Below are 57,671 nucleotides of genomic sequence, written 5' to 3' on the forward strand. Positions count from 1 at the left end.
GTTCTTTTTTCATGAAAGCTTGTGAACAAATCAATTCCATCCCGCATCCTCCGTCAAACTTGAAGTTTTTTACAGTCTTTCTCGATTCTTTCCGTAAACAATTCCTGCAGTTTCCTTGTTACCGGTCCGGGCGCCCCCTGTCCGATGACTGTTTCATCCACCTTGACGACGGGCATCACTTCTGAGGTAGTGCTGGCAATGAACAATTCATCAGCAGATAGCAGTTCATCCACCGTGAATATCTTCTCGACGAACTTTACACCGTTCCTATCGGCCAATTCTTTAATGACTTTCCTCGTGATTCCATTAAGGATCAGATTCGTCGCAGGATGCGTATAGACCACCCCGTCCTTGACCATGAAGGCATTTGATGAGGATCCTTCCGTCACTGTCTCGCCTCGATGCTGGATCGCCTCAAAATGGCCGCCTGAAGCAGCCTCCTCTTTAGCAAGGATATTCCCTAACAGATTGAGGCTCTTGATATCACACCGGAGCCACCTGATATCCTCAACAAGCGTCGTCGTCACGCCTTCGTCCAATGATTTTACAGGCCTTTTAAACTCTTTCGTATAAGCCGTGACACTTCCGGCTGTGTCTTTTGCCGGGAAGTGATGCTGTCTCGGCGATACCCCCCGTGAAACCTGGATATAGACGATGCCCTCGTGGACATCATTCAACTCGATCAATTTGAACACAATGGAAGTGAATTCCTTAAGTTCAAATGGGATTTTGAGCTTCATTTTATCTGCACTCTGATACAGGCGCTCCATATGTTCATCCATCGTGAAGACGTTTCCGTTGTAGACGCGCACGACCTCATAGATCCCATCCCCGAATTGATAGCCGCGGTCTTCTATATCCACTTTCGCACCGGATCTTTTCACATAATCCCCATTAAGAAATACCGTTCCTTCAGTCATGTTCCTCTCTCCTTTAGATCCTTAGGATTTACAGGCCAATTCATAGATTGCCTGAGCATAGATCGCCGTCGCTTTTAAGAGATCCTCAATATACATATATTCATCTTTTTGATGGGCGATATCTTCCCTGCCCGGGAATAACGGTCCGAATGCCACGCCTGCTTCAAGGCTCCTTGCATACGTCCCGCCGCCGATGGTGATGAGTTCTCCTCTTTCACCAGTCTGCTCTTCGTATACTTTTTTCAATGTCTGGACAAGCTCGTCATCCGATGAAACATGATGAGGCTTGCTGTCCGTGAAGTTTTCAACAGTGAAGCTTTCAATGGATTGAAGGGTTTCTTTCGCCTTTTCCATATCGTAATCGACACCGTAACGCATATTAAGGCCTAGGCGACCGCCTTCTTCATGGGAATAGCGAAGCTTCCCGACGTTGATTGTCAGGTCACCTGTGATTTCGTCACGATGGCTGACGCCAAGCTTCACGCCTCGGGAATCCTTGAAAAATGTTTCTTTTGTAAAAGCAAAGAAGGTTTCTGCCTGCGTGTCCAATGGAAGCTCAGTCAGGAAAGCAGCGAGGTACAGTCCGGCATTTTTACCGTTATCAGGCTCCATCCCGTGTGCGGACACTCCTTCCACTTCAAAAATCACTTCACCATTTTCAATATAGTAGCTGCCCTTTAATCCATCATTCTTCATGAAGATCTCAAACTGCTGCACCCATTTTGTATGATCTTCATCAAGATGGACGACTGCTTTTGCAAAGTCAGGAACCATATTATACCGGCGGCCCGACTCGAAGGAAATAACATGATTGCGTGAACCATTTCCCTCTCTCCCCGTTTGCTCGACAAGGTCATAGTCCGCGATCCCTTTCTCTGCATAAATGATAGGGAAGTCCGCATCAGGTGCAAATCCCATCGACGGCATTTCTTCATTTTTGAAATAGTGATCCACGCATCTCCAATCACTCTCTTCATCCGTTCCGATGATCATCCGGATCCGCTTGTTGAAATCAGGCTTCAGTTCTTTTACGATTTTCATTGCATAATAGGCGGCCATCGTCGGCCCTTTGTCATCGATCGCACCGCGGGCAAAGATCTTCCCGTCCTTGATTTCACCGCCGTAAGGATCCTCACTCCATCCATCCCCTTCAGGCACGACATCCACATGGCAGAGGATCCCAAGAAGTTCATCCCCTTCCCCGAACTCAAGGTGACCGGCAAGATTACCGACATTCTTTGGGGTGAACCCGTCTTTTTCACCGAGCATCAATAAATAATCCAACGCTTCTTTCACCCCTTTGCCAAGCGGGGCATCATCAGTAGCGTTCTCTTCATCCAGCACACTTTTGATCTGCAAAAAATTCTGTAAATCTTTCAATAACTCATCTTTGCGTTTCTCGACTTCCTGTGTCCAGTTCATCATTCAACACCTGCTCATTATGTATTTGATCTCATTCCCCTCCATTTTATACTGTTTAGACAGGAAATCCAAACAAGGAGAAAGACCTATGTTAAAAAGTTTGACCTTCTAATTTTCAGAATTATACATCTTTTTATTTGAGACCTCATACAATGGGGGTAACAAAGGGAGACCCCGTTAATTGTTTGTAAATTTAGACAATATTATAGAATTTTTTCAGGATTAGGGGTACAATATAATTGTCAGACATCTTATGAGTAAACGATAAAAGGAAAAGGGGTTGTCTAAAGCGCATAGTACATAGGTAGCACGTGAGGTGCACACATGGCGATGTAGTCTTTGACTTTGGAAAAATGATGAGGGAGTGGTTCTTTGAAACCTTCAACCAATCGTATGCTAACAAGAATAAAAGCTGTATACATGTACATCAACAAGAAAGGTACTGTAACAACTCAAGATCTCGTTGACGAATTTGGCATTACTCCTCGCACCATTCAAAGAGATCTCAACGTGTTAGCTTACAACGACTTGGTGCAAAGCCCAAGCCGTGGCCAATGGACAACAACCGAGAAGAAAGTAAAGATGTCTTCATAGAGAGAAAAGCGGAGGCGGCTCGTTCAGCCCCGACAAGCATAACTGGGAAATCCCCTAAGGCGCTTTTTGCCTTTGGGGATTTTTCAGTTATGACCTCGAGGGGCTAGCCGCCGGAGCTGGACAATAGAAAAGCGGAAGCGCCTTGCTCAGAGGCGACAAGCATAAGATGAACCTACCGGAAAGGCGCTTTTTGCCTTTTTGGTAGGTTCATCTTATGACCTCGAGCCTCTAGGCGCTGCAGCTGGACAATAGAAAAGCGGAGCCGACTGCTCTGGCCCGACAAGCATAAGGCGAGTCGGCCGGAAAGGCGGCTGTTTGCCTTTTTGGACGGCATGACTTATGACCTGGCAAATTTTAAAGGGGATATCGGTTTTTGTCGAAAAACCGGCAGTTCGCTCATATATTACGGAGTTCGCCCTTATATACCCAGATTTCGCCCTTAAAACTGGGATTTCGCCCTTATATTACCGGATTCCGCCCATAAAACCAGAATTTCGCCCACAAACGTATCATCATTAAAGATATACTGTTCCGCCGCTTGGTTCCCCCACTATCCGCTGCCAATTCACACAAAAAAACCTGCAAACCACCTAATATAGGCAATTCACAAGTTCTTTTTCTATTAGTTTGGACGAAAATCCTTCAACATCTCCACTTCTTCATCCGTCAACTCACGATACTCACCAAGCTCCAGATCCTCATCAAGCCCGAGCGGCCCCATCGACAAACGTTTCAAGTAAACAACTCGCTTTCCGACGCTCTCAAACATCCTCTTCACCTGATGAAACTTTCCTTCCGTAATCGTCAACTCGATATCGGAAGTGAGCCCGGATTTTAAGATCACAAGATCACCTGGTTTGGTGTAGTACCCATCCTCAAGAGTCACACCTTCTTTAAAGGCTTCGACATCACGCTCGGTCACTTCGCCTTCAATCACGGCAAAATATGTTTTCGGCACATGCCGTTTCGGTGAAAGCAGCTGGTGTGACAATTGACCGTCATTCGTGATGAGCAGCAGGCCCTCCGTATCTTTATCGAGCCTTCCGACAGGGAATGGATTGAAGATCTGGTCGTCCATCTGCAGGATATCGATGACGGTTTCCTCATTGGCATCCTCGGTCGCTGAAATCAGGCCGGGCGGCTTGTTCATCATCAGATAGATGAATTCACGATATTCCACTTTATCTCCGTACAGCATTACGGTGTCTTTTTCAGTGTCAACATGGACCTTCCCGTCCTTGATGACTTCCCCATTTACCTGGAGACCTCCATCCTTCAGCAGTTTCTTCACTTCTTTACGGCTTCCATAGCCCATATTCGCAAGTAATTTATCGATTCTCATACTGACAACTCCTAATTCAATTAATTCTTCATCGTTTCATTTGATTCCGTCTTGGGTTATAAGCCCATTCATTCTCTTATTTTAAACATAGGCTGGTAATGTTAAGCAAGAAACCTATTCTTAATGAGGTGAAAGTAATGTATCCATATCGACAGCAAGGAACCGGCGGCATTTTGATCCCGATCCCCCTTCCCGGCGGCGGCCAGCAATATCCTGGTTATCCCGGCGGTGGCGGAGGAGGCGGCTTCAATGACCGCCTGGACCGTTTAGAAAGACAATTTCAGAGGCTGGACCGCAGGGTTGACCGCCTTGAACGGCAAGTGGAAAGGCTTGAAAGGCAGCTTGGCTACTATAACCAATGAATGAAAAGAGGGGATGAGCACGTCATCCCCTTTTTTTATGAACCGATCCGAAGCCGGCTCCTGATCTTGCTGATCCTGTCCCCGAATAACTTATCTGCAAGCTTGCTTCTGAGGCTCAGGTAAAAATAGACAAGCGCTCCAGCACCGCCGCAGACCGCGACCAGGATGATCGACTGGAATCCGGAAGCAGGATTCAGGAACTGTTTCAAGATACCATACAGAATCAGGACGACAACGGCCATGACGACATTCATAATTCCAATCGCCACAGTCCTTCTGAAAATAAGTTCGAATTTATAGCGTGCGTATTTTTTTATGATATACAGGTTGATGGCGATTGCAACAGCATAACCGATTGTTGTGGCAATGACAGCACCTTGTGTTTCAAACATCCGGATCAACGGGATGTTCAGAACAAGCTTCAACAGCAGTCCGACCAGCAGACTGAAAATGGTGAACTTCTGTTCATCGATCCCCTGCAGGATGGCTGCAGTAACCGCAAAAAGAGCAAATAGTATCGCAACCGGCGCATATGTCCTGAGAATTGATGTACCCAGTTCATCACTATGATAAAAAAGCGTGTACGTAGGTTCCGCCAACAGTGCAATCCCGATCGATGCAGGGACCGTCAAGAACAGCAATATCTGAAAAGATTGATCAATATTCCTGCGCATCGTCTTCCGGTCACCGCTCGTATACGAGCTTGTAATAAGCGGGATCAGTGTCATGGAAAAAGCAGTTGCCAATGACACCGGGATGATGACAAGTTTATGCGTATAAAAGTTCAAGACCGCAAAAGCATGGTCGGAAACTTTTGCATTGCCGATATCCGCCATTGCTGTATTGAACGTGATCTGATCCACAAGCTGAAACAACGGATTTGCAAGTCCCACAAAAATGAACGGGATAGAATATGCAATGATTTCTTTATACATTTTCGGTAAAGAAACATCCGCTTCTCCCCTGTCTTCCTCCAGAAGCACATCCAAATGAGGCTTACGCTTGAACCAATACCAGATCAGAACGGCAAGACTTGCGAGCCCTCCCACAAATGCAGCAAACGTCGCTACGCTGATGGCAGTTGTGACCGAGCCGTCCATAATATCCAATACTACATAAATCCCGCCGAGTAAAAAGATGATGCGGACGATCTGTTCGATGACCTGAGATACTGCTGTAGGACCCATGGACTGATGCCCCTGAAAGAAACCGCGTATCAGACTCATGAACGGAATGATGATGAGCGCAAAGCTGACCGCCCTGATAACCGTCGTTACCTGTGCGACGGAAATGACCTGTTCATCACTCTTGATGGTCATCTCGGCAAAAACCGGTGCAAAAATGTACATGACCAAGAATGAAAGGATCCCCGTCAGCGTCATAAGGAGCAATCCGGATTTAAAGAGCTTCCGCCCGACAGCGTATTCCCCTATAGCGTTATATTTCGAGACAAATTTCGATACGGCCAGCGGCACCCCCGCTGTAGCCACTGTCAAAAAGATCGTATAAGGAACATAACCATACTGATACAGCGATGCCCCCTCTTCGTGACCCTTCAGCAGCTCATCGAACGGTATAACATAAAAAAGACCCAAAAACTTTGAAATGAAGGTCCCAAGCGTTAAGATAAACGTTCCTTTTATTAATTTTGATGACATAGTATCCCTCTCCGGAAAAGCATATTCCATTAGAAATATGCGTTATTACTTCGATAAAATTTTCACACTATCATAGTTTACTACTGTCAGTATCGAATGACAATTTTTTTCCGACGGAGGCAGTTATGAGACGGAGGCAGTTATGAAATGAAACTTTTTATAGGAGCCTGTTTTTGATAATATTAACTGTTGAGAAGTAAAACGATAAAGTTGGTGAAGAAATGTCAGCATATGACGTAATCGTAATAGGAGGGGGACCGTCCGGGTTGATGGCCAGCATCGCTGCCGGTGAAAACGGATCAAAGGTCCTTCTTGTAGATAAAGGAACAAAACTCGGAAGAAAGCTTGCGATTTCAGGCGGCGGCCGCTGCAATGTTACAAACCGCCTGCCGATCGACGAAATCATCAAGCACATCCCGGGAAACGGGCGTTTTTTATACAGCGCATTTTCCGAATTTAATAATGAAGACATCATTTCATTTTTTGAAAAACTCGGCATTCACCTGAAAGAAGAAGACCACGGAAGGATGTTCCCGGTCTCAAACCGGGCACTTGATGTTGTGGAAGCTCTTTTAAACAGGATGAAGGAGCTTGGCGTGGAGACCCGAACGAGTACCGCTGTTGAAGAAGTCATCTATGAGGACAGCGAAACGAAAGGAATCCGCTTGACGGATGGAGAAGTGATCGATGCAAAAGCCGTGGTCATTGCCGTGGGCGGTAAGTCAGTCCCACATACGGGTTCAACAGGTGACGGATACCCTTGGGCCAGAAAAGCCGGACACACCATCACGGATTTATTCCCGACCGAGGTGCCGCTCACATCGGACGAGCCATTCATCAAAGAAAAAGCCCTTCAGGGACTGTCCCTCAGGGATATTGAATTGAGCGTACTGAATCCAAAGGGCAAAAAGCTTATCACCCATAAGATGGACATGATTTTCACTCATCTCGGGATATCGGGACCGGCAGTCCTGAGGTGCAGCCAATATGTCGTAAAAGCGATGAAAAAATGGAACCTGACCCATGTGACAATGGTCATCGACTCAATGCCGGATACCAACGAAGAACAGCTTTTCCAATCCCTCTACAAGCAGGTAAAAGAAGAAGGCAGGAAAGCTGCCAAGAATATCTTCAAAGGCCTGGTTCCGGAACGGTATCTGCTGTTCCTGCTGGACAAAGCAGGAATCGACCCGGATGAAAAGGGGGATCATCTTCCATCAGAGAAAGTACGCCATTTTGTAAAGCTGTTAAAACAATTTACATTCACTGTGAACGGCACCCTTTCAATCGAAAAAGCCTTCGTGACGGGAGGCGGCGTTTCGGTTAAGGAAATCGAGCCGAAAACGATGGCATCGAAAAAAATGCACGGCCTCTTCTTCTGCGGGGAAGTACTCGATATCCACGGCTACACCGGCGGCTATAATATCACAAGTGCCCTCGTGACCGGGCGCCTTGCCGGCTATAACGCAGCAAGAGTATAAAAATAAAGGTTGATCGTCTTAATATTAGACGCATCAACCTTTTTATTTTCGATAAATGACCATGGCGGAGAAGCAGTATATCTGTTCCTCCTCTTCTTCCGTCAACGCAGCGATATGATATTTAATATCGACGACTTTCTTCTCATCCACTTTACTCAGGAATTGATTCATATCCTGCTCCAAATCCTTCTCATGTTCATAATCAAACACTTTGACCTGGATCATCGAGCTCCCACCTTCTTTAGAAATTATCATCAGTATCGACAGATTTTTTAATTTTCAAACAACTACAAGTAAAAAAAACACACTCCCGATTGAAGGAATGTGTTTAAGTGGTTCATATCATTTCTTAGGAGCCGTTTCGCCCCCCCAGTTCATCATGCCGCCTTCCATGTTCACCACTTTGTACCCTTGCTCCTGCATATAGTGGGCAACATTTCCGCTGCGGTTTCCTGAGCGGCAGATAAAGATATATTCTTTATCCTTGTCGAACTTGTCCAATGATTCAGGGATATCGCCCATCTTGATGTGACGCGCTCCCGGGATCACCCCTTCCGCTACTTCTTCATCTTCACGGACGTCCACCAATAATAAGTCTTCTCCATTTTGAAGCTTTTTGTTCAATTCATCGGTTGTGATTGTTTTGATTTCAGTCATTTTCTTCACCCTTTCATGGTAATCCATTTTGATTATATCAAAGGTATTCCCTATCACAAAAAAATTACACTTATGGGGGTATCGGTGAAAGGAGAGGTAAGAGGAAGATGATGTGTATCTGGCACACTCGTCTTGATTGGCGGTGCCAGGCAAAAACCACCCTTTTTGTGCCTGGCTCAAATCAACCCTTTTGTGCCTGGCTCAAATCAACCCTTTTGTGCCTGGCTCAAATCAACCCTTTTGTGCCTGGCTCAAATCAACCCTTTTGTGCCTGGCTCAAATCAACCCTTTTGTGCCTGGCTCAAATCACCCTTTTTGTGCCTGGCTCAAATCACCCCGTTTGTGCCTGGCTCAAACCAACCCGATCGTGCCTGGAACCCCCAACCGTCAAGAAAAAAGGAACGGACCCCACAAGAGTCCGTTCCCCCATTAAAACTAGTTCGCCACAATATTCACAAGCTTGCCCGGTACGGCAATCACTTTGCGCACTGTTTTCCCTTCGATTTGGTTCTTGATGTCTTCGTTTTCCATCGCTGTTTTTTCAAGTTCATCCTTGTTCATGCCGCGAGGGATCATCACTTTCGCTTTTACTTTACCGTTGACCTGAAGGACGATTTCCACTTCGTTGTCTACAAGTTTTGATTCATCAAACGATGGCCATTCCACGTATGTGATGGAATCTTCGTGGCCAAGCTTCGACCAAAGCTCTTCCGTCATGTGGGGAGCGATCGGTGCAAGTAGCTTCACGAATCCTTCTACATATGCTTTCGGAAGGGTCTCTGCTTTGTATGCTTCATTGATGAAGACCATCAGCTGGGAGATCCCTGTGTTGAAACGCAGGCCTTCATAGTCTTCCGTGACCTTCTTTACAGTCTGGTTGTAAATCTTATCAAGGGCAGGGTTCGCCGTATCCGATACTTTGCCGGAAAGCGTGCCGTCTTCCTCGACAAGAAGGCGCCATACACGGTCAAGGAATCGGCGGGCTCCATCCAGTCCGTTCGTGCTCCATGCAACCGATGCTTCAAGCGGCCCCATGAACATTTCATAAAGACGGAGAGTATCTGCTCCGTGAGATTCGACGATTTCATCAGGGTTTACGACATTCCCTTTTGATTTACTCATCTTTTCATTATTTTCACCAAGGATCATCCCCTGGTTGAACAGCTTCTGGAAAGGCTCTTTCGTTGGCACAACTCCGATATCATAAAGGAATTTGTGCCAGAAACGCGCGTACAGAAGGTGAAGTACCGCGTGCTCTGCTCCGCCGATATACATATCGACCGGAAGCCAGTCATCCATTTTCTTCGCATCGGCAAGTGCTTCCTCATTATGAGGATCGATGTAGCGAAGATAGTACCAGCAGCTTCCTGCCCACTGCGGCATAGTATTTGTTTCGCGCCGGCCTTTCTTGCCTGTTTCAGGGTCTTCTACATTTACCCAATCGCTGATGTTGGCAAGCGGTGATTCACCTGTCCCGGATGGTTTGATTTCAGTTGTTTTCGGAAGGACAAGCGGAAGTTCGCTTTCCGGAACACCTGATGTCGTGCCGTCTTCCCAGTGAATGACAGGAATCGGCTCGCCCCAATAACGCTGGCGGCTGAACAGCCAGTCACGAAGGCGGTATGTGACTTTCTTAGTACCGATTTCTTTTTCTTCAAGCCAAGAGATCGCTTTAGTGATTGCTTCTTCTTTCCCAAGACCGTTAAGGAATTCGGAATTCACATGTTCTCCGTCACCCGTGTACGCTTCTTTTTCAACGTCTCCGCCTGAGACCACTTCAACGATCGGCAGGTCGAATTGTTTGGCAAACTCATAATCTCTCTCATCGTGGGCAGGTACGGCCATGATGGCTCCGGATCCATAGCTCACTAGCACATAGTCTGCAATCCAGATCGGCATTTTGCTGCCATTAGCCGGATTGATGGCATAAGCCCCCGTGAAAACACCGGTTTTTTCTTTTGCAAGATCCGTACGTTCAAGATCGCTCTTTGTTTTCACTTTATCAAGATACGCTTCCACCTGTTCCTTTTGTTCGGCAGTGGTGATTTTCCCGACAAGATCATGTTCAGGGGCAAGCACCGCGTACGTTGCACCAAAAATCGTATCAGGGCGTGTAGTGAAAACTTCGAATGATGCTTCATGTCCGTCGATGTTAAAGACGACTTCAGCACCCTCTGAACGGCCGATCCAGTTGCGCTGCATATCCTTGATGCTTTCCGGCCAGTCGACATCTTCAAGGTCTTCAAGAAGGCGGTCCGCATAAGCCGTGATCTTAAGTATCCACTGTTTCATCGGGCGGCGTTCGACCGGATGGCCGCCGCGCTCACTCTTCCCGTCGATGACTTCTTCATTTGCAAGGACCGTGCCAAGTGCCGGGCACCAGTTCACCGCTACTTCGTCAACGTAGGCCAAGCCCTTTTCATAAAGCTTAAGGAAAATCCATTGCGTCCACTTGTAGTACCCAGGATCAGTAGTATTGACTTCGCGGTCCCAGTCATAAGAGAACCCAAGCGCCTTGATTTGGCGGCGGAAGTTATCAATGTTCTGCTTCGTGAATTCGGCAGGGTCGTTACCTGTATCAAGCGCATACTGCTCAGCAGGAAGACCGAATGCATCCCATCCCATTGGGTGAAGGACGTTATACCCCTGCATCCGCTTCATTCTGGACAGGATATCCGTCGCAGTGTATCCTTCCGGGTGACCTACGTGAAGGCCTGCACCTGATGGATATGGGAACATATCCAGTGCGTAGAAATTCTTTTTCGACTCATCTTCAGTCGTTTTGAACGTTTTGTTTTCTTCCCAATACTGCTGCCATTTTGACTCAATGCTTTTATGATCAAAATTCATATTGAGATCCTCCTTTATCAAATGAATGGATTGTGGTTCAGACGGACGGTTCGTTCTTTGATCAGGCTTATTTGAAGCAAAATAAAAAACTCCCATCCCAAATAAAATATTTGGGACGAGAGTTGTGTATTTATTCTCCCGCGGTACCACCCACATTAGTGTACGCGCACTCAGCTTCATTCATCCTTAACGCGGAAAACGGCAAGTCTTACTGTTTATTTCACACTTGCAACTCAGCAGGCGAGTTCATGATGTTCCCGGTTGACTCCCACCACCCGTCAACTCTCTAAGACAGAAAACATTCACTACTACTCCCGATCAACGTCTGAAATATAAGAATCATTATATGTATTCACTATTTTAGGAGAAAATATTCAGAAGCGCAAGCCCAATGTGAAGGAATTTAGTAAACTTGAAGCCGTTTTTGACGAAGCAGAGCAATTTTTGATAAAAAAGTAGATATCCATTACAAAAAAAGCTGGGGCAAAACTATATCAGCACTGTTTAAAACGCGTATTTTAGAATCGTTTCTAAACACCGCTATTGATTTCCGTGCAAGTCTTCGCTTTCCACGGGTAGCGCGTGAGCCTCCTTAGAGAGGGAAACTGTCCAGCTGCAGGGCTTGGAGGGCACATGTCATAACCCAAACCGACCAAGAAGGCAAAGAACGCCTTCCAGGCTGATTCGTCTTATGCCACCCGCCTCTCTTCAAAGCCCTTCCGCTTTTCGGTCAGGAGTCTTCGTCTTGCACTCCAATCAACCGCTGGAAAGTGCTAACTTCTAACTGTAGATTACATTCAATTAAAAACCCGAACTAGATTACCTGTTAGCAGGTTATACTCGTTCGGGCTTATATTAGACTAAGACACGATTGTCACAGACTCCTCCATACATTACTGAACCGTATATCCCCCGTCAAGGACGACTGCCTGGCCGGTCACCCCTTTTGCTGCATCACTGCACAGGAACATCGTGTAATCGGCTATCTCTTTTACGTCCAGAAGCCTTTTCTGCGGAACCAGCGGATAAATGACTTCCTCCACTACTTTTTCAAGAGGAACATTTCGCGTCTTGGCAAGATCCCCCAGCTGATTCTGCACGAGCGGTGTATCGACATAGCCAGGGCAGACAGCATTCACAGTGACACCATGTGCAGCTGCTTCAAGTGCTGCCACTTTGGTCAAACCGATGACTCCATGTTTCGCAGAATTGTAGGCTGCCTTGCCGGCGAATCCCACTAGTCCATTAATGGAAGCCATATTGATGATTCTGCCGAAACCCTGCTCTTTCATGATAGGTAAGGCATGTTTGATTGCCACAAATGGAGCCGTCAGCATGACTTTCACCAAGAACTCGAACTTCTCTGTCGGGAAATCTTCGATCGGCGAGACATGCTGAAGACCCGCGTTATTAATCAGCACATCAAGCCTTCCATAATGATTCACGGTAGACGCAATGGCTTCTTTCAAGTCTTCCTCAGAAGTAACATCACAGCGGATGCCCATAGCTTCATACCCTTCTTTTTTCAGGGAGAGTGCAGCTTCCTGCACTCCATCTTCTTTCAGGTCTGTTAGTACCACTTTTGCACCGCCTGCAGCGAATTCCTTACCGATTTCAAATCCGATACCCTGCGCTGCACCGGTTACAAATACGACTTTATTTTCTACCATGAGGATACTCCTTTCCTAAATGCCTAATCCCAAACTGAATAAGATGATGGCGATGGCAAGACCGAGCAGCGGCACAATGACCGTCACAGCCCCGACAGCTCCATACGCTTCCCCGTGCGATTCATTACAAATCGAGCGGATGGTGGTCACGACGTAACCGTTATGAGGCAGGGAGTCAAGGGCACCCGATGATATCGCGACAACCCTGTGCAGTGCTTCCGTATTCACACCCATATCCATATAATGAGGTGCGATCAGCGGAAGTGCGATTGCCTGGCCGCCCGATGCCGAACCTGTCATACCTGCTATGACACTGACCGCGATGGCCCCGCCGATCAGTGGGGATCCCGGAATATTAGTCATGACTTCAACCGCTGTTCCGAACGCCGGCACTGCTTTTGCAACACCGCCAAATCCAACGACTGCAGCGGTATTTCCGATTGCGATTAAAGCTCCGATCGTCCCTTCAGATACTGCAGGCCAGAAACCTTTGAAATACTTTCTGTTCAGAAGATACGTAGAGATGACCCCTCCGAGCAAGGCAATGATCAAAGCAGACTGTTTCATCGAATCGTGGAATATGAATGCCAGGATTAAAACAATCAGAAGCGGGATCAAGCCCATCAACGGATTCGGCAGCGGCCGCCCTTCATCGATGACTGGATCTTCTTCGCGGGATTGAAATCTCTCCCCTTTATTGATCGCTTTCTTGATCATGCGTTTTAACCACCAGTAACCGAAGACTGCCATGAAGACAGCTACGATTAAGCTGACTTCCCAGCCCGCATAGGGTGTCGTATTCAGGTAATCGATCGGAATCCAGTTCTGGATTTCAGGAGAACCCGCCGAAGTCATCGTGAATGTGACCGACCCGAGTGCAAGTGCTGCCGGGATGAACCTGCGGGGCAGGTCCGCCTGTTTGAACAGACTTAAAGCCATCGGATAGACAGAGAATGCCACGACGAATAAACTTACTCCTCCGTATGTCAAAATCGCACACGCCGCCACGATCGCCAACACGGCATATTTCATCCCAAGCTTCTCGACAACGAATCGCGATACACTGTCCGCCGCACCGCTGTCTTCCATCACTTTCCCGAAGATGGCGCCGAGCAAGAACATTAAATACCATGCGGCAACGAAGCTCGTAAATCCGGACATATAATTCGTGACGAGATCCGCTTCCCCTTCTGCAGCCAGCTGCGGGAACAGCGGCATACCGCTTAAAACTGCAACGAATAATGCAGAGATAGGCCCTACGATCAGGATGTTCATTCCCCGCATCGTTAAAAAGATTAATAATATGAGTCCTCCTATGAGTCCAATCATACTCAACATCTTGATTTCCCCCTTTTTCAATAGAAGTTTCTCTCCCGCTCCCTTTGCAATCGTTTACATTTTATTGATTGCTCATGTACGCTCCTTTCGAAAACCGTACACTTATTAACATGCAATAATTGTGCCAACTTTCAGACTAATAGAAATCAATAAATCTTCTGTATTGCAGTCCGGAAGTTCGGACTCAATCCAAAAAATTCACAAGATGTACACAAACTTGCGCAGAAAACAAATAGTCCGGAAATCCGGACTATTTTCCGGCTTTCCGGACTATTCCAGCAGCCCGTATCTGTTCAATTTTTCATACAATGTAGATTTGCTTATCCCAAGGGCTGCCGCCAGTTTTCGCTTATCATGATGAAATTTCTTCAAACTTTGCTGGAGCACACTTTTTTCAGTATCATCGAGGATTTCCTTTAATGTTTTGGCGTCCACATTATAAACAGTCCCGGTTTTCATGTATTCAGGCAGGGAGCTGAGTGAAATCTGGTGATCATTTGATAAATACGTGGAAGCATTGATCACGTTCTCCAATTCCCTTAAATTACCCGGCCAGCTGTAAGTAGTGAAAACATCCAATACATCCTTGTGGAAACCATGAATCCTTTTACCTGAGTTCTTCATCGACTTTTTCAAAAAAAATTCCGAAAGCACAGCGATGTCATCTTTTCTCTCCCTGAGAGGAGGGATGACGAATGGAACAACGTTGATCCGGTAATAGAGGTCGCTCCTGAATCTTTTTTCTTCCATCATTTTCTCAAGGGGCCTGTTTGTGGCTGCGATGATCCTCACGTCCACCTGGCGTATGCGGGAGGACCCGACTGCCTCCACTTCTCCTTCCTGAAGCACCCTTAAAAGCTTCGCCTGCATATTGGGTGGCATATCCCCGATTTCATCCAGGAACAGCGTCCCTTTATGGGCAAGCTGGAACTTCCCTTTTTTCCCGCCTTTTTTGGCACCGGTGAAGGCGCCTTCCTCATACCCGAATAATTCCGACTCGAGTAGCTGTTCAGGAATGGCCGCACAGTTTACCTTGATGAAAGGCTGGCCGCTCCTCTCACTCAATTGATGGATGCTGTGTGCAAATAATTCCTTTCCGGTCCCGCTTTCTCCCCTGATGAGAATTGAAATATCACTGGGCGCAATCATTTGTACTTTATCCTTCAATTCTTTTATTACTTCTGAATCTCCGATGATATCATTTAAGCTGTATTTCACTCCTGAATTAATATCCTGGATGTAGCTTTGAATTTTTGACATCATATTTTTCACATGTGAACTCATCTGCATCCATTCGCTCGTGTCACGGAAAATGACGCTGCCGAACGCCCCGATCACTTCCCCGTCCACAACGATCGGGATCCGGTTTGCGATCATATAATTCCCTTTTATATACTGAAGGTCGGCGACTTCTTCTTTACCGCTCTCCACGACCATATGCATCCTGGTGTTCTCTATCACATTGGTCACGTGGGCACCTATCGCTTTTTCCCTGTCCACTTCAAGAAATTCGCAATAATTTTCGTTAATGTAAATGATGTTCCCGTCTTTATCGACTACAACCAGCCATTCAAAGGCATTCTCCAGCATGATTTCAATCATCTCTGCAGAAACTTTCTTCAACAGACTGCTCATCCCATTCCCCTTCTCTCTTGCTGTTTGATTTGCTGCAGCAAATAGTCTCTTTTTTCAAAATAATCCTTCTATTATAGTAGCATACTGATTGAACTCAGAGGGTACTTCCATAAAATTACAAGTCTTAAGAATGGGTTTATGGTAAGGGATTACAGGGAACCTTTGTTAATACATACAAGGAGCTGATGGAATGGAAATTGACCGTTTAAAAATCTATTATCTTGAAGATGATGGAAACATCCCGAACAACCCGGACCTGCCTGTTCTCATCTACCGCAATGCTGTTGAAGATACAGCGGGGATGGAAGATATCTTTCATGATAATCAATGGATGAACAGCTGGATAAACGGCATCCATGACTATCATCATTATCACAGCAATACACATGAAGTATTGGGCGTCATTTCAGGAAATGCATCCGTCAAACTCGGCGGTGAGAAAGGGGTGGAACTGACGATATCGAAAGGGGATGTCATCATTCTTCCTGCAGGTACCGGCCATAAAATGATCTCCTCAAGTTCGGACTTCAAAGTAGCCGGTGCCTACCCAGGCGGTGCGGATTACAATATGTATGAGGGCTCTTTAAAAGACCGCCCCCAGGTTCTCATCGATATCAAAAATGCGCCCTTGCCTGAGCTCGATCCCGTATACGGGGACGGTGGTCCTGTCAATAAATACTGGCTCAGGAGCAGGAGCAAAGCTTAAATCAAAGTAACCATTTTTTTCTATTCAAAAAGACAGTTGTGTTTGTCTTCATTCCGTGTTATTCTATACAAGCGATGAGCTGAATTGTGTAAGTCGGTGATCACGCCTAACGGCAGCGAACTATGTGGAGTTTGGATCATCCGCCTCAATTTTTTGCAAGTGGGCTTCCATAGGAAATGGGAGCCCTTTTTATTTAGAAAAGCGGAGGCGGCTTGCCCAGAGGCGACAAGCATAAGGCGAGCAAGCCGGATTCATAACAAGGTTGGATTTCGAATACAAAAACTAAATAAACACACAAATTAGCAGTCCTATTCGTAACTGAATGAGACTGCTTTTTTTAAAACGTTTTTTCATCCTTCATCGTGAGTAACCTTTTATTGTTTTAATAAGGGGAGTTTTTTCCGTTATCCTGAAGAATAGGGCTGGATTCGGGGGATATAAGGGAGATTTTTTCCGTTAAGGGAAGGTAAAATGGTCCATTTTCATGCAGTTGGAGTAAATAGGGGGAATGTTTCCCTCTATTTACTCCATATATCGTTCTAATTCTTGATTAAGTGAAATTCCTCCCTTTATTTTGGCAGTTTACTTTATGAAAAATAATTATAATATTTTTGGAGGTCGCTAACCAGTGCTTATCTTAGTATAAAAATTTCTCTATTTTGATTTTCTTGCCAAATTGCTTCTTGATTTTGGTGCGAATGACTATACGAAAAGCAATGTTTATTCATATCTTGTACTTCAAAACAAAAACAGAACCCGTCATTCCATAATCCAACTGCTTTTTTATATTTTCGCTTCTTTTTTGAATTTGAATATGAATGAGTTCCATTATTATTTTTGTACTCAACGGCAGAGAAAATAAAAATAAAATTATACCTGTTTTTTATCCAGGAAATTTATTAATGGCTTTTGAAGTACTTCCACAATAGCTGCGAGGATAAATGTTGCAAAAATACCTATCAAACTTATCAATATAGGTCCTGCTGCATCATCTCCTGTGATTATAGAAATCACCTTTAAGCTTATTATCATTAATACAATGAAGGAAATAACTGTAAAAGCACATTTTTTTATAACCTTTAAAGATTTAAGAGATAACTCGGAGAAAGCTTTGTTCCTTTCGATATAGGTTAGTAGTTTATATACTTGATACAGCGCAAAAGAAAATGTAATACAAATTCCATACGCACATACTAAAAGGGGATATATCGAGTAATCCCCACCAGGATGTGCTTCTGCGTCTTTAATGGTTAAAACAGGCATCCAATAAATACACAAAGTAAACACTGCAATTCCGATTAAGAAAATAATGACCTTTAAGAAAGTGGTGGAACCTCGTTTAACAATCATTTAAAACATCTCCCTTTATTAATGACACTATGATTTTAATATATTTTTTATTGTTTTACAATAAATAAGTATTGTTTTTTATTAAATTATTATTGTTTATTTGATTATTTTTCATTGTGAGCAAAAAACATTTCTCATTATAATGAAGTGTTCAATTCACGCCAATTTCAGCACTATAATTAACAGCTCCGCATAAACTTATGCAGTCATACCAGTTAGGTTGAACAAAAAGAGACACAATTCTTATATGAATTATGTCTCCGATTATGTTGTTTATTTGTTATTTTGATTTCTAAAACCGAACCCGTTAGAAAAATTCACCGGCTTTTATTGTACAGGCAATGACACAGGGGCTTCCTTTTTCAATGGACGATCATACAGACTCGACAGGGCCAAAGCGGCGAAAAAGAAACCGATCAGTGACACGAATAAAACCTGCATGCTGAACAAATCAACCAACAACCCTCCAAGAAACGGGCCGATCATTCTCCCGCCAGTCGCCGTACTGTTTACAATCCCTTGATAAAAACCCTCACGCCCTTTTGGCGCAAGTGAATTGGCAATCGTAGGAACGGCAGGCCATATCAGCATCTCACCCACAGTCAAAATGATCATGGAGATCGCAAACCATTCAAATGTATCCGAAACAGAAGCGCCCCCGAAGGAAACCATGAATATGATGGTCCCTATCATGATCTGCAGCTTCAAATTATCTTCAAAACGCTTGATCGCTTTTGATAAAAGAGGCTGAGCAAGTACAATCAATGCCCCGTTGATCGTCCAAAGCAGGCTGTACTGTTTCAGGCTGATATTGATTTCCTGCGTATACGTGGCGATTGTCGACTGCCACTGGACATAACCGACCCAGCATAACAAATAAGCTGCACAAATGATCAGAAGCGCAGTAAGCTTTGACTTGTTCCCGATCACCTTTCTCTCGTTCAGAACAGATGTCTGCCTCCCTGAACCGGCCGAGATGTCACGGTAGCCGAAAAGGGCGATCAAGAAAAATAGAATATACATAAGTAAATTCGCAAGGAATATATAACTGAATGAAAAAGATGCGACAAGGCCGCCTAAAGCTGCACCGACTGCAACCCCGATGTTTTGTGCCACATATACGGAATTGAAGGCCTTCCTCCCGCCTTCAGGCCAAACCGAACCGGCCATTGCATACATGGAGGGAAACACAATCCCCGACCCCAAACCGACTGCAGTCAAAAATATTACATAATATGGCCACCCCTGCCAAATATTCATTCCTGCAAGGGCTGCCAGCGTAATGCTGATCCCAAGCAGTATGGAGCGATAGCCCCCCAATTTATCAAACAGGCTTCCGCCTATCAAATTTCCGATGACACTTGCTCCAGCATTGACCATCAGCACAAGACCTGCAACAGATAAAGATTTTCCAAGATGGTCATGCAGATAGATCGTATTGAGCGGCCATAAGAAGGAAGAACCTGTTACATTCACCATCATCCCGATGACAAGCAACCATAGTGATCTAGGCATTTTCTTCTTCCCTTTCTACCATTTATTTCGAGTCCCAAAAGAATTTTACTCCTTTTGACCTGACGGGGCAAGAATTATTTTTTCTGTGCTTTTTCTGACCTTCAATCGTTGTCATGGCGGGACAAAGAACGGGATGATTCGAGATTGAGCCTGGCTCAAATAAGGGGAATTGAGCCTGGCTCAAATGAGATGGATTGTACCCCGTTCGACCGGCCGGATTTGCCCCTGGCCCAGGAACCTCCGATTTGATCCAGGGTCCCCCTCCCACAAAACGCCAAATAATAAAACCAGGCGCCATTTGAGCACCTGGTTTGTGGATCATTTTCCGTTATTCTGTTTGGATTTGACCGGCTGGCCCTGTTTTTCATAACGTTTTTTTGCCGTTTTCACAGGGTTCTGTTCTGAACCGAATTCAGTATTGAGGTTACGGAAATCGCTTCTTGTTTTTTGCTCCGGATTATTTTGCTTAGAACGTTTTTTCAATGTAGTTTTCCTCCCACCACAGTCGGATCATGTTCTAATAAAATCATCTCATTTTGAAGGTTCTGCAGCTGAAGCCTCATCCTGTGCAGCTGTTCACGCTGCTGGGAATTCGCGCTGTGCGCCAGGTCAGACACATCGTTGACCGCTTCTTCAATCTGCTGCATCGCTTTCGTGTATTCCTGATCGTGATAGTGCTCCTGCTCCATGCCGGATTTATACTGTTCTTGAGCGTAACGAATGGCATCTTCACATTTCTGAATACAGTCTTCAATGGATTTTCTCGTTGCCATGTCGACTACCTCCTGCATTTTAATGTGTAAAGAAGAGTGCATGCTCTCCTTCTACATTAGTTTTAACCTCAGGACCGCATTCAGAAGTGGTAATCTTCACCTATTTCATGACATCGGATACATTCGCAGGCACATTCATGTTAAAATCTTTTTGATAAGGGTCACATACATAACAGTAGAAATTAGGAGGTGTTTGTCATTATGACAAACCCGTTTCCATACGCGGCCGATAACAAGCGGTATCATACATGGAATTACCATCTGCGTAATCATTTTGGCTATAAAGTCTTTAAAGTCGCACTCGATGGCGGTTTTGACTGCCCGAACCGCGACGGAACAGTCGCCCACGGCGGATGCACCTTTTGCAGTGCAGCAGGATCCGGCGATTTTGCAGGGGACCGTGTCGATCCCCTTGAAAAACAATTCAATGACATTAAAGAGAAAATGCATACTAAATGGAAAGACGGCAAATACATGGCCTATTTCCAGGCGTTCACAAATACGCATGCACCTGTAGAGGTTCTCAGGGAGAAGTACGAGTCTGTTTTAAACCAGGAAGGCGTCGTCGGGATATCCATTGCCACGCGTCCCGATTGTCTGCCCCATGATGTGATCGAGTATCTTGCAGAGCTTAATAAACGGACTTATCTCTGGGTTGAACTTGGACTCCAGACCGTACATGAAAAGACGGCAGACCTGATCAATCGCGCCCACGATTATCAATGCTATGTCGAGGGAGTGAAAAAGCTCAGAAAACACGGGATCCGCGTCTGTTCCCATATCATTAACGGCCTGCCTCAGGAAAATACGGAAATGATGATGGAAACGGCCCGTGAAGTGGCAAAACTCGATGTTCAAGGTATCAAGATCCATCTTCTTCATTTACTTAAGGGAACACCCATGGTCAAGCAGTATGAAAAAGGGCTGCTCGAATTCATGGACTTTGACCAATACGTGAAGCTTGTCTGCGACCAGCTTGAAATCCTGCCTCCTGAAATGATTGTCCACAGGATCACGGGTGACGGACCGATTGAAATCATGGTGGGTCCGATGTGGAGCGTCAATAAGTGGAATGTGCTGAACGCAATCGACCGGGAATTGAAGGAACGAAACAGCTGGCAGGGAAAATTTTATAATGTGGATGTGAAAACATGAAATTGGAACGAATCTTACCTTTTGCCCGAAAACTGCTTGAGAATGCAGTTAAACCGGGTGATATCACAATAGATGCAACACTTGGCAACGGCCATGATACATTGTTTCTGGCTCAGCTTGTCGGCGAGAACGGAAGGGTTTACGGCTTCGATATTCAAGAGGCTGCCATTCAGAATACGAAAGATCAGCTCGCCACCCATGAACTCTCTGATCGTGTCACCCTTTTTCACCAGGGTCATGAGACGGTCATGAATGTGATTCCCCCCGTCCATCACGGGAAAGTGACAGGAGCGGTCTTTAATCTTGGTTACCTCCCGGGTGGTGACAAAACAATTGTCACCCGGCCAAGAACCACCATTTCGGCAATGAATCAAATCCTTGAAATGCTTGCACCTGAAGGAATCCTTATTCTCGTTATATATCACGGTCACCATGAAGGAGCCGTCGAACGGGACTACCTGCTCCGTTACGTAGAAAAACTGGATCAGAATTACGTACACGTTTTACGTTATCAGTTCGTGAACCAGCTCAATAATCCTCCATTCATCCTCGCTCTGGAAAAAAGATGAAAATAGGGACTGGCCTTCATCACGCTGAAGGCCAGTCCCTTTCTGGTTTTATAGAAGTGCATCGGCAATGAGCTCGAAGGATTTGAGCTTGTCCTTGAAGTCGTACGTTATGCTGACAAGCATGATCTCATCCGTCTGGTACTCTTCACTGAGCTGAAGGATTTCCCTTTTCACTTTCTCAGGTCCCCCGACGATCATGCGCTTGCGGTTTTCACGGACACGTGCGGCTTCGAACGGACTGTATTGGTATCCAGCCGCTTTCTCGGGACTCGGTGTCCCGTTGGAACGCATTCCCTGTTCGATCATGATCAGTGACAGATCGATGCTCGATGCGACTCTCTCCGCCACTTCATCGGTCTCTGCACAAATCGTGAAGACCGCCACTGTATTCTTCGGTTTATCCAGGAATTCTGAAGGTACAAAATGATTGCGGTAAGCCTCTGTATACTGAGGACCGCCTTCCCCATTGATGAATTGTGCAAATGTATAAGGCAGCCCTTTCTGCGCAGCAAGCATGGCACTGGATGGACTCGATCCAAGCATCCAGACCTCCGGCATCGTCGGGATCATCGGTGCAGCCGTCAACCCTTGATAAGGGTGGGATGGAGGCAGTGAATCCGTCAGGTACCCCAGCAGCTCATCAATCTGCTCCGGGTAACGGTGCACGTCCCGGTGTTTACCGTCACTGAGTGCCATCGAAGCCATCGGCATGCCGCCAGGCGCCCTGCCAAGTCCGAGATCGATGCGGTCAGGATTCAAGCCTTCGAGGAGCCTGAAGTTTTCCGCAACTTTATAAGAGCTGTAGTGCGGCAGCATCACACCGCCGGATCCGACACGTATCTTTGAAGTATTCTGTGCCAGGTGGGCAATCAATACCTCCGGTGAGGACCCGGCCAGGCTCGGTGAATCATGGTGCTCCGATACCCAGAAGCGGGTGAATCCCAGCTTCTCCACGAATTGGGCAAGTTCCACTGTATTATTCAACGCCTCGCGGGCGCACATTCCTTCTGAAATGGGTGATTGATCCAAGACACTTAATTTGATCGTCAATTTGGACATCTCCTTTATCTGATGTGAGTATTATTATCAATTTCAGGAGAAAAAATGTCCAATAACATGCTTAAAGGGTGACGGCTTGGAGCCGTCACCCTTAACTTTTTAGTGCTTTTTGATTTCGATTCGTCCCACGGACTTATCTTTACTTTGACCAGTCACTTTAATCTTCAATCCATATTCAGGAACATTTCGACCTGCATCCGGCATCTTTTCATTCAAGTAACTGCGCTTGTCATTGAATTCAGGATTTTTGTGAGTATACTTATCTTCCAAAGTCACTCCAAGCAGCTCACGGTAGTCAAGGAACATCTTTTCTGTTTTATCCATGCTGAATGCTGCATCATGGATCTGGTAGCGAGTAGAAGCCATTGAGTTGTCACTCCACTTCAGCTCACGCTGGTCTGCATCAACTACACCAAGGAAGCCTTCCCCAGGATGAATACCCGTCCAGTTGTCACCATATTTTTCATCGGCGTACCAGATGACAAGACCTGGATCATATTGCATCAGGCTGTCGCCTCTGCGGATATGGGCCAATCCTTCATCCACCCCTTGGTGGTTTCTCCACTCAAGAAGATAGTAATGTTCAGATGTTTTGATTCCATTATCCTTCGTGAAGCCTTCCAATGAAACTTTAGCGTCCCCTTCAGCATCATCAAAGAACAATTCACTTCCGTCAGCAGTGACTTTGATGTCATCTGCATAAAGTCCGGGATTTACTGCAGCTACGTCAGTCCAATAATTCAACTTGACTTGGACATTCTTACCTGCATATTGACTAAGATCAAATACTGCATCTACCCAGCCGTCAGATTTTCCAGTAATTCCATAACCAGGGTTCTGATCATGAGGGTCTGTATCTGTTGTCAGATTTCCAGGAATGCTTGTCCAATTTTCTCCGTCTTCGCTCACTAGAACGGAAGCGTAATCCCAATCTGTTTCAATGTCATACCATGCTTTAAATGAAAGCTCGGCATTTGTTGCAGATGTCAAATCTGCATTGATCACCGCTGAATTATCTAAATTATTTCCGCTGCCGCTGAAATATTCAGATTCCCCACTGAAAGGAGTGTTGACCACAGTTTCTTTGTCAGGCAGATTGATACGGAACGCATCAGCGTTCGTCCCTTTTGTATTCGCCTGATCCAAGAAAACTTCCATTCCTTTTTTATCGATCTCTTCAAGATTTACTTCATCATATTTCAGCCAGTTTCCGCCATGAGCAGCCTGAAGGAACTCTTTCGACCAGGCGCTGAAGCCAGTTGGTTCTGTACCAGGGATGTCACCTGCCCAGCTTCCGCTTGCCATGATGGACCAGTACGCGATTGCTTCACCTTCACCAGAATACTGCGTATCATACTCATCCGGCAATCCAAGATCATGCCCATATTCGTGGGAGAACACTCCGGCTGCTCCATCGGCAGGCTGGACTGTATAATCATAGGCTGCCATGTTTCCGCCCCAGTAAGGAACATCCGTTTCAGTTCCATCCACCGGGAATACATCTCCTAAGTTCCAGCGATGGGACCAAATAGCATCCGGTCCGAGGCTTCCGCCGCCAGCTTCCTCACCAACAGCGGAATGAACGATCATTAAGTGATCGACCAATCCGTCTGGTTCACGGGTATCGCCATCACCATCGAGGTCATAGCGGTCTTCCTGGTCATAATCAGCGAGGTCTACACTCGGATCCGCTGATGCAGCTTCAAGTGCTTCACGTACCAAGCTTCTTGCATCTCTATCATTATCTCCTGCTTCAGGGTCGTTCCCGCCATAGTAAGCTGCTGGTTCTTTTGCTTGATACCACCCAGCAACTTCACCCTCAACAGTGTAGGCACCGTTCGTTTGCTGCTCATAGAATTGTTTCATGGATACAAGGTTTTCTCCGTTTGGCCCTTCGTATCCATCTTCCCCGAATACCATGTCTTCGTAGTGTTCTTTTACATAGTCCTCATAATACATATCCGATTCCCCTGGTTGGATCGAATTATGAGGGAAGTCAGAGAATTCCATCAGTAATACCAGGACTTTATCCGATCTGGTATCTCCGTCATAATCCTCTTCTACTACAGGGTCAAGATTTCTCTTTTTTCCTTTTTTATGCTTGTCACCTTTTTTATGTTTCTTTATGTCTTTTTCTAGCTTTTCTTTTTCTTCCTTTAGCTCGCCGTCATCTTCAAGTTCTTTCAGTCCTTCTGATTTTTCCTTGAGGAATTTCTTTACTGCTTGTTCTGCCTGTTCAGCAGATGCTTTCTTAGAAAGCTTCCCGCTTTTTTGAAGCATCTCGATCAGCTTTTCCTCATTCGCGATCGCAAGGTCAAATGGCCCCTCTTGATGTGAATGGGATTTTTGCACCGTCGGCTTCGCCAACACATTCTCTGGTACTGCAGTCCCCGCTGATGCCGGTACGGCAAATGCACCGATTCCCAAGGCAGCAGTGAGAGCCATAGTTAAAACTTTACGTGTTTTCAACACGTCATTCCCCCTTCGTATGTACTATTTTTTTACAACTAATTACAATATACTAGATTTTTCAGAAATATCCATATATTCTGACATAAGTTGATTATTTTCTCCTACAAGAAATTTTCACAAGGGAATATTTAACCAATAAACCGGGACATAAAACGACAAAAAGCTGGTCCTATTGGTATAGGACCAGCTTTTTTTATGGGACTATTTTATTTCGTGGTGCGAAATAACTATGTTTTTCACTTAGCTTTCTTTATTTTCCGGTACATTTTTCCATTCCAGAAGAAGAATTTTGTCACCCAGCCGGCTTCTCCGATGAATTCTTTTGAGAAAGCCTGGACCCTTTTCTGCCTTCTGGCTTTTTCATCAGAAAGATACACCCCGATCAGCCCTTTATTGATCAAACGGTGAAAGCCCGAGTGAGGAAGTTCGTTCGTATGTTCATCCGCTTTCCGCAGGAAATGAATAAGTCTATCCTTTAGATGAGCTTCATTTTCATAATAAAAACAGAAATTCAAGTCTCCTCCCTCATGGTCTTCTTCCTGATCGATGAAATAATCCAGCAGGATATGAAGGCCCTGTATGTAAGGAAAATAGCCAGCCTTGATTTTTTCTGTATAGGAAGGCTGGAAATCCGGTCTGCTGGCGTAGGCCACCAGGCAGAAGATCCCGAGTGTGGAACCGGAGCATGCCGAAAATTCATACCAATCCATCTCCGGGAGTCGGGAACGGTGCCGCTCAAACCATGCCTGAAGCCGCCCCTCCCTTTCTTCCGGAGTCACGTGTTTATGGATCTGCAGATCACAATAATAATCGCACAGTTCCAGAAGCTCGTCCTTGATGCTTTCATAGTGGGGGATATCTGACAGCGAGTCCTGGCAGGCAAGCACTAGATCGCGCAAATAACCGCCGTCATCCTGATCTTCCCTCAGTGCATAATAGTTAACAGGACCTGCCCCGACCGTCAATGCATCCTTCATTGACTGGTGCAGGAGTCTGAAATCCTCTGGATCGAGGGACGTACTCCTGTCACAAAGATTATCAAGATAATCACTGATCGTCTGGTAAGCAACCGTGAAGCGGATCGTTTCTTTCTTCTTTTTAAGTGAGAGGATGGAAAGGATCGAACCCCCTTCACAATGAAAGGTCTTATGCTCAATACTCGCTAATGCCTGTTTTCTTAATTCATCATTCGGAATTTCACCGGCACGTTTTTTCCAGTGATCCAGCTCTTGATGAACCAGCGGAAAAATATCCCGATACACTTTAGTCATTAATGAAAAAGGACTTGCAGGTACTGACAAGTTACCACCTCTTTTAAATTAAATATCCCAGCGCCTTCAACCTGCTTTCGATGAAGATCTTCGAATATTCGAAGATCTCCTCCCTTTCAGGCTCGTTATAGATTTCATGATAGCACTTTGGCCATTCCTTATAGTGCATTTCAGAAAGAGACAGCTCATTGAACCATTTCTTGACCGCACTCTTATCTACGATTTTATCATCCCCGGCCTGCAGCACAAGCAAAGGGACATCCGGCATTTTATTTAAATTCAGTTTAGCAAGCTTGATCGCTTGTGCAAGCTCCCTGTACCAGCGGACCGAAACTTTTGTAATATAAAGAGTGTCATTGCTGTCAATTTCCCTTACATCTGCATTCCTGGTCGCCATATCGATCGTCAATCCCGATGGGAATTTCACCATTGGCGCAATCTTGTTCAGACCATAAGAAAGAAGTTCGACAGGCTTCGACGGTCCGTCAACAAGACCCAGGCAAGGAGAAGACAAAATGACTCCCGCCACGTTCACATGGGATTCCTGAAGCATCCTTACAGCAATCAATCCGCCCATACTATGGCCAAGGATGAATACAGGGAGGTCAAATTGGTACGCAGCCTGAACCCAGTCTTTCACCTCGATAATATATTCGTCAAACGTGTCGATATGACCTCTTTGTCTTCTTGAGGTCATTCCCTGGCCGGGCAAATCCCCCATAATGACATGAAAGCCCGATGCCCGCCACATTTCAATGAGCCAGCCGTACCGGCCATGATGTTCCATTGCTCCATGAATGATGACGATGACTGCTTTTGCCTCTTGATCTGTTTCCCATTTCCACATGGCAAATCCTCCTTAAATGTTTCTCTAATGGTCATCATCTGCTACCATTATTATAGTAAAAAAAATTGAAAGGGGCAGTAAAAAATGCTTTATCCTTATCATGATAAAAAACCAGTGATTGCAGAATCTGCCTACATCGCTGATTATGTAACGATTACGGGGGATGTTGAGATCGGGGAAGAATCCAGCATCTGGTTCAATACTGTCATCAGGGGGGACGTAGCCCCAACCAGGATCGGCAGCAAAGTGAACGTGCAGGATAATTCCATCCTTCACCAAAGCCCTGAAAATCCCCTTATCTTGGAAGACGAAGTAACAGTCGGCCATGGTGTTATCCTGCACAGCTGTAAAATAAGAAAAAAAGCCCTCATCGGCATGGGAACGATCATCCTCGATAATGCCGAGATCGGGGAAGGTGCTTTTATCGGTGCCGGAAGCCTCGTCCCCCAAGGAAAAGTCATCCCTCCTAACACACTCGCCTTCGGCCGTCCCGCTAAAGTGGTGAGGGAATTGAATGATTATGATATCAGTGAAATGAAACGGATCTCGAGGGAATATGCAGAAAAAGGTCAATATTATAAAAGCATCAAGCCATTTTGATTCTTATACTTGTGATACCCCAATCCCGCCTGGATTACTACTGTTAAAAAACGGGATGTGAAGGGAATTACTGATCCGGTCTTTATTTTTAGGCCGGATCGGCAAGTAGAAACCTGCAGCAGAGAAGAGATTGCTGCCGCTTATTATTATCGCCGGGATAAAATTATACCGGCCGTTTTTTTATTTACTCGTCCAAATGCAGAGTATATCGACCAGAATGTCTTTTTATCGACCATTCTGCTAAATACGACAAATCCTGCACCCCCTGCTTTTCATACCAGTACTCTTTACTCACATATTATATCCCTTCTATCCCCTACCTGCAGGGATTCCATCAAAAAAAACCAACACCCGTAAAGAGTGCTGGTTTTTTTGTTACCTGCTATTATTTAAGAGCTTCTGCTTTTAATGCTTCAGCTCTGTCAGTACGCTCCCAAGGAAGATCAAGATCGTTGCGGCCAAAATGTCCGTAAGCAGCAGTCTGCTTGTAAATCGGACGGCGAAGGTCGAGCATCTTGATGATTCCTGCCGGGCGAAGGTCAAAGTTATTGCGGACCACATCGACCAAGACATCCTCGGACACTTTACCCGTTCCGAATGTATCGACTGAGATCGAGACAGGCTGAGCTACACCGATCGCATACGCCAGTTGGACTTCACATTTTTCAGCAAGTTCTGCTGCCACGATGTTCTTTGCAACATAACGTGCTGCATAAGCTGCAGAACGGTCAACCTTCGTTGCATCCTTACCGGAGAAGGCACCGCCGCCGTGGCGTGCATAACCCCCGTACGTGTCAACGATGATCTTGCGGCCTGTAAGACCTGCATCCCCTTGAGGTCCCCCGATTACGAAGCGGCCAGTCGGGTTGATGAAGTATTTTGTGTTTTCGTCGATCAGTTCTTTTGGAACAACCGGGTCAATCACATATTCCTTCAGGTTGCGCTGGATTTGTTCAAGTGATACTTCAGGGTGATGCTGCGTAGAGATAACGATCGTGTCGATACGCACAGGCTTATCGTTCTCATCATACTCAACTGTTACCTGAGTTTTACCATCCGGACGGAGGTAAGGAAGAACTTCTTCTTTACGCACTTCAGTCAATTGACGGGATATTTTATGAGCAAGCGAAATCGGAAGAGGCATAAGCTCCTTCGTTTCATTGCACGCAAATCCGAACATAAGACCCTGGTCCCCTGCACCGATCGCTTCGATTTCTTCATCGGACATTTGTCCTTCACGAGCTTCCAGCGCCTGGTCTACACCCTGGGCGATATCAGCGGACTGCTCATCGATTGATGTCAATACAGCACAAGTTTCGGCATCGAAACCATATTTCGCACGAGTGTATCCGATTCCTCGGATCGTTTCACGGACGATTTTCGGAATGTCCACATACGTATTTGTCGTGATTTCACCTGCAACAAGCACAAGACCTGTTGTAACAGATGTTTCACAAGCCACGCGGGCATTCGGATCATTCGTTAAAATGGCATCAAGAATTGAATCAGAGATTTGGTCACAAATCTTATCTGGGTGTCCTTCAGTTACGGACTCAGATGTAAACAGACGACGTTTAGTTGACATCAAGGTTCCTCCTTAAGCGTAATTGCCGGCATGAACCGGCAAAACAAATAAACAGATACGGTACTCATTTCCCTAAGTAGTATGAAGTAAACATGGTATTTTTATAAGGAAGGCCCTTATATAAAACATGAGATTTAATCATTTATGCCAGACTATAAAATAGAAAAAACCCTTCCTCTAAAAAAAGCACAAAGAGGAAAGGTTTCAGATCATAGCCGCGCCTTTTCTCTCTTATCGTTCAAGGTATCCACCTTGCCTCAGTTTAGCACCTTCGCTTCATGGGATCCTTCAATAAGAAGGACCAACTATCTATTTAGCAGGTTGCTGGGTTTCATAGGGTCTGCTCCCTCCACCAGCTCAGGATAAGAGTATCCGTTCAAGGTACAATAATAACGTTAAATACTCAAGAGTGTCAAATGTTTTTTAGTATGAAAAGATTCCCGGTAAATCCGGCTGGACAGGCGACTAAAATATATAAGAAGAAACATAACAAACATGGGTAAATGCAGGATGATTTTCCGGGTGGACAAGCATAAACTGCTCAAATAAGGAGAAATAAGGTGCGGATTTTAAGGAAAATGTTACAAGTTTAAGTCACAATATAAAAAATGGCTAAATAGTATAGACTAATAAATTAATTGTGTTATACTATTTTTGAAAAGATACAAGGTATTTAAATTTATATAAAGGAAGGGTTCTAATGAATTCAGTGAGCATGTCTAATGAGTTAACAGAATTACTTAACGGTCAAAATATAAAAAATCAACTGTCTGTTTCACAATTAGTGGAAAGAGTTCTTCATAGAAATGAAGGCGTTTTAACTTCTTCGGGTGCGGTTAGAGCTGAAACCGGAAAATATACAGGGCGCTCTCCTAAAGATAAATTCATTGTTGAGGAGCCTTCAACCAAAGAGAAGATTGACTGGGGATCCGTAAATCAGCCAATCTCCGCTGAATCATTCGATAAATTATATCATAAAGTTCTTTCATACTTAAAAGAAAAAGAAGAAGTATTCGTCTTCAACGGGTTTGCAGGTGCAGATCCAAAACATAGACTTCCGATCCAGGTGATCAATGAATTTGCGTGGCACAACCTATTCGCGCATCAGCTTTTCATCCGTCCGGGTGCAGAAGAGCTTATCTCACACAAATCCGAATTCACAATCGTCTCTGCTCCTAACTTTAAAGCAGATCCAGCCGTGGATGGCACCAATTCTGAAACATTCATCATCGTTTCGTTCGAGAAACGCATCGTCCTGATCGGCGGTACTGAATATGCAGGAGAAATGAAAAAGTCCATCTTCTCCGTCATGAACTACATGCTCCCTGAAGCGGATATCCTTTCCATGCACTGCTCGGCGAATGTCGGCCGCGAAGGCGATGTTGCCTTATTCTTCGGCCTTTCAGGTACCGGGAAGACGACTTTATCGGCAGATCCGAACCGCCGTCTGATCGGAGACGACGAACACGGCTGGTCACCGAACGGCGTATTCAATATCGAAGGCGGATGCTATGCGAAATGCATCGGGCTGACACGTGAAAAAGAGCCTCAAATCTTCGATGCCATCCGTTTCGGATCAGTCCTGGAGAATGTCGTGCTTGATGAAGATTCACGCATTCCGGATTATGAGGATAACAGTTTAACAGAAAATACCCGTGCCGCTTATCCGCTGCAGGCAATGGAAAACATCGTGGAGCCAAGTGTGGCCGGACACCCTAATACAATCGTATTCCTGACTGCGGATGCATTCGGCGTACTGCCTCCGATCAGCAAACTGACGAAAGAACAGGCAATGTACCACTTCCTAAGCGGATATACATCCAAGCTTGCAGGAACCGAACGCGGCATCACTTCACCGCAGGCAACATTCTCAACATGCTTTGGTTCTCCATTCCTTCCGCTTGCAGCAACCCGTTACGCTGAAATGCTCGGAAAGAAAATCGATGAGCATAATGCAGAAGTGTATCTCGTGAATACCGGATGGACCGGCGGGGAATATGGCGTCGGCAGCCGCATGAAGCTTTCATTCACGCGCGCGATGGTGCAGGCAGCATTGGAAGGCGAACTGACAAACGTCGAAACCGAGAAGGACGAAATCTTCGGCCTGAACATCCCTGTACATGTACCTGGAGTGCCGGACGAGGTGCTGCAGCCGGTTAAGACATGGTCGGATGAAAAAGCATACAAAGCGAAAGCAACCGAACTTGCAAGCCAATTCAACGACAATTTCAAGAAATTCACAAACGTTCCTGCCGAAATCGAAGCAAAAGGCGGTCCCTCGGTAAAATAATTGAGGTAAAAGAGTCCAACACTGAATGTGTTGGGCTTTTTTTGTTTTGGGTTCGGGTTCTGTGGGGATGATCTGAAGTCTTGGATTGTCTTACCGGAGGTGCATGGACGGATATCAACGATTTTCGAGTTTTATGAACGAAAATCTGGTTTTATCAACAAAAAATTCTAGCTTCTCAATCGTTTTTTCAGAGATACCGACAATTCTTCAGAAATCGACAAATTCCGCCCGCGCCGATAACCACTCCCACGCCACGTCCAGCACTTCACCCCATTCCAACCCACCCCAAATAAGAAAAGCGGAGGCGGCTCGCCCAGGAGCGAAAAGCATAAGATGAATTTGCCTTTTTGGTAAGTTTAGCTTATGACCTCGAGCTCTTAGCCGCCGCAGCTGGACAAAAAAAAAGAGGATTCCTCCTCTTCTTTCAACTAAAGCTATACACCTTTCTTACGGCCGGTGATCAGATTCCATAAGAATACAACCAGGGCAATGACCAATAGTATATGGATGATTCCTCCGCCGATTTTAAATAGCAATCCTAACACCCACAGGACAATTAGGATCCCAATGATGGTCCACAACATATTCTTCCGCCTCCTTCATGATGAATTAGTCCAAACTCATTTACTGATGATAAATCATGTATTGATGCTAACTTTCCCTAAAAATCATTTTTTAAAACAAAACAAGAAATTTAGTAAAAATTCTCTTTACTAAATATTATAAATTTTGGTAATATATCAATTAAAACTTATAAAGGGGTTTGGGTGAAATGGTCAGAGTATTGACACAGGAGAATGACCGGCAATGCCAGCAGTTAATTCAAAAAGAGCCTGCTGAGAATTTATTCATCATTGGTGATATTGAAGCATTCGGTTACGAACAGGATTTCCAGAAGATCTGGGGAGATTTTGACGAAGATGGCAATCTGAGAGGGATCCTTCTGAAATATAGAGAGAATTTTATTCCTTATTCTCCGGGGGAATTCGATGCTGAAGGGTTTGCAGCCATCATCAACAGCTGTGATGACTTTTTTCAATCATGTCCGGGCTGAAGGCTGTAACATCGAAAATAGAACCTTTCCTCTCTGGGAATTTCCAATCGAAAAGGCAGATGTACTATGCCAAACTGGATAATACAGAATCTTTATCAAACAAAGGGCTTTACCATGTTGAAAAAGCCTCTGTTGAGGAACTGCCTAAATTGGTTGAGCTGCTCAACAGCATCCCGGAGTTCAGCGGAGGAAGTTTCACAGTTGAGAAAAGAAAACACGGGATGGAAAAAGGGGTTGCGCGAAGCTATTATATCGAAAGAGACGGCATCTTCGTATCTTCAGCTTCTACTACTGCGGAGAATAGCTCCTCGGCGATGATCGTGGCCGTCTGCACTCATCCTGATTATAAGAAAAAAGGATATGCGACTGAGTGCATGACAAAATTATGCCTGGATGTTCTCCAAGAAGGCAAGGAGCTCTGCCTCTTTTATGATAATCCCGAAGCGGGCAGGATTTATAAAAATATCGGCTTTAAGGATATAGGCTACTGGATGATGTATAAATTTTAATAAAAAAACAGCCGGAACTCTATTCAAGAGATCCGGCTGTTTTCATCATGCCGCTGCATCTGCACGATTGTGTATCAATCTCGCCTGAATCAGGCGCTTCCTGACGGTGATCCCTATCCAGCTTGCCAGGAATGCCTTGATCAAGCCGACAACGATGAACGGGTACACGCCTGCCGACAACGCCTGTGCCCAGCTCAAATCAGCCGCGTATTTCAATTGGATGGTCCCGATCAGAAGGGTGACGACCATCCCCGCCGTATTCGCAACCATTGCCATAGTAAGATTGAACGTTGTTTTCTCAAGGATCAATCCTGTAATGAATGCCGCCGCGATAAATCCGAATATGTAGCCCCCGGTTGGTCCCGCCAGCACCTGTGCACCCCCGCTGAATCCTGCAAAGACCGGCACCCCTACAGCCCCAAGCAATGCATATCCAATCATGGCGAAAGCTCCGTATCTGCTTCCAAGAATCGTTGCCGTCAGTCCGACCGCCAGTGTCTGCCCGCTGATTGGAACAAGCGGGAGCGGTATTTCTATTTGCGCAAAGATCCCTGTTAGCGCAGCAAAGATGCTGCATTGGATGATCACTCTTAATTTTTCCCCATTCATATTTGTTCTCCCCTTTATGTTAACTTTTAATAATTTAAAGTTAACACATTTTTTAGTTCTCGGGAAGAACCTTAAACACTTTTTCTACAAACCAGCGAATGATATAGGAAAGGACAAAATAAATGACAAACGACCACCATGGCTCCCATTGATACGCCTTATAATAATCGAGCCACCTAAAAAAAGGTTCACTGATGAATGAAGCTCCCCCGGCCAAAACCAAATTTGCAATAAAAAATGCTTTGCCATCGGGAAAATAATAATAAATTAACATATAAGTGACCGGGATCAACGCATAATCAAATAAATAGGCCTTCGGATATATGGGCAATAGCTCGGTCGGATAGCCCCAATAACCGAGTTCAAACCCAAACCCGTCGAGGTTGGCAGCAGCCATGATCCAGACCAGGCCCAGGAATAATATCTTCGGGAGCTTTCGGCGATCCACTAATTTCAATACGAGCACCCAGAGAAGAATCATTAAAACAATGATGATCCACCATTTCAGTGAAAGGAAATTATATTTCAACCAATAGTCAATATTTAAATTTGCCGCCCTCAGCAGCTCTTCATGAACTTTATCGTATTTTTCCACCATCACTGTACCTCGGTTTTTTTACTAGTATGGGAATGCAGCCAACTATTTATCCCAAAATAAAAGAACCTGATACACAGGTCCCTAATTGATTTTGTTCAACGAAATCAGCTTATAGAAGATCGTGGTTTGGTCATTATGCCACTGGACTTTTTCGATCATTGCATATCCCCTTGAATGGCTCTTTTTCGTTGTCCTGACTTCAATGGGCGTGTTCAGCGGATACAAACGGTAGCCTTCTTTTTGCAACTGAAAAAAGTTGTCTTTCGTCCTCACTTCTTTTCCTTTCGTGACGAGCATGGTATTAAGCTCCAGACCCATTCCCATGGTGATTCCCCTTTACAGCTGTTTTTTCATCCAATCACAGAGCATCTTGACGATTTCACGGTTTTTCAGAGGGGGAAAATAATGAGTGAACGCAGAAAAATAATAGGATTCAACAGATTTCCCGGCCTCTTTCAGCCTTTTTTCTAATCTATATGCATGATCGATTGAAACGTTCTGATCTTTTTTCCCGTGAAGGATCAGGACAGGTGCTGAAATCTTTTCTATTTCAAAAAGGGGGGTCCGCCATTCATAGCGTTCAGGATATTTGTTCGGACTGCCTCCGATCACCCTCTTCATCATCCTCCGGAGGTCTTTCCGTTCTTCGTAGGTAAGGAACATATCGGCCACCCCTCCCCAGGTGACGATGGAAGTGACTTCTTCCATTTCTATTCCGGTGAAGAGGGCCATTACTCCTCCTCTTGAAAAACCGAAAACATGGATCCTCCCTTTATGCACTCTTTCATACTGTTTCAAGAGCACATAAGCCGACATTGCATCTTCACGGTCATCACCTGCAAAATCCTCGTTCCCTTCTCCTCCGCGGTTTCCCCGGTAATACGGGGCAAACACGATGAATCCTTCCTGGGCAAATTGGGCGATGCGGGCCGGCCTTACCATCCCAACCCCTTTTATCCCGCCTCTTAAATAGAGGAACCCATCATATGTACCTTCTTTCACAGGCTGCGCAAGCATCCCTTTCACCCTCAGCCCTCCTGAGTTATAAACGATTTCATAGAGCTCTACATGCGGATTTGGGGAAGGAAATAACGTCTTCTTCAATATGGTTCCATTCTTCATACTCTCTTCCTTTCAAAAAATGGGCTCTGGGTATTCACACAATTTCATGCCATACATACACTATTTTATCAAATCTCAATTTTAAATTATCACGGTTCCCTATAGGCGCAACATACCCCTCTATCATGGCAGACAAACGTTTAGAGGGTATTCGCATGCGTACAGGTTTCATTAAAAGGAGGAAAAATCCCATGAAAAAATGGTCTCGAATTGCTTTCACCCTGTTAGCAGCCGCTTCTCTCACCATCGGTCTGACCGCATGCTCCAGCGGAAAAGATGAACTGGAAAAAGTACGCGTGGCAGAAGTCACCCGCTCCATCTTCTATGCTCCCCAATATGTGGCGATTGAAAAAGGCTTTTTTAAAGAAGAAGGACTTGATATCGAGCTTACCACCACCTGGGGCGGCGATAAGACGATGACTTCCCTGCTGTCCGGCGGTGCTGACATCGCACTGGTCGGTTCGGAGACATCGATTTATGTCCATGCGCAGGGGTCCGATGATCCCGTCATCAACTTTGCCCAGCTCACTCAGACAGACGGAACCTTCCTAGTCTCCCGTGAAAAGGTGGAAAACTTTGACTGGGAGCAGCTCAAAGGCTCCACATTCCTCGGTCAGCGTAAAGGCGGCATGCCGCAGATGGTAGGGGAATTTGTGCTCAAGCAACATGGAATCGATCCACATAACGACTTGAACCTCATCCAGAACATCGATTTTGCCAATATCGCCAACGCTTTTGCATCCGGTACAGGCGATTATGTACAGCTTTTCGAACCTACTGCCTCGATCTTTGAAAAAGAAGGAAAAGGTCATATCATCGCTTCATTTGGAACAGAGTCCGGCCACGTCCCGTATACCACCTTCATGGCAAAGGACAGTTATATGAAAGAGGAAAGTGAAACCATCGAAAAGTTCACGAGAGCCCTTTATAAAGCTCAGAAATGGGTGGATGAAAGCTCACCGGGGGAAATCGCGGAGGTCCTTGAGCCGTACTTCGAAGATACGGAGTCAGACATCATCGAAACCGTGGTGGACCGCTACAAGTCACAGGGATCCTTTGCAACTGACCCGATCCTCGACACTGAGGAATGGAACAACCTGCAAGACATCATGGATGAAGCAGGAGAACTTCCAGAAAGAATCGACCACGGAACTCTCGTTAACACCTCGGTTGCAGAAAAAGTGAGTAAGTAAGATCAACTGCTCTATAATCGGGTTGACCTCTGTGTCAGCCCTCTATTCTATTTATTTAGAAGACTGGAGGCGCGTTACCGTGGATTTTTTGTCTGTGGACACGATTCATCACACTTATTTTTCCCCTAAAACGGCAACCAATGCCCTGGCCGATATATCGTTAGTAGTGAACGAGGGTGAATTCATCTCATTTATCGGACCGAGCGGATGCGGGAAAACGACCCTGCTTTCCATCATTGCCGGGCTCATAAAACCTACTGAGGGCAAGGTTCTCCTGAACGGCAGGCCGGTCAGTTCAGAAAAGAATCAGATGGGATATATGCTTCAGCAGGACTATCTTTTCCCCTGGAAAACAATTGAGGAAAATATCTTATTAGGGTTGAAAATCATGGATAGCTTAACGGAGGAGAAAAAACTCGAGGCATATGAACTGCTGGAAGAATTGGGCCTGAAGGGGGTCGGCGATTCATATCCGAGAGAACTCTCGGGCGGTATGAGGCAGCGGGTTGCCCTGATCCGGACATTGATCACCGAGCCGAAGATCCTGCTGCTGGATGAGCCGTTCTCAGCCCTTGATTATCAAACCAAGCTGAAACTTGAAGACCTTATATTCACGACCTTGAAGTCATTGAATAAAACAGCCGTCCTCGTCACCCATGATATCGGTGAAGCGATTGCCATGAGTGACAGGATCATTTTATTCGCTTCAAACCCGGGAAGGGTGCACAGAGTGTTTGATGTCCCCCATGAATTGAAGGGACTGAAGCCTTTTTCCGTCCGTAATCATGAAGCCTATCCGCCTTTTTTCCAGAACATATGGAAGGAGCTTGAGAACCTTGAATCAGGAAACCCTTAAACAAAAGCATCACGAATACATCCACTCACTGAAAAAAGAACAGCGCCGGGTCTGGTTCTATCAGGCCCTGATTTTCCTGGTGTTCTTCACTTCATGGGAAGCAGCAAGCCGCAACAGCTGGATCGATCCGCTGATTTTCAGCTCACCTTCAAAAATCTGGGCCCTATTTCTTGATAAAGCCGCAGACGGGAGCCTCCTTGCCAATTTATCGGTGACACTTGGCGAGACCATCCTGGGGTTCATCCTCGGAACACTTCTCGGTACACTGCTTGCAGCGCTCCTTTGGTGGTCGCCGTTCCTGTCCAAAGTGCTCGATCCCTATCTCGTCATTCTGAATGCCATGCCGAAAGTGGCCCTCGGGCCCATCCTGATCGTGGGACTCGGTCCCGGCTTCACGTCGATCATTGCGATGGGGACGGTCATCTCCGTCATCATCACGACCATCGTAGTCTACACCTCTTTTAAAGAAGTGGACCCCAATTACTTGAAGGTCATGAAGACTTTCGGTGCAAAAAGGGGTCAGATGTTCAAGGAAGTGATCCTGCCCGCTTCCTTCCCGACAATCATTTCTACGCTGAAAGTGAATGTCGGTTTATCCTGGGTAGGCGTCATCGTAGGTGAATTCCTTGTGTCTGCGAAGGGGCTGGGATACATGATCATCTATGGATTCCAAGTATTCAATTTTACCCTTGTCCTGCTTTCCCTGCTAGTCATTGCTGTATTCGCCACAATCATGTATAAGGTTGTCGAGCAGCTGGAAAAGAAATGGATCAAGTCGTAATGTTCAAATGTTTCAAAGCCAATTCCACCACTTTGTCTTTCATGATGAAACTGAACTCAGGGTGTGTCTGAATGTCTGTCAGCTCACCCTCCCACAATTTACAGCCGTATGTTTCGAGGTAATCGTCCTTCATGATTACATCCCGGGCTTCTGCATAGAAGATCGTTTTTACGAATGGGGATTGATTGTATACTTTATATTCCCCGACAAAGACAGGTTCCTCGATCACTCCCCCGGTTTCTTCAAAGGTCTCGCGGACGGCCGCTCCTTCAAGCGTTTCACCTTTTTCGCGCTTGCCGCCGGGAAATTCAAGGCCCCGCTTCTTATGCTGGGTCAGAAGCCACTTTTCCTTGTAACGGCAAATGACCAGAACGTGGTGTGACTCCATATCAAAAAATTGTCTTTGAAATGCAAGTTCCACTTTCAACCCATTAGCGTCAATAAATTGTTCCATTGTCATCACCCCTCTCTAATCTAATCATAAATAAAAAGCATTGGTCCACAAGTTTTGCTCGGGAACCAATACTTTTCATGCTCTTCACGGGGCTGGATGGTCCAGGATCCCCATGCTTTCGATATGTTTTTTTGCCTCTTCATCACCAAGCTCATGAATCATGGCGTACACCCTGTGCAGGTTTTCATCATATGCATCGTTTTCACGGTCAAAGTGATACTGCACATAAGGTACATGCGAACGGTAAAAATTCTGCCAATCGGTCGAATAATTCGAATCAAAGATTTCCCTGAGCTTTGTGATTTCTTCATCAGTGGCCGAAATTTTAAAGTGCCATGGGGAATCCGTCGAGCTCCTGGAAATTTCACCGCTCGCGACCTCGATATAATAATCATGACGTTCGTCCAAACTTCCCAACCCCTTCATATTTGTTACCCTTCTTTTTCCTCAATTCAGCAGATTCTATTCACTCGGTTGGAAGCGGGACAGGTTAGACTTGTTTCCAACCTCTGAAAGCGAAGTCTTGCAAGTGATCGGCCAGCGGGATTCTAACATATCATTAAAAATTTCCCTCCATCATGAATATTGTCAGTATTCTTTAGTATAGTATCAATAAGAATGTTTAGATTTAACGGGCAAGATGCTTACGTGAGGAAATTTCGGGTAAATACAAAATAAATTGTAGTGTATTCAATCCTACTTCTGTTAAAATTAATGAAAGGGAGGTGAAGTGCATGAAGTTGATTGAAGAAATCTATGAAATGTACCGCGGCAGAATCAAAGGTACTGATGAAGACTTGGACCTCATTGCCCTTACTATCTTAGAAGATACATCCAGGAACGAAATCATCGAATTGATCCAGGAAATGGAAACGGAAGAATTGGAATATTTCCTTCGACTATACATATTTGAGACGTTAAAAGAAAAATGGTCTAAAAGTGAAGAACGTGTAAGACTGGAACGGAAAAGCCTTCACTGAATTTCCCATAGGAAAAGCATACAGTAATAAAAAAGCCTTGAACGGCCGTTCAAGGCTTTTTTATTACCCCTTCATATCAATTGAAAGTCCTTTGCTCGGATGCGGAGCAGCATTTGCCTCCTGCATGTCCCGGAGCATCACGGTCACATGCGCAGCCTGTGTGGACATCTGGCTTTTTAAGAGATTCATGCTGAGTGTCCGCTGCAGTTCCGCAACCTGCTTCCCCATCATGGAAGATACGTTCATGGTCTTCACTCCCCTCTCCTTGTGTTATATCATACCAATAACCACTAGTCGAAAATAGATTATCTTCACATCGTGTGAAGGACCTTTATCCTACTTCCACCTTCACGAAGTTGTACGATTTAATGAATGACAATTATTTTTTCTATGATAAAATAAGGAAAAAGGGGGGCTGAACTGTGTCATTAACGCTTGTCATGATTATTGCCGTCGCTATATGCATTCTAGTGATATTTGTCAGTGCCCTGACGACATCCAAAGCATATACGACCGTTAAACATACCGTCGATCCGCTGGAAAACAATCCGCATCTTAAGCATATGGAAGATACAACGGACGATTCCGAAGAGAAGCCAAAAGAATAGCGTTTAAATATAAAACTCCACCAGCAAAATGCCGGTGGAGTTTTTCATATTGTTAAGCAAAAACCTGTTTCAATTCTTCTTTACTGTGACCCAGCCAATATTTCATCAGCCTCTTTGCTCCCTCCAGGTCGTGAAGCTTTGCCTGCCCGCACTGCTTTTCATTTGCTGCAGGGATTTCCTCAATTTCGACAGCTTCTTTCATGGTCGCTTCCAATAGGTCGATGATTTCCTCTACTTCAGGCTCGCCGCTGACAACGAGATAATAACCTGTCTGGCACCCCATTGGAGATATATCAATGATATCGAAATGAGCATACGGCTCGGCATATTTACGGATGGTAAACGCAAGAAGGTGCTCCAGTGTGTGAATGGAGTCAGGCTTCATTGCCTGTTTGTTCGGCTGGCTGAAACGGATGTCGAATTTATTGACGAGGCCGTCACTTCCCACCTTATGCACTCCACAGTGTCTGACATACGGTGCCTTTACCGCATTATGATCTAATTCAAAGCTTTCTACTGATGGCATTCGTTATCACTCCCATTCATTTCTTTCTATAGTATAACGTAAATTCGGAGTAATTTCATCAACTTAATCCGAATTAGGTGATTGTCATGGCCGGCTTCTTCATTACACTCTTCGCCATCCCTGCTTTCGAACCCTCTTTACATTTTCATTTCATACAAAAACAGGCTTCTTTCATATCAGAACCTTTCTTGATATAGTAGAGGAAAACACACTGGGAGATTATAAAATGAAACGCGCGTTACTTTTACTTTTCCGTTTTTATCAAGTCGTAATTTCTCCAATAAAACCGCCGACCTGCCGCTTCTATCCCACCTGCTCTCATTATGGGATACAGGCTGTAGGCAGATTTGGCGCTCTGCGAGGAGGATACCTGACAATAAAAAGAATTCTTAAATGCCATCCATTCCATCCCGGTGGAATCGATTACGTACCGGAGGATTGGGCAGACAGAAATAAGAACCGTGACTAGCTCTGTAATCAGAGGTAGTCTTTTTCATTTTTCCAACTATCAGAAAGATAAAAGTCTTGATTATTCCTTCAGGTGATAGTAAAATAACGTTTGTGCTAAATCGTAATCATTACAATTTATAAAAACAAAATGTTATAAGGAGGATACTTCTTGAACTATATTCGTAAAAGCCTGCTATTATTAATTGTTTTACTACTGTCTGCCTGTGGATCCTCCCCTGAAGAAAAGGGAGAGAAGGACGGCAAGCTCGATGTGTATACAACGGTCTACCCGCTGGAATACTTCACGAAGAAAATAGGCGGGGAGCATGTAGAAGTTCACAGCATTTACCCGCCGGGCGCTGATGAGCATACTTTCGAGCCATCTCAAAAAGACATGATCGATATGGCAGAAGGAGATGTCTTCTTCTATGTAGGGATGGGACTCGAAGGATTTGTCGAAAAGGCCAAAACGATTTTAGAGAACGAAGATGTGAAGGTCGTCCCGGCCAGTAAAGGAATCAATAAGGATGACGCAGAGCATGCCGAAGATGACGCTGCTCACGGGAAAGAAGCACATTCTGAGGAAGGACATGATCATGAACACGGTGCCGACCCTCACGTTTGGCTGAATCCCCAGTACTCCAAGCAAATGGCAGGAGTCATTGCTGATACCCTCTCGAAGGAAATGCCGGAACACAAGGAAGATTTTCAGTCTAACCTGAAGGAACTGAATGGCCAGCTGGATACTCTGGATGAAGAATTCAAACAGATGGCCGAAGCTGCCCCGAAGAAAACATTTTATGTTTCACACGCTGCATACAGTTACTGGGAAGATCGTTACGGGCTTCATCAGGAAGCCATCGCAGGATTGAATACCTCAGATGAGCCTTCACAGCAGGAACTGAAGAAAATCATCGAAAAAGGTAAAGAAGATGAGGTTGACTATGTTTTATTTGAACAAAATGTTTCTTCCCGATTAACTGAGGTTGTTCAAAAAGAATTGGGAGCAGAGGCCCTTAAACTTCATAACGTCTCTGTTTTGACGGAAAAAGATATTGATAACAATGAAGATTATTTTTCATTGATGAGGAAGAATATTAAGACGTTGGAAAAAGCGTTGAAATAGTATATTGAAGACACCGCTCTTTTATTAGGGCGGTGTTTTTTGCAGTATTACGGCTGGTGCCAGGCACTAATCAAGTCGTTTGGGCCTAGTGCAGTAAATAGATTGCGTTTCAATTAAAAAGGCCACCGTTTTCACTGTAAAATAGAAGGACCTACCACAGAACTTCCTTTTACTATCCCTACAGAGGAGATGAAAACGATGGCTTATCAATTATTCAATCATATTCAAGGTAAAAACGGAAGTAGATGGACGCAATTTATTAGAAACCATGGGGCAGAAAATATCTTAGTGGTAGCGATTGATGCAGCGAAATATATCAATAAGGCGCTCTTATGCAATCTTTATGGGGACGTGTATATTCGTCCTTTTGAGTTCGATTCAACAATGCAAGGATTTAAGAGGCTTCATCATCAGATAGAAGCTATTAAGAAGGAAGAACGTTGTACGGCTGGCTCGAATCACCAAGTTTGGGCCTGGCACCGCTTCAACACTCCTGTCAAAAAAACCATCCCTACCCATGCATATTATTTTCCATTAAGTGGACAATAAGGAAAGCTAATGACATGGTAAGGGAGAATTGGAAATGGATGAATTGGTACTAGCACGATCTCTATTCGGCACGACAATGGCTTTTCACATCATCTTTGCAACGCTCGGTGTCGGCATTCCGCTGATGATCCTTGTGGCGGAAATTATGTATCAGCGTACAAACGACCTCGATTATTCGGTCATGGCGAAACGCTGGACAAAAGCATTTGCCGTCCTTCTCGGTGTCGGGATCCCGACCGGGACGATTGCGGGTGTGCAGCTGTCGCTCCTCTGGCCCGGTTTCATGGAGGTCATCGGACGGGTGATGGCACTGCCCTTTCAGATCGAAATTTACGCCTTCTTCATTGAGGCTCTTTTTATGTCCATCTATGTGTATGCAGCGAACCGGATTGCGCCCTGGATGAGGATCGTCAGTTTGATCCTTGTCGCGATCGGCGGACTGGCATCGGCCGTATTGATCACAAATGTCCATGCATTTGAAGGGACCCCCGCAGGATTTAATATTGTGAACGGGGAAATCACCGATGTCGACCCGTGGAAAGCATTTTTCAATCCGAGTTTCTTTGTAACGGCCGGGCACGTCGCTCTTTCAGCCTACGTCGTTGGATCGTTCACCATTGCATCAGTCGCGGCATTTAAAATGCTACGCACCCCATTCGGTTCGAGAGTATATAAGTTCCATGGAAAAGCACTGATGATCTGTTTATTTGTAGGTGGAGTCTTCTCATTTTTGACCGCAATCAACGGGCATGAATCGGCTCAGAAGCTGCATGAATATCAGCCTGAAAAACTGGCTGCGGCAGAAGGGCTTTTCGAAACACAGACGCATGCTCCGCTTGCCATCGGCGGCTTTACCGACCGCGCGGAACAGGAAGTCAAATGGGGCATTGAAATTCCGTGGGCATTGAGTTTCCTGGCGGGCAACAGCTTTGACACAGAAGTGATCGGCCTGAATGATTTTCCCGAAGAATACTGGCCGCCTCTGTTTGTACATACCCTGTTTAATGCGATGGTCGGAATCGGGTCATTGTTGATCCTTCTTGCACTCGTTGCGTATGTGTGGAAAAAGCTGCTGAAAAAAGAACATTATCCGAAATGGCTCATGTGGCTGTTTGTCGCAGGAGGGCCCCTCTCCATCATGGCAATCGAATTCGGGTGGATATTCGCCTGCACAGGACGACAGCCATGGACCATTTACAGGATCCTGAGTACAGAGGATTCGGTGACGACGACGGGTAATATCGCGGTTCTGTTCATCCTGTTTGTCACGGTTTATGCGATTTTGGCGGTTGCCGTGGTGCTTGTGCTGCTCTACTACTTCAAACGGAATCCGCCGCAAAAGGATATCGACAAAGCAGAAAGCAAAGAGATTCCACTGTCCACTTAAACGAAAGGAGGTTCCATCATGACTCAGATGCTAATCGCGATTACAATCCTCTGGGGCTTCGTTTTCATCTATGCCGTCATGGCTACGATGGATTTCGGGGCGGGATTTTGGTCGATGCTTTATATCAATCATGACAAAACGAAAGCAACCAATATTGCGAATCGTTATCTGTCCCCGACTTGGGAAGTGACGAATACATTCATTGTCGCGCTGGTTGTGGCTGTCTACAGCCTGTTCCCGGGGGCTGCTTATTCCCTCGGGACCGTCCTTCTGGTTCCCGGAAGTATGATCCTTCTCCTGCTTGCGATCCGCAGTGCGTTTCTCGTCTTTTCACACGTGGCCGAAGATTACCGCAAGCCGCTGACTTACATCACCGGGATCACCGGTCTTCTGATACCCGGTCTTCTGATCAGTGTCCTGCCGATTTCGCATGGTCCATATATTGATTTTGAAGACGGGCAGACACTTCAGCTGGGGAAGCTTTTTACAAGCCCGCATGAATATGCGTTCTTCGGGTTTGCCGTTGCGAGTACTTTGTTTCTTTCCTCCCTCCTTTTGGCGGACTACTCGAAAGCGTCAAAGGAATATGAGGCTTACAAAGTGTACCGTCGCGATGCGATGATCATAGGGCCTATCTCTGTGGTGATGGCTTTTCTGATTATGTTTACGATGAAAAATGAGGCCAATTGGATTTATGAACGCATGATGGAGGACTTGACGATCCTGCTCATCTCCCTGCTCGGATTTTTAGTAGCAGGTGCAGCACTGTTTCTGCCTACCAATAAGGAAGGAATGAAAGGGATGCCGCGGGTTGCGGTGGTGGCCGTCACATTTCAATATGTATTGGCAAGTTATGTTTACGGGAACGCCCATCTGCCTTATATCATTTATCCTGAAGTGACGATTCAGTCTGGATTTACCGATCCGAATTCTTTCAGGGCTGTTTTCATTACGTATATCGTGGGGTTTATCATTCTATTCCCTGGGTTCGTTTATTTCTGGAGCCTGTTCATGAACGACAAACGGTATTTGCGGCAAAAGAGTTAACATTTTCCCTTTGAATGCCGCAGTTGATTTCCGTGCAAGACTTCGCTTTCCGCGGGTGACCCGTGAGCCTCCTCGGCTTTGCCTCCGGGGTCTCACATTGGTCACTTCTCCCGCAGGAGTCTTCGTCTTGCACTACAATCAACTGCTGGTAAAGGACTTGAAATCATTATCCCTTTTCCTCACAACACCCAGAAATCGAAAGGACATGACATTCCTTCAGAATGTCATGTCCTTTTTTACAAACTATATTCTTCCCTGAGCTCACAAACTTCCTTCAACCGCTTCTCATTAAGACCTACTCCAATACCCGGCTTGTCAAATCTTTTCACCATTCCGTTCTCAACAACGATCGGGATGTCTATGATGTCTTCATCCCAATACTTGGATGATGAGGAGATGTCTCCTGGAATAGAGATTCCTTCAAGGGTGGACAGGCTGATGTTATGGGCACGCGATACTCCGAATTCAATCATGCCCCCGCACCACAATCTGATTCCGCTTTCCATACAGAGGCGGTAGATATCCAGTGCAGAATTATATCCTCCGACCCTTCCCAGCTTCAGGTTGACGACTCTGCAGCTGTTCAGGTGAATCGCACTTTTCATGTCGCTTGGAGTCACGATGCTTTCATCGAGACATATGGGTGTCTCAAGTTTTGTTTGAAGAATGCTGTGCTCAACAAGATCGTCCACTCCAAGGGGCTGTTCGATCATTTCCAGGCGGAATTCATCAAGGGATTTCAAGTGGCCGGCGTCATCCAGCTCATAAGCAGAATTCGCGTCCGCCAAAAGGGTTAGATGAGGAAATTCCTCTCGTAATGCACGGACAACGTCAATATCCGCTCCCTTTGAAATTTTGATCTTTATCCGTTCATAGCCAGCTTCGATCAGATCCCTGGCCTGGGTGATCATCCCATCAATGGCACCTGCCCCCACGACGGCACCTGCCAGTACTTTTTCACGTGTCCCGCCAAGCAAATCCCAAAGCGGCTTATCCTGCTGCCTCGCATACAAATCCCAGACCGCCATTTCCAGGGAAGCTTTCGCCATTGCGTTCCCTCTTACAGTATCAAAGAGCTCACTCAATTCTTTCGGATGGTTAACTCCATGACGCTCGAGTAAAGGAATCAATACATCTTTCAGCATGTGAAAAGAAGTTTTCACCGTCTCTTCCGTATACCATGGTGTTGAAAAGGCTACAACTTCGCCTAAACCAATCAGCCCGTCCTTGTCCTCGATCTCAATGATGATGCCTTCCCTGGATTCAACACGCTGAAGATGAGTGACAAACGGATTTTTCAAAGGCATAGAAATGATATGGAGTCTGATTTTTTTAAGATTCACCTCTGTACACCCCTTTCTCCCAATGATCTCTCAGTACCCGTCTCAATATTTTATTGGAAGCATTCCGGGGGATTTCATCCACAAAGACGCATCTTTCAGGCTGCTTGTAAGAAGCCAGTCTGCTTTTACAGAAAGATAAAACATCGTCCTCACTGAGTGTATCCCCCCTTCCTTTAACAATGAATGCACAGGGAACCTGTCCCCACTGCTCACTTGGAATCCCCGCAACCCCAACATCTTCAATGCCCGGATGGGATGTAAGTACACTTTCGATTTCTGCGGGATATACATTTTCGCCGCCGGAAATGATGAGATCCGAACGGCGGTCCAGAACGAATAAGAATCCCTCTTCATCAACATAGCCGATATCCCCTGTCGACAACCACCCGTCATGGAAGCTCTTATGATTCGCTTCCTCCCGTTTATAATATCCTTCGGTGACATTGGGTCCCTTCACAAAGATTTCACCTTCTTCGCCTGCCCCTGCCTCATTGTCATCTTTCATAATTTTAAGCTGAGAGGGAAACAACGGTTTCCCTGCCGACCCAAGCTTGGACAGACTGTATTCCGGGGAGAGCGTCACGATTTGAGATGACGTTTCCGTCATGCCGTATGTTTGGAATACTGGGATATGTTTATCTCTGCACACCTCCAGCAGTGGAAGAGGCGCCGGCCCCCCGCCAAGAAGCATACAGCGGAAATTCTCATGATAAGATCCATCATCCAAATCTTTCACCAGCCTCTGCAGCATATTGCTGACCGCAGACATGATCGTAATCGACCCGTCTTTTAATTCCTTGGTGATCCGTCCGGCGTCGAATTTTTCAAACAGCCTGACACCCATCCCGTAAATGACACTCCTCATCAGGATGGAATAGCCGCTGATGTGGAACAGCGGAACCGAACACAGCCAGGTATCATTTTCACTTATACCGAGATTCAGCGAAGAACCGATTGCGCTCCACCAGTGATTTCCATATGTCTGCAGCACGCCCTTCGGTGCACCGGTCGTCCCGGAGGTATACATAACGGAACATACTCCGTCTAACTGAAAATGATCCTTTATTTCAAAATGAGTAAGAGATGTGCAGTCTAGGTCTGATATCTTCACTTTTTGAACGTTCTGGTCCTGAAGTTTTTCATAAAACGCATCATCTACAATGACTGTGCCAAGATTCACGTCTCTGATTTGGAAAGCAAGCTCACCCGGGCTTAACCGATGGTTCAGTAGCACAGCCTTCAAACCAAGCTGCTGCACTGCATGGATGATGGTGACCGCTTCGACAGTATTTCCGATCATCAGACCGATGAAGGAGGCACGGGAATCTTTAATATAAGTGTTGATCTTCCCTGCGGTCTCAACTGTCATCTCCCATAGTTCTTTAAATGTATAATCACGGTCATCACTTTTCATTGCGACACGGCCAGGGGTCAAATATGTTCTCTGTTTAAGCCAATTCGGCATTTGCTGGGAAGTCATAATCTCTACTCCAATCCGTTAAAGTTATAAGGGGACACTTCTTTTTTAAAAAATAAAAAACCTGATGAATCGTCGAGATTCATCAGGCTGCCCTTCATTAAGGGAAACGAGGGAATTGTCCGAAGTCCGGTTTGCGTTTTTCTTTGAACGAGTCTCGACCCTCTTTAGCTTCATCAGTTGTGTAATAGAGAAGTGTCGCGTCTCCTGCAAGCTGCTGAAGTCCAGCCAGACCGTCTGTGTCGGCGTTGAACGCAGCTTTGAGGAAGCGAAGTGCAGTCGGGCTCTTCTCAAGCATTTCAGAAGCCCACTGAACCGTTTCTTCTTCAAGTTTATCCAATGGTACAACCGTATTGACAAGACCCATGTCAAGAGCTTCTTGGGCATTGTATTGACGGCATAGATACCAGATTTCCTTTGCTTTCTTATGACCTACGATACGTGCAAGATATCCTGAGCCATATCCGGCATCGAAGCTTCCCACTTTCGGTCCTGTCTGCCCGAAGATTGCGTTATCAGCAGCAATTGTGATATCACACACGACATGAAGGACGTGGCCGCCGCCGATTGCGTATCCGGAAACCATCGCAATGACCGGTTTAGGGATGACACGAATCAAACGCTGCAAGTCCAAGACATTCAGACGTGGAATTTCATCTTCACCTACGTAACCGCCGTGTCCGCGCACACTTTGGTCTCCGCCGGAACAGAATGCTTTTTCGCCTGCCCCCGCAAGAACGATTACGCCTACTTCAGAATCATCACGTGCATAAGCAAACGCGTCGATGAGTTCCATTACCGTTTTAGGTGTGAAAGCGTTGTGAACTTCCGGACGGTTGATCGTGATTTTCGCGATCCCGTTGTATGTTTCGTATAAAATTTCTTCGTAATTTCTTTTTGAAACCCATTCAAAAGCCATATTAGAAATCCTCCTTTATGTAATTGAATAAAACTTCCTTTACTATTGTACCAAACTTTCGAGGATCTTCCACATGAATTGCATGACCCGTGTCGAAAAAAGAGATAATTTCTGAGTCGGGGATGCTCATCTTCATTTCATCCGCAATCGCCGCAAATTTACGGTCAAGCTCCCCTACAAACAGAATTACCGGGAAGGGCAGGCTCTCAAGAGCACCCCACCAAGACGGTTGTGTTCCGGTACCCATCCCCTTCAGGCTGTTTGATAAACCAACAGGGGATTGCTGAAGCCGCTGCGCCCGGATCCTTTCCCTCACCTCTTGCGGCAATTTTTTCTGTGTGGAGAACAAAGGGATGTCCTCCCAGAATTTCACGAAAGATTGCAATCCTTCATCCATGATCTTGTCAGCAAGGATATGGTCCCTTTCGCGTCTTTCCTGTTGTTCTTCATTGGTTTTCAGACCCGGGGATGCACTTTCCAGTATGAGTACACTGACCGTTTCACTGAATAGGTTTGAATAATGAAGGGCCAGTCTGCCTCCCATTGAATAGCCTACAAAGGCTGCTTTTTTGATATGGAGCTCATTCAATATCGCTTTGATATCTTCAGAGGCTGCATCCATCGCGTACCTGTCAGCATCCAAGGGAGAATCCGTTTTCCCGTGGCCGATGATATCAATGGAGATGCACTGGTACATCCCCTTTAACAAATCAGTCACTTCACTCCATGTCCGTGTGTCACCTGTAAAGCCATGAAGAAATACTACGGGAAATCCTTCTCCTTTGACATCTACAAAGTAATCGATCTCATTCACCCGGAGAATCATGGGGTATTCCCTTTCAACTCAGAAACTATTTCCTGGGAAACAAAATTCCACAAATTACGATGAATTGCTACATTTTCTTCCCGGTTTGTCAGGACTTCTATGATCTTGATTCCTTTTTTCCCCCCTGCGTTGGAAAGTGCAGAAGCTATGTCGATTTCTTCTTTTACAAGCTGATAATCCGCCCCATAGAAGGCTGCTGCTGAAGAAAAGTCCAAATCCATCGGGGTGCCGAATAATTCTTCGAAATAAGTTCCTTCACTTGCCTGCGGCAGGAAGGAGAAAATGCCACCGCCGTTATTATTCATCACCACGATCGTCATATCAAGACCATATTTCTTTGCAACCAGAAGACCGTTCAGGTCATGGAAAAACGCAAGGTCCCCGATCAGCAGATAAAGGGGAGTGTTACCCGTACTCATCCCAAGTGCTGTCGAAACGACTCCGTCTATTCCATTCGCCCCGCGGTTGGCATGCACGGAGATTTTTTTGTCATTAGTGAAGAAAAACGTATCGATATCCCGAATCGGCATGGAATTGCTTGCAAATATCGATGCACCTTCCGGCAGCAGCTCTATCAGCTGTTTGACGGCTTTCCCTTCGTTCCACGGCTGGTCATCGGCCTGAAGGATCCTTCTAGAAATATCATTCGCTTTTTTCCACTTGTGCAGCCATCCCGCATCTTTCTTTTCTGCCCCTGCCATCAAATCATGACAGAATGATTCCTCATCACTGTAGATGAATTCAGTGGCCATCGCTGTAGGATCCTGCCATTCCTCTCCGCTGCTGACGACCCAATACGGTACGTCGGGCAGTTCCTTAATGAATAATGTCAGCGGTTTAGAAACAGGCATGGAACCAAACCGGATGATGATATCGGGCTGCAGATTCGCAAGGACTTCCTTCGTTTTTAAGATAGCATCGTATGTTTCTATGACATTCTCCTTGGAATGCAATCCGCTCCTTACCCCGGAAAGAGGGTCCGCTGCGACAGGGAATCCGTACTGTTCAGAGAACGCCATGATCGAATCGACGGCCGAGCTGTCAACCCCCGGTCCGCAGACAATCAGTCCGTGCTGCTTTTCCCTTAATATACGAAGCAGGTCATCACGCATCTCCGGCGTCAATCCCCGGACGCCGTTTATGACCCGTTTATCACGTATGCCGGGAGTAAACGTTGATTCGTCTAAAGCAGGTATCAACGGCTCCCTGATCGGGAAGTTAAAATGAACCGGTCCTGCCGGCACTGACAATGCCATACTCACACCTCTGGCAGCTGAAGATTTTGCATACTTCAATATACCGGCTGAAGATTCCGGCAATGCCATATCGACACTCCACTTGACATGCTTCCCGTACAGATCAAGCTGATTGATCGCCTGAGGGGCACCGACTTCCCGAAGCTCGTGCGGACGGTCGGCTGTCAGCACAATCAAAGGAACCTTCGCATAGCGCGCTTCGATGACGGCAGGATAATAATTGGCTGCAGCCGTTCCAGACGTGCAAAGAATCGCAACAGGCTTTTGTTTTGCCTTTGCGATCCCAAGTCCAAAGAATGCAGCCGAACGTTCATCGACGTTGATATACGTTTTCACCCCGGGGTGATGAGTAAAAAGCAGCGCCAAAGGAGTAGAACGGGATCCCGGGCTTATGACCACCTCGTCTACTCCATTTCCGACTAATTCATCGATATATGCCGCTAAATAACTTGTTAATCTTTGTTGATGTTCATCCATTGATGTTTCCCCCTAATGCTCTCAGCATTGGCCGGAATTTCATTTGTGTTTCCTTGAATTCCGTTTCAGGATCGGAATCTGCCACAATTCCGCAGCCTGCGTATATATACGATTCTTTACCTTGAAGGAGCCCCGAACGGATCGCTACTGCAAATTCTCCGTTACCGTAGGCATCCAGCCAGCCTGATGGTCCTGCATATAAACCTCTGTCCATCTTTTCTTCCTGTCTGATAACATGGAGGGCCTCCTCCCTCGGGACGCCGCCCAATGCAGGTGTAGGATGCAGCTTTTCAACCATATCAAGAAGGGAAGTCTGTTTTGAAGCCCGGCCTGTAACGGGTGTATATAAATGCTGTATATCTTTCATCTTCATCAGTCCCGGCTGTTCGGGCAGTGAAAGATCGCTGCAGAACGGCTCAAGTGCCTGATGGATGTTCTCGACGACCAGATGATGCTCATAACGATTCTTTTCATCATTCAGAAGTTCTGCTCCGAGCATCTCATCCTCTTCTATCGTTTGTCCCCGGGCTATCGATCCCGCCAGGCAGGTGGAGAGTACTTCTTCGCCGGTCTTCTTGACAAGACGTTCGGGAGTAGCGCCGATGAAGCAGCTCCCGTTGCGTTCGAAACTGAAGATAAAGCTGTCAGGCTGCTGCTTCCAAAGATTATCCAGAACAAAGTCAGATGTGACCGGGGCATCGAAGCTGACTTTGCATTTACGCGCAAGCACCACTTTTTCCATGCTGCCGCCCCTTAGTTCATCCACTACATTCTGTACCGACGTCTTCCATTCCTCCGGCTTGTAATCCTCAACTTCGGAAACTGTTGTCTCATCAGGAACCGTCGGGAATTTTGACTTACTGATGAGTTCATCTTTAATACGCATCAGCTTGTCCAAAGAATCCTCATCATGATGGGAACCGCATAACATATTTACAGTCAGATAATCCGCTTCCTTAGACTTAGTCAGCATGATGGATGGAACCTGAAGCGTGCCGTCAGCAAACTCATCCCATTCCGATCCTCTCTGATTCAGCGGATCGAAGCGGAATCCTCCGAAAAGAAGGGGACCGGTACCGGCCCAGTTCTCCAGGGAAAGAATGACACCATATTCAATAAAGCGCTTCCACTCTTTCTCAACCGCAAAAAACTGATCTTTTTCCTCTTCAGTAGAAATCGTGCAAGCCGCTCCCAGACCGGCGATTGTAATTGTATGATCCCTGTCCTTCCACATAAATCTTGTACCTTCATACAAAACTTTTCCTTCATTATAGAAGGAAAGTGGATCGACAGCATCGATCTTCTCCACGATGCTGAACAGGACCGGGCGCCTATATTGTCTGGCCTTTTCCATGGCTGTATCAAATGCTTTTTCAATATTGGTTTTATGGATGGTAACCAACCCGAATTCCCCCAAACAATCACGTACATGATCAAAACTTATTATAAGATACACCTCACTCTGAGATGTGTCAACGATGTGTATGACAACTAAACATTTATATCCTTATTATATAATAAACCCTTTTTACCTATTTGAGAAACCTAAAGGGTTGTAAAAGTGCTCAAATAATGGAAGACCTGTTTAACCCGCTAATGATTTCCGGGCAATACTTCGGCTGCGACTCACTCTCCTGGAGCATCATTTCTTCTTATATAGCATAATTCACCATCTGTAAAAAAAGATTGACACTGTCCACTCGTTTACCTACACTTTAATCTGTAAAGGAATTGTAATGTTTTCAGAAAAATTCCTTCAATTTTAAGGAGAGAGATGCATGGCACATCAAATGACAAATACAATAGAAGCGGATAAAGGCTGGAAGATCTGGTGGCAGCTCACAAGGCCCCATACGCTGACCGCAGCTTTCGTTCCGGTTCTGCTCGGGACGGTTCTTGCCCTTCAATATACAGACGTTAAAATTTCAGTGTTTTTAGCAATGCTGGCGGCTTCCCTGCTCATCCAGGCCGCTACGAATATGTTCAATGAGTACTATGACTATAAGCGCGGGCTCGACACAGAACACTCTGTCGGGATCGGCGGGGCCATCGTCCGGAACGGCGTGAAGCCTTCGACGGTTATGACCATCGCCTTTTCATTTTACGGAATTGCCCTGCTGTTAGGGTTTTACATTGTAGTTAACAGCACATGGTGGCTGGCAGTGATCGGATTAATATGCATGGCCGCAGGTTATTTTTACACCGGGGGGCCGATGCCGATTGCCTACACACCGCTTGGTGAAATTGTTGCGGGACTATTCATGGGACTCATCATCATCCTGATTTCTTTTTACATCCAGACTGGAACGATCACGGCAGAAAGCATCCTTATTTCCGTGCCTGTTTCCATACTTGTAGGACTGATCTTAATGGCCAACAACATCAGGGACCTGGATGGAGATAAAGAAAACGGCCGCAAAACCGTCGCCATCCTGCTTGGCAAAAAAGGAGCCATCGTCCTGCTCGGAAGCATGTTCTTCTTAACTTACGCATGGACAGCCGGTTTGGTACTGTTTGGAGACATGTCCCCGTGGATTTTGGTTGCTTATCTTAGTATTCCAAAAGCCGTGAAAGCTACAAAAGGCTTTATTGGAAAAACCCAGCCGCTCGAAATGATGCCGGCGATGAAAGCGACAGCCCAGACAAATACAATCTTTGGTTTTCTGCTTTCCATCGGGCTGTTGTTTGCATACTTCTTTTAATACCTTTCACTATAGCTAAAAACCGGGTTGGTCGATGCCCGGTTTTTTATTTTTCAATAAGGGCATTAATTTGCAGTGAATGGAATGGAAAAATTGGAAACTTCGACTACAGGCACAAACTTTGAATACCGGAACAATTATCAGGTTTCCGGCACAATAATTTTAAAATCGGAACAATTATTGTTCCAGCGACGACCTGGAAAGGTTTTTACGATAATAAAAACTACATATAAAGTCCATTACGGAATAAACAAGCAGAAATTAATCTAGAAAAAAGCGTTTGCCAAATAATTTAGCGGAAAAAATCAATTTTTCAGCTTATGACAGCTGTTGAATGGAGTGCAAGACGAAGACTCCTATCAGAAAAGCGGAAAGGCTATACCTAGAGCGGGACAGTTAGAAAAGCGGAGGCGGCTCGTTCAGAGACGACAAGCATAAGACAGGGCATCCGGAAAGGCGGGTTTTGCCTTTTTGGATGCCCTGTCTTATGTCTCGAGTCTCTAGCCGCCGGAGCTGGACAAGTGAGACCCCGCAGTAGCGAAGAGGAGGCTCACGGGCTACCCGCGGAAAGCGTAGTCTTGCACGGATATCAACAGCGTTATTAATACCCTGTTCTGAATTGTTCTTCTCTAGCTTATCGTTTGTTGTGCCCCATGCTCTTTTTTATGTTTTAATCAGTCCACTTTCGGATAAAGTATGATTAGACCAAAAAAGTGATCCGGCATTCAACGCCGGACGTCTAAATGAAGGATGTGAGAAGATTGATTACAAATAGTCAGCAAGAAACACTGAAGAAAGAATTGCTTCAGCAGCAATCACAACTCAATGAACATCTAAAGCGGGACCTTGACAGTCTTCATGATACAAACGAACGTGATAATTCAGGGGAATTGTCCATGTATGACAACCATCCGGCCGATATGGGTACGGAACTGTATGAACGCGAGAAGGATTTCGCGATCGATGATCATTCAAAAACAGAATTGAACAAAATCGATCAGGCGTTAAAAGCCATAGAAGATGGCACTTACGGCAAGTGCCGGGAATGCGGCGGGGAAATTCCTTATGAACGCCTGGAAGTAATCCCGACGACGCTTTATTGCAAAGATCACTCCCCTGAGCAGTCCAGGGCAGAGGACCGTCCGGTTGAAGAGGATGTGCTTCAGCCGCCTATCGACAATGAATTCAAGCACCGCACCAACGGGAATGTACAGGATGATGAAGACAGCTTCCAGGAAGTTGCCCGCTACGGGACTTCGGAAACGCCGTCGGACTTTGAAGGCGAGTACGAAGACTATTCGGAAATGTATCAAGGAGATGACTCCTCTGAAGGATTCACCGAGGATTATGAAACCTTTACGGCAACGGATATTGACGGTTCCAACCGCAAGACCTATCCGTCCAAAAAGCATGAAGAATATGAAGAAATGCTCGATGACAATGACTTGGAATCTCCAATCGGTGATATCCCTTATAAAGACGGGGACGGTTACGTTTCAAAAAAGAAAAAAGATTAATTATAAAAAACCAAGGCTATGTCATAATAGCCTTGGTTTTTTTATTAGCAGCCTTCCCGCGCTGAATTTTCACCGTTTAAATTTTCTTCAACTCTGGATAGACTCTTTAACGCCTCTCTTTCTATTTCTGCTATGCGCTCCTCATACCTTGTCTCTCTTTTTTTAAAATTGAACCATAATCCGCATAACAAAAACAATAATAAGATGACGGCAGATGCCAGCCATGTAGTGATAGTCATCTATACCTTCTCCTATTTCACAATTTTTTGATCAGACTGCATTCCATTAATTATAGTCTTGACCCATATCTTCATCAGCGGTTTTTCTGATCATTTTCATACAGTTCTTCCACCTTGATAGCTGCATAGCCTCTTCCTTCAATCCACTTGACATGAACTCTGTAATTCTCTGTCTGAGTTTTATTCGTTACAGTAGCCATGACATTATTCATTCCTTTACCTTCCACCCACCAAAGAATCATATCGTCCCTTGTTAAATTAGCTCCTTTGGCTATTGCTTCAGTCATTTCTTCCCAATCCAGTGACCCCTCATCAAACGTAACCTTTGTATGATTTGTTTGCCTTGTAGGGACCGGCTTCCAATCTTCTTTGATGACCCTTTTTACATTGGGCTGATTACCGGTTTCATTTGAATTTTTGTCTGTATCTTTTTCCTCAGCTTCATTCTTGGCTGTTTCATAAGATCTCTCTGTTTCAGGATCTTGATCTTTCATTTCGGTATCTTGATCACTTTTAGATCGGTTCGTTTCATGAGTTGCTGCCCCAAGATCCCCAGATTTCTTATTATTTTCAGCATTTTTCTTTATTTTTGAACGATTTTGATCTGCCTCATCATTTGATATCAGTTCTAAATGTTTTTTCAGCCTGAGTGAAATAGTGTTGAGGTTCTTTTTATCCGGCATGTAATAATAAGTGCCTTTAAAGGTTTTGTCTTTACCTTCTATTTTGTGAGCTTCCATGGTTTCCCTGGCACTCTTGTAATTTGCTTGAATATTCCACATTTCAATCGGATTCATGTTTGTCTTCACATTATGTTGGATAACATCGATGATTTCACCGAATTTTGTAACGGATTCTATACTTTCCCCTTTCTGCATCAGCGCTTCAATAACTTGACGCTGACGTTTCTGACGACCAAAGTCTCCCCTGGGGTCCTTTTTCCTC

At 45.4% G+C, this 57,671-nt stretch carries 59 protein-coding genes, 1 riboswitch and 1 other annotated feature (2 of these 61 cut by a window edge); of the genes, 22 read left to right on the top strand and 37 right to left on the bottom strand.

The genetic code is table 11. The features are described 5' to 3' along the window. The 3 genes in view from BHE18_RS14465 to pepV are tightly spaced (at most 21 nt apart) and all read right to left on the bottom strand, a layout consistent with a single transcriptional unit that may run on beyond the window. A protein-coding gene (locus BHE18_RS14465; protein ID WP_071619245.1) for a hypothetical protein crosses the window boundary here: on the bottom strand, positions 1-40 show its beginning. The gene continues 248 nt to the left of window position 1, outside the view; 40 of the gene's 288 nt are visible here — the first part of the coding sequence; the start codon lies at positions 38-40; the stop codon falls past the left edge of the window. A gap of 13 nt (positions 41-53) precedes the next feature. Then, a complete protein-coding gene (gene dat, locus BHE18_RS14470) occupies positions 54-920 on the bottom strand; it encodes a D-amino-acid transaminase (protein ID WP_071619246.1) in 867 nt (288 codons plus the stop codon). Positions 921-941: 21 nt separating this feature from the next. Next, positions 942-2,342 (bottom strand): dipeptidase PepV, encoded by a 1,401-nt coding sequence (gene pepV / locus BHE18_RS14475; protein ID WP_440480395.1) that lies wholly within the window; start codon positions 2,340-2,342, stop codon positions 942-944. A gap of 372 nt (positions 2,343-2,714) precedes the next feature. Here pepV and BHE18_RS14480 point away from each other — a divergent pair, with 372 nt between their 5' ends. Further along, positions 2,715-2,936 (top strand): DeoR family transcriptional regulator, encoded by a 222-nt coding sequence (locus BHE18_RS14480; RefSeq protein WP_032087291.1) that lies wholly within the window; start codon positions 2,715-2,717, stop codon positions 2,934-2,936. Positions 2,937-3,558: 622 nt separating this feature from the next. On the opposite strand, the gene BHE18_RS14485 is transcribed toward BHE18_RS14480, so the two are convergent. Beyond that, on the bottom strand, positions 3,559-4,278 hold the full coding sequence (locus tag BHE18_RS14485; protein ID WP_071619248.1) for a pseudouridine synthase: 720 nt from the start codon (positions 4,276-4,278) through the stop codon (positions 3,559-3,561). 137 nt (positions 4,279-4,415) lie between these two features. Between BHE18_RS14485 and BHE18_RS14490 the strand changes: the two genes are divergently transcribed. Further along, on the top strand, positions 4,416-4,640 hold the full coding sequence (locus tag BHE18_RS14490) for a hypothetical protein (protein ID WP_052011486.1): 225 nt from the start codon (positions 4,416-4,418) through the stop codon (positions 4,638-4,640). A 35-nt stretch (positions 4,641-4,675) separates the two neighbouring features. On the opposite strand, the gene BHE18_RS14495 is transcribed toward BHE18_RS14490, so the two are convergent. Then, positions 4,676-6,298 carry a putative polysaccharide biosynthesis protein gene (locus BHE18_RS14495; protein WP_071619249.1) on the bottom strand — a complete coding sequence of 541 codons (1,623 nt, stop codon included), beginning with the start codon at positions 6,296-6,298 and terminating at the stop codon, positions 4,676-4,678. Between the two features lie 221 nt (positions 6,299-6,519). Here BHE18_RS14495 and BHE18_RS14500 point away from each other — a divergent pair, with 221 nt between their 5' ends. After that, positions 6,520-7,779, top strand: a complete 1,260-nt coding sequence (locus BHE18_RS14500) for an NAD(P)/FAD-dependent oxidoreductase (RefSeq protein WP_071619250.1) — start codon at positions 6,520-6,522, stop codon at positions 7,777-7,779. A 42-nt stretch (positions 7,780-7,821) separates the two neighbouring features. Here the strand turns inward: BHE18_RS14500 and BHE18_RS14505 are convergent, their stop codons facing one another. The 6 genes from BHE18_RS14505 to BHE18_RS14530 all read right to left on the bottom strand — a co-directional run bounded on the left by BHE18_RS14505 (position 7,822) and on the right by BHE18_RS14530 (position 15,929). Further along, a complete protein-coding gene (locus BHE18_RS14505; protein ID WP_032087287.1) occupies positions 7,822-8,004 on the bottom strand; it encodes a sporulation protein Cse60 in 183 nt (60 codons plus the stop codon). A 117-nt stretch (positions 8,005-8,121) separates the two neighbouring features. Beyond that, the gene (locus BHE18_RS14510) at positions 8,122-8,436 is read right to left on the bottom strand and encodes a rhodanese-like domain-containing protein (RefSeq protein WP_071619333.1); all 315 of its coding nucleotides are present in this window, start codon (positions 8,434-8,436) and stop codon (positions 8,122-8,124) included. Positions 8,437-8,871: 435 nt separating this feature from the next. Continuing rightward, a complete protein-coding gene (gene leuS, locus BHE18_RS14515) occupies positions 8,872-11,286 on the bottom strand; it encodes a leucine--tRNA ligase (protein WP_083573804.1) in 2,415 nt (804 codons plus the stop codon). A gap of 108 nt (positions 11,287-11,394) precedes the next feature. Further along, positions 11,395-11,617 (bottom strand) — a binding site (T-box leader). Positions 11,618-12,179: 562 nt separating this feature from the next. Further along, entirely contained in the window at positions 12,180-12,956 is a 777-nt protein-coding gene (locus tag BHE18_RS14520) for a 3-hydroxybutyrate dehydrogenase (RefSeq protein WP_071619251.1), read from the bottom strand. Between the two features lie 15 nt (positions 12,957-12,971). Continuing rightward, on the bottom strand, positions 12,972-14,294 hold the full coding sequence (locus BHE18_RS14525) for a GntP family permease (protein ID WP_071619252.1): 1,323 nt from the start codon (positions 14,292-14,294) through the stop codon (positions 12,972-12,974). A gap of 270 nt (positions 14,295-14,564) precedes the next feature. Further along, positions 14,565-15,929 carry a sigma-54 interaction domain-containing protein gene (locus BHE18_RS14530; RefSeq protein WP_071619253.1) on the bottom strand — a complete coding sequence of 455 codons (1,365 nt, stop codon included), beginning with the start codon at positions 15,927-15,929 and terminating at the stop codon, positions 14,565-14,567. 190 nt (positions 15,930-16,119) lie between these two features. On the opposite strand from BHE18_RS14530, the gene BHE18_RS14535 reads away from it, so the two are divergent. Further along, positions 16,120-16,635, top strand: a complete 516-nt coding sequence (locus BHE18_RS14535; protein ID WP_071619254.1) for a cupin domain-containing protein — start codon at positions 16,120-16,122, stop codon at positions 16,633-16,635. Positions 16,636-17,505: 870 nt separating this feature from the next. On the opposite strand, the gene BHE18_RS14540 is transcribed toward BHE18_RS14535, so the two are convergent. The 4 genes from BHE18_RS14540 to BHE18_RS14560 all read right to left on the bottom strand — a co-directional run bounded on the left by BHE18_RS14540 (position 17,506) and on the right by BHE18_RS14560 (position 20,273). After that, entirely contained in the window at positions 17,506-17,985 is a 480-nt protein-coding gene (locus tag BHE18_RS14540; RefSeq protein WP_071619255.1) for a DUF2975 domain-containing protein, read from the bottom strand. A 327-nt stretch (positions 17,986-18,312) separates the two neighbouring features. Then, positions 18,313-19,500, bottom strand: coding sequence for an MDR family MFS transporter (locus tag BHE18_RS14545; protein ID WP_071619256.1), 1,188 nt, complete (start codon positions 19,498-19,500; stop codon positions 18,313-18,315). A gap of 318 nt (positions 19,501-19,818) precedes the next feature. Beyond that, a complete protein-coding gene (locus BHE18_RS14555; RefSeq protein WP_071619258.1) occupies positions 19,819-19,983 on the bottom strand; it encodes a glycogen biosynthesis protein GlgD in 165 nt (54 codons plus the stop codon). After that, positions 19,980-20,273 carry a YtzC family protein gene (locus BHE18_RS14560; RefSeq protein WP_071619259.1) on the bottom strand — a complete coding sequence of 98 codons (294 nt, stop codon included), beginning with the start codon at positions 20,271-20,273 and terminating at the stop codon, positions 19,980-19,982. Before BHE18_RS14560 ends, BHE18_RS14555 begins: the two co-directional genes overlap by 4 nt. Before the next feature lie 201 nt (positions 20,274-20,474). Here BHE18_RS14560 and BHE18_RS14565 point away from each other — a divergent pair, with 201 nt between their 5' ends. Then, the gene (locus BHE18_RS14565; RefSeq protein ID WP_071619260.1) at positions 20,475-21,428 is read left to right on the top strand and encodes a TIGR01212 family radical SAM protein; all 954 of its coding nucleotides are present in this window, start codon (positions 20,475-20,477) and stop codon (positions 21,426-21,428) included. Then, positions 21,425-21,997 carry a class I SAM-dependent methyltransferase gene (locus tag BHE18_RS14570; RefSeq protein WP_071619261.1) on the top strand — a complete coding sequence of 191 codons (573 nt, stop codon included), beginning with the start codon at positions 21,425-21,427 and terminating at the stop codon, positions 21,995-21,997. Before BHE18_RS14565 ends, BHE18_RS14570 begins: the two co-directional genes overlap by 4 nt. Before the next feature lie 48 nt (positions 21,998-22,045). On the opposite strand, the gene BHE18_RS14575 is transcribed toward BHE18_RS14570, so the two are convergent. From BHE18_RS14575 to BHE18_RS14590, 4 genes are all read right to left on the bottom strand, one after another. After that, complete coding sequence (locus tag BHE18_RS14575; protein ID WP_071619262.1) at positions 22,046-23,047, bottom strand: LLM class flavin-dependent oxidoreductase; 1,002 nt, start codon at positions 23,045-23,047, stop codon at positions 22,046-22,048. Positions 23,048-23,155: 108 nt separating this feature from the next. Beyond that, complete coding sequence (locus BHE18_RS14580; RefSeq protein ID WP_071619335.1) at positions 23,156-25,525, bottom strand: immune inhibitor A domain-containing protein; 2,370 nt, start codon at positions 25,523-25,525, stop codon at positions 23,156-23,158. Positions 25,526-25,764: 239 nt separating this feature from the next. After that, positions 25,765-26,829, bottom strand: coding sequence for a tetraprenyl-beta-curcumene synthase family protein (locus BHE18_RS14585; protein WP_071619263.1), 1,065 nt, complete (start codon positions 26,827-26,829; stop codon positions 25,765-25,767). A 13-nt stretch (positions 26,830-26,842) separates the two neighbouring features. After that, positions 26,843-27,646: an alpha/beta hydrolase gene (locus tag BHE18_RS14590; protein ID WP_071619264.1), complete on the bottom strand. Its 804-nt coding sequence runs from the start codon at positions 27,644-27,646 to the stop codon at positions 26,843-26,845. 84 nt (positions 27,647-27,730) lie between these two features. On the opposite strand from BHE18_RS14590, the gene BHE18_RS14595 reads away from it, so the two are divergent. After that, positions 27,731-28,246 (top strand): gamma carbonic anhydrase, encoded by a 516-nt coding sequence (locus BHE18_RS14595; RefSeq protein WP_071619265.1) that lies wholly within the window; start codon positions 27,731-27,733, stop codon positions 28,244-28,246. A 385-nt stretch (positions 28,247-28,631) separates the two neighbouring features. Here the strand turns inward: BHE18_RS14595 and metK are convergent, their stop codons facing one another. Continuing rightward, a complete protein-coding gene (metK, locus tag BHE18_RS14600; protein WP_071619266.1) occupies positions 28,632-29,831 on the bottom strand; it encodes a methionine adenosyltransferase in 1,200 nt (399 codons plus the stop codon). 228 nt (positions 29,832-30,059) lie between these two features. Continuing rightward, positions 30,060-30,200: riboswitch (SAM riboswitch) on the bottom strand. A gap of 331 nt (positions 30,201-30,531) precedes the next feature. On the opposite strand from metK, the gene pckA reads away from it, so the two are divergent. Beyond that, on the top strand, positions 30,532-32,121 hold the full coding sequence (pckA, locus tag BHE18_RS14605; RefSeq protein WP_071619267.1) for a phosphoenolpyruvate carboxykinase (ATP): 1,590 nt from the start codon (positions 30,532-30,534) through the stop codon (positions 32,119-32,121). A 434-nt stretch (positions 32,122-32,555) separates the two neighbouring features. On the opposite strand, the gene BHE18_RS22940 is transcribed toward pckA, so the two are convergent. Continuing rightward, positions 32,556-32,705, bottom strand: coding sequence for a lmo0937 family membrane protein (locus BHE18_RS22940; RefSeq protein ID WP_141771880.1), 150 nt, complete (start codon positions 32,703-32,705; stop codon positions 32,556-32,558). A gap of 188 nt (positions 32,706-32,893) precedes the next feature. Here BHE18_RS22940 and BHE18_RS23850 point away from each other — a divergent pair, with 188 nt between their 5' ends. Together BHE18_RS23850 and BHE18_RS23855 are read left to right on the top strand one after the other, a co-directional pair. Then, on the top strand, positions 32,894-33,175 hold the full coding sequence (locus tag BHE18_RS23850; protein WP_328585888.1) for a hypothetical protein: 282 nt from the start codon (positions 32,894-32,896) through the stop codon (positions 33,173-33,175). A 59-nt stretch (positions 33,176-33,234) separates the two neighbouring features. Then, positions 33,235-33,684 (top strand): GNAT family N-acetyltransferase, encoded by a 450-nt coding sequence (locus tag BHE18_RS23855; protein ID WP_328585889.1) that lies wholly within the window; start codon positions 33,235-33,237, stop codon positions 33,682-33,684. A 45-nt stretch (positions 33,685-33,729) separates the two neighbouring features. Here the strand turns inward: BHE18_RS23855 and BHE18_RS14615 are convergent, their stop codons facing one another. From BHE18_RS14615 to BHE18_RS14630, 4 genes are all read right to left on the bottom strand, one after another. Then, entirely contained in the window at positions 33,730-34,293 is a 564-nt protein-coding gene (locus BHE18_RS14615) for a biotin transporter BioY (RefSeq protein WP_071619268.1), read from the bottom strand. A gap of 52 nt (positions 34,294-34,345) precedes the next feature. Continuing rightward, positions 34,346-34,891, bottom strand: coding sequence for a CBO0543 family protein (locus BHE18_RS14620; RefSeq protein WP_071619269.1), 546 nt, complete (start codon positions 34,889-34,891; stop codon positions 34,346-34,348). Positions 34,892-34,972: 81 nt separating this feature from the next. Then, positions 34,973-35,215, bottom strand: a complete 243-nt coding sequence (locus BHE18_RS14625; protein WP_071619270.1) for a DUF2584 domain-containing protein — start codon at positions 35,213-35,215, stop codon at positions 34,973-34,975. 12 nt (positions 35,216-35,227) lie between these two features. Further along, the gene (locus tag BHE18_RS14630) at positions 35,228-36,013 is read right to left on the bottom strand and encodes an alpha/beta hydrolase family protein (RefSeq protein ID WP_071619271.1); all 786 of its coding nucleotides are present in this window, start codon (positions 36,011-36,013) and stop codon (positions 35,228-35,230) included. Positions 36,014-36,204: 191 nt separating this feature from the next. Here BHE18_RS14630 and BHE18_RS14635 point away from each other — a divergent pair, with 191 nt between their 5' ends. The 3 genes from BHE18_RS14635 to BHE18_RS14645 all read left to right on the top strand — a co-directional run bounded on the left by BHE18_RS14635 (position 36,205) and on the right by BHE18_RS14645 (position 38,843). Next, positions 36,205-37,206 carry an ABC transporter substrate-binding protein gene (locus tag BHE18_RS14635; RefSeq protein ID WP_071619272.1) on the top strand — a complete coding sequence of 334 codons (1,002 nt, stop codon included), beginning with the start codon at positions 36,205-36,207 and terminating at the stop codon, positions 37,204-37,206. A 79-nt stretch (positions 37,207-37,285) separates the two neighbouring features. Then, the gene (locus BHE18_RS14640; RefSeq protein WP_071619273.1) at positions 37,286-38,062 is read left to right on the top strand and encodes an ABC transporter ATP-binding protein; all 777 of its coding nucleotides are present in this window, start codon (positions 37,286-37,288) and stop codon (positions 38,060-38,062) included. Beyond that, the gene (locus BHE18_RS14645; RefSeq protein ID WP_440480393.1) at positions 38,043-38,843 is read left to right on the top strand and encodes an ABC transporter permease; all 801 of its coding nucleotides are present in this window, start codon (positions 38,043-38,045) and stop codon (positions 38,841-38,843) included. Before BHE18_RS14640 ends, BHE18_RS14645 begins: the two co-directional genes overlap by 20 nt. Here the strand turns inward: BHE18_RS14645 and ytkD are convergent. Together ytkD and BHE18_RS14655 are read right to left on the bottom strand one after the other, a co-directional pair. Then, positions 38,833-39,297, bottom strand: coding sequence for an RNA deprotection pyrophosphohydrolase (gene ytkD, locus BHE18_RS14650; RefSeq protein ID WP_071619275.1), 465 nt, complete (start codon positions 39,295-39,297; stop codon positions 38,833-38,835). The genes BHE18_RS14645 and ytkD overlap by 11 nt on opposite strands. An 84-nt stretch (positions 39,298-39,381) precedes the next feature. Continuing rightward, complete coding sequence (locus BHE18_RS14655; protein WP_064564601.1) at positions 39,382-39,705, bottom strand: hypothetical protein; 324 nt, start codon at positions 39,703-39,705, stop codon at positions 39,382-39,384. A 326-nt stretch (positions 39,706-40,031) separates the two neighbouring features. Here BHE18_RS14655 and BHE18_RS14660 point away from each other — a divergent pair, with 326 nt between their 5' ends. Continuing rightward, positions 40,032-40,277 (top strand): DUF6154 family protein, encoded by a 246-nt coding sequence (locus BHE18_RS14660; RefSeq protein ID WP_032087259.1) that lies wholly within the window; start codon positions 40,032-40,034, stop codon positions 40,275-40,277. Between the two features lie 63 nt (positions 40,278-40,340). On the opposite strand, the gene BHE18_RS14665 is transcribed toward BHE18_RS14660, so the two are convergent. Beyond that, a complete protein-coding gene (locus BHE18_RS14665) occupies positions 40,341-40,532 on the bottom strand; it encodes a hypothetical protein (RefSeq protein ID WP_141771881.1) in 192 nt (63 codons plus the stop codon). Between the two features lie 167 nt (positions 40,533-40,699). Between BHE18_RS14665 and ytzI the strand changes: the two genes are divergently transcribed. Continuing rightward, a complete protein-coding gene (gene ytzI / locus BHE18_RS14670) occupies positions 40,700-40,885 on the top strand; it encodes a YtzI protein (RefSeq protein ID WP_071619278.1) in 186 nt (61 codons plus the stop codon). Positions 40,886-40,937: 52 nt separating this feature from the next. On the opposite strand, the gene BHE18_RS14675 is transcribed toward ytzI, so the two are convergent. After that, positions 40,938-41,411, bottom strand: coding sequence for an S-ribosylhomocysteine lyase (locus BHE18_RS14675; RefSeq protein ID WP_032087256.1), 474 nt, complete (start codon positions 41,409-41,411; stop codon positions 40,938-40,940). Between the two features lie 226 nt (positions 41,412-41,637). On the opposite strand from BHE18_RS14675, the gene yidD reads away from it, so the two are divergent. The 5 genes from yidD to BHE18_RS14700 all read left to right on the top strand — a co-directional run bounded on the left by yidD (position 41,638) and on the right by BHE18_RS14700 (position 45,970). Next, positions 41,638-41,880: a membrane protein insertion efficiency factor YidD gene (gene yidD / locus BHE18_RS14680; RefSeq protein WP_071619279.1), complete on the top strand. Its 243-nt coding sequence runs from the start codon at positions 41,638-41,640 to the stop codon at positions 41,878-41,880. A 150-nt stretch (positions 41,881-42,030) separates the two neighbouring features. After that, positions 42,031-42,987 (top strand): metal ABC transporter solute-binding protein, Zn/Mn family, encoded by a 957-nt coding sequence (locus tag BHE18_RS14685; RefSeq protein WP_328585890.1) that lies wholly within the window; start codon positions 42,031-42,033, stop codon positions 42,985-42,987. 198 nt (positions 42,988-43,185) lie between these two features. Further along, on the top strand, positions 43,186-43,536 hold the full coding sequence (locus BHE18_RS14690; RefSeq protein ID WP_071619280.1) for a hypothetical protein: 351 nt from the start codon (positions 43,186-43,188) through the stop codon (positions 43,534-43,536). A gap of 34 nt (positions 43,537-43,570) precedes the next feature. Continuing rightward, complete coding sequence (locus BHE18_RS14695) at positions 43,571-44,923, top strand: cytochrome ubiquinol oxidase subunit I (RefSeq protein ID WP_071619281.1); 1,353 nt, start codon at positions 43,571-43,573, stop codon at positions 44,921-44,923. 18 nt (positions 44,924-44,941) lie between these two features. After that, positions 44,942-45,970, top strand: a complete 1,029-nt coding sequence (locus tag BHE18_RS14700; RefSeq protein ID WP_071619282.1) for a cytochrome d ubiquinol oxidase subunit II — start codon at positions 44,942-44,944, stop codon at positions 45,968-45,970. 236 nt (positions 45,971-46,206) lie between these two features. Here the strand turns inward: BHE18_RS14700 and menC are convergent, their stop codons facing one another. The 6 genes from menC to BHE18_RS14730 all read right to left on the bottom strand — a co-directional run bounded on the left by menC (position 46,207) and on the right by BHE18_RS14730 (position 53,670). Then, positions 46,207-47,313: an o-succinylbenzoate synthase gene (gene menC, locus BHE18_RS14705; protein WP_071619283.1), complete on the bottom strand. Its 1,107-nt coding sequence runs from the start codon at positions 47,311-47,313 to the stop codon at positions 46,207-46,209. After that, positions 47,303-48,793, bottom strand: coding sequence for an o-succinylbenzoate--CoA ligase (locus BHE18_RS14710; protein ID WP_071619284.1), 1,491 nt, complete (start codon positions 48,791-48,793; stop codon positions 47,303-47,305). Before BHE18_RS14710 ends, menC begins: the two co-directional genes overlap by 11 nt. 97 nt (positions 48,794-48,890) lie before the next feature. Then, positions 48,891-49,709 (bottom strand): 1,4-dihydroxy-2-naphthoyl-CoA synthase, encoded by an 819-nt coding sequence (gene menB, locus BHE18_RS14715; protein WP_071619285.1) that lies wholly within the window; start codon positions 49,707-49,709, stop codon positions 48,891-48,893. A gap of 1 nt (position 49,710) precedes the next feature. Then, positions 49,711-50,535 (bottom strand): 2-succinyl-6-hydroxy-2,4-cyclohexadiene-1-carboxylate synthase, encoded by an 825-nt coding sequence (gene menH / locus BHE18_RS14720; protein ID WP_071619286.1) that lies wholly within the window; start codon positions 50,533-50,535, stop codon positions 49,711-49,713. Continuing rightward, on the bottom strand, positions 50,532-52,268 hold the full coding sequence (menD, locus tag BHE18_RS14725; RefSeq protein ID WP_071619287.1) for a 2-succinyl-5-enolpyruvyl-6-hydroxy-3-cyclohexene-1-carboxylic-acid synthase: 1,737 nt from the start codon (positions 52,266-52,268) through the stop codon (positions 50,532-50,534). Before menD ends, menH begins: the two co-directional genes overlap by 4 nt. Beyond that, on the bottom strand, positions 52,261-53,670 hold the full coding sequence (locus BHE18_RS14730; protein ID WP_071619288.1) for an isochorismate synthase: 1,410 nt from the start codon (positions 53,668-53,670) through the stop codon (positions 52,261-52,263). Before BHE18_RS14730 ends, menD begins: the two co-directional genes overlap by 8 nt. A 376-nt stretch (positions 53,671-54,046) precedes the next feature. Between BHE18_RS14730 and BHE18_RS14735 the strand changes: the two genes are divergently transcribed. Together BHE18_RS14735 and BHE18_RS14740 are read left to right on the top strand one after the other, a co-directional pair. Then, the gene (locus BHE18_RS14735; protein WP_071619289.1) at positions 54,047-54,970 is read left to right on the top strand and encodes a 1,4-dihydroxy-2-naphthoate polyprenyltransferase; all 924 of its coding nucleotides are present in this window, start codon (positions 54,047-54,049) and stop codon (positions 54,968-54,970) included. Between the two features lie 761 nt (positions 54,971-55,731). Further along, a complete protein-coding gene (locus BHE18_RS14740) occupies positions 55,732-56,487 on the top strand; it encodes a TraR/DksA C4-type zinc finger protein (protein ID WP_071619290.1) in 756 nt (251 codons plus the stop codon). 44 nt (positions 56,488-56,531) lie between these two features. Here BHE18_RS14740 and BHE18_RS14745 read toward each other — a convergent pair whose 3' ends face one another. Together BHE18_RS14745 and BHE18_RS14750 are read right to left on the bottom strand one after the other, a co-directional pair. Continuing rightward, positions 56,532-56,726, bottom strand: coding sequence for a hypothetical protein (locus tag BHE18_RS14745; protein ID WP_071619291.1), 195 nt, complete (start codon positions 56,724-56,726; stop codon positions 56,532-56,534). Positions 56,727-56,800: 74 nt separating this feature from the next. Continuing rightward, on the bottom strand, positions 56,801-57,671 hold the 3' portion of the coding sequence (locus tag BHE18_RS14750) for a DUF1510 family protein (protein ID WP_171910712.1). The gene runs 572 nt beyond the window's last position; 871 of the gene's 1,443 nt are visible here — the last part of the coding sequence; the start codon falls outside the window, past its right edge; its stop codon occupies positions 56,801-56,803.

Source organism: Rossellomorea aquimaris, from assembly GCF_001877785.1.
Lineage (GTDB): Bacteria > Bacillota > Bacilli > Bacillales > Bacillaceae_B > Rossellomorea > Rossellomorea aquimaris_A.

Excerpts from the sequence above, each read along its gene's own strand:
- BHE18_RS14535 (WP_071619254.1), top strand. The coding sequence starts at position 16,120 with ATGGAAATTGACCGTTTAAAAATCTATTATCTTGAAGATGATGGAAAC.
- pepV (WP_440480395.1), bottom strand. The coding sequence starts at position 2,342 with ATGAACTGGACACAGGAAGTCGAGAAACGCAAAGATGAGTTATTGAAA.
- BHE18_RS14635 (WP_071619272.1), top strand. The coding sequence starts at position 36,205 with ATGAAAAAATGGTCTCGAATTGCTTTCACCCTGTTAGCAGCCGCTTCT.
- ytkD (WP_071619275.1), bottom strand. The coding sequence starts at position 39,297 with ATGGAACAATTTATTGACGCTAATGGGTTGAAAGTGGAACTTGCATTT.
- leuS (WP_083573804.1), bottom strand. The coding sequence starts at position 11,286 with ATGAATTTTGATCATAAAAGCATTGAGTCAAAATGGCAGCAGTATTGG.
- BHE18_RS14595 (WP_071619265.1), top strand. The coding sequence starts at position 27,731 with ATGCTTTATCCTTATCATGATAAAAAACCAGTGATTGCAGAATCTGCC.
- BHE18_RS14690 (WP_071619280.1), top strand. The coding sequence starts at position 43,186 with ATGGCTTATCAATTATTCAATCATATTCAAGGTAAAAACGGAAGTAGA.
- menD (WP_071619287.1), bottom strand. The coding sequence starts at position 52,268 with ATGGATGAACATCAACAAAGATTAACAAGTTATTTAGCGGCATATATC.
- BHE18_RS14520 (WP_071619251.1), bottom strand. The coding sequence starts at position 12,956 with ATGGTAGAAAATAAAGTCGTATTTGTAACCGGTGCAGCGCAGGGTATC.
- BHE18_RS14630 (WP_071619271.1), bottom strand. The coding sequence starts at position 36,013 with ATGAAGAATGGAACCATATTGAAGAAGACGTTATTTCCTTCCCCAAAT.
- metK (WP_071619266.1), bottom strand. The coding sequence starts at position 29,831 with ATGTCAACTAAACGTCGTCTGTTTACATCTGAGTCCGTAACTGAAGGA.
- BHE18_RS14695 (WP_071619281.1), top strand. The coding sequence starts at position 43,571 with ATGGATGAATTGGTACTAGCACGATCTCTATTCGGCACGACAATGGCT.
- BHE18_RS23855 (WP_328585889.1), top strand. The coding sequence starts at position 33,235 with ATGTACTATGCCAAACTGGATAATACAGAATCTTTATCAAACAAAGGG.
- BHE18_RS14510 (WP_071619333.1), bottom strand. The coding sequence starts at position 8,436 with ATGACTGAAATCAAAACAATCACAACCGATGAATTGAACAAAAAGCTT.
- yidD (WP_071619279.1), top strand. The coding sequence starts at position 41,638 with ATGAAACGCGCGTTACTTTTACTTTTCCGTTTTTATCAAGTCGTAATT.
- BHE18_RS14590 (WP_071619264.1), bottom strand. The coding sequence starts at position 27,646 with ATGTGGAAATGGGAAACAGATCAAGAGGCAAAAGCAGTCATCGTCATC.
- pckA (WP_071619267.1), top strand. The coding sequence starts at position 30,532 with ATGAATTCAGTGAGCATGTCTAATGAGTTAACAGAATTACTTAACGGT.
- BHE18_RS14500 (WP_071619250.1), top strand. The coding sequence starts at position 6,520 with ATGTCAGCATATGACGTAATCGTAATAGGAGGGGGACCGTCCGGGTTG.
- BHE18_RS14675 (WP_032087256.1), bottom strand. The coding sequence starts at position 41,411 with ATGCCATCAGTAGAAAGCTTTGAATTAGATCATAATGCGGTAAAGGCA.
- BHE18_RS14615 (WP_071619268.1), bottom strand. The coding sequence starts at position 34,293 with ATGAATGGGGAAAAATTAAGAGTGATCATCCAATGCAGCATCTTTGCT.
- BHE18_RS14710 (WP_071619284.1), bottom strand. The coding sequence starts at position 48,793 with ATGACTTCCCAGCAAATGCCGAATTGGCTTAAACAGAGAACATATTTG.
- BHE18_RS14700 (WP_071619282.1), top strand. The coding sequence starts at position 44,942 with ATGACTCAGATGCTAATCGCGATTACAATCCTCTGGGGCTTCGTTTTC.
- BHE18_RS14570 (WP_071619261.1), top strand. The coding sequence starts at position 21,425 with ATGAAATTGGAACGAATCTTACCTTTTGCCCGAAAACTGCTTGAGAAT.
- BHE18_RS14560 (WP_071619259.1), bottom strand. The coding sequence starts at position 20,273 with ATGGCAACGAGAAAATCCATTGAAGACTGTATTCAGAAATGTGAAGAT.
- BHE18_RS14525 (WP_071619252.1), bottom strand. The coding sequence starts at position 14,294 with ATGTTGAGTATGATTGGACTCATAGGAGGACTCATATTATTAATCTTT.
- BHE18_RS14625 (WP_071619270.1), bottom strand. The coding sequence starts at position 35,215 with ATGGGAATGGGTCTGGAGCTTAATACCATGCTCGTCACGAAAGGAAAA.
- menH (WP_071619286.1), bottom strand. The coding sequence starts at position 50,535 with ATGATTCTCCGGGTGAATGAGATCGATTACTTTGTAGATGTCAAAGGA.
- BHE18_RS14565 (WP_071619260.1), top strand. The coding sequence starts at position 20,475 with ATGACAAACCCGTTTCCATACGCGGCCGATAACAAGCGGTATCATACA.
- dat (WP_071619246.1), bottom strand. The coding sequence starts at position 920 with ATGACTGAAGGAACGGTATTTCTTAATGGGGATTATGTGAAAAGATCC.
- BHE18_RS14745 (WP_071619291.1), bottom strand. The coding sequence starts at position 56,726 with ATGACTATCACTACATGGCTGGCATCTGCCGTCATCTTATTATTGTTT.
- BHE18_RS23850 (WP_328585888.1), top strand. The coding sequence starts at position 32,894 with ATGGTCAGAGTATTGACACAGGAGAATGACCGGCAATGCCAGCAGTTA.
- BHE18_RS14505 (WP_032087287.1), bottom strand. The coding sequence starts at position 8,004 with ATGATCCAGGTCAAAGTGTTTGATTATGAACATGAGAAGGATTTGGAG.
- BHE18_RS14545 (WP_071619256.1), bottom strand. The coding sequence starts at position 19,500 with ATGCCTAGATCACTATGGTTGCTTGTCATCGGGATGATGGTGAATGTA.
- BHE18_RS14490 (WP_052011486.1), top strand. The coding sequence starts at position 4,416 with ATGTATCCATATCGACAGCAAGGAACCGGCGGCATTTTGATCCCGATC.
- BHE18_RS14495 (WP_071619249.1), bottom strand. The coding sequence starts at position 6,298 with ATGTCATCAAAATTAATAAAAGGAACGTTTATCTTAACGCTTGGGACC.
- BHE18_RS14735 (WP_071619289.1), top strand. The coding sequence starts at position 54,047 with ATGGCACATCAAATGACAAATACAATAGAAGCGGATAAAGGCTGGAAG.
- BHE18_RS14530 (WP_071619253.1), bottom strand. The coding sequence starts at position 15,929 with ATGAGCAGTCTGTTGAAGAAAGTTTCTGCAGAGATGATTGAAATCATG.
- BHE18_RS14540 (WP_071619255.1), bottom strand. The coding sequence starts at position 17,985 with ATGATTGTTAAACGAGGTTCCACCACTTTCTTAAAGGTCATTATTTTC.
- BHE18_RS14620 (WP_071619269.1), bottom strand. The coding sequence starts at position 34,891 with ATGGTGGAAAAATACGATAAAGTTCATGAAGAGCTGCTGAGGGCGGCA.
- BHE18_RS14485 (WP_071619248.1), bottom strand. The coding sequence starts at position 4,278 with ATGAGAATCGATAAATTACTTGCGAATATGGGCTATGGAAGCCGTAAA.
- menB (WP_071619285.1), bottom strand. The coding sequence starts at position 49,709 with ATGGCTTTTGAATGGGTTTCAAAAAGAAATTACGAAGAAATTTTATAC.
- BHE18_RS14660 (WP_032087259.1), top strand. The coding sequence starts at position 40,032 with ATGAAGTTGATTGAAGAAATCTATGAAATGTACCGCGGCAGAATCAAA.
- BHE18_RS22940 (WP_141771880.1), bottom strand. The coding sequence starts at position 32,705 with ATGTTGTGGACCATCATTGGGATCCTAATTGTCCTGTGGGTGTTAGGA.